Source organism: Lysinibacillus sp. NPDC047702 (assembly GCF_050272555.1).
Lineage (GTDB): Bacteria > Bacillota > Bacilli > Bacillales_A > Planococcaceae > Lysinibacillus.
On sequence record NZ_JBNNMG010000005.1, the window covers coordinates 66,711 to 124,381 of the forward strand.

Sequence of the window (57,671 nt, forward strand, 5' to 3'; positions counted from 1 at the left end):
TTTTGACAGTGTAATTACAGCAGACACAACGATCTATGCAAAATGGAATCCAGTGATTGTGATGCATACAGTGAGCTTTGATGTAGCTGGAGGAAGTACTGTATCGAATCAAACGATAGATCATGGGGAAAAAGCAAGTCAGCCAACGCCAGAGCCAACAAAAGATGGCTATACATTCGATGGCTGGTATACAAGTAATGCCTATACAACACCATTTGATTTTGACAGTGTAATTACAGCAGACACAACGATCTATGCAAAATGGAATCCAGTGATTGTGATGCATACAGTGAGCTTTGATGTAGCTGGAGGAAGCGCTGTATCGAATCAGACGGTGGCAAATGGAGGAAAAGCAAGTCAGCCGACGCCAGCGCCAACGAAAGCTGGCTATACATTTGGGGGCTGGTATACAAGTGATACCTACACTACGCCATATAATTTTGATAATACAATTACAGCGAACACAAGTATTTATGCTAAATGGATTAGTAGTAACACAGGTGGTGGCAGTACTAATCCATCACCGAATCCTGAATCAGGTTCAACAACAACACCTTCATCCAATGTAGAGGAAATTGTGGTAGATGTAGAGTCGGGTGATGGTGACCTAGTTTCTAAAACAACGATAAAACGAACAAAAGATGTAGATAACACTATGAAGGATGAAGTGACATTAACACCGGAGAGCGCAACAGAGACGATTAGAAAATTAAAGGAACAAGGAAATGATAAAGCACGGATTATCATTCCAGACCAGCAGGATCAAGTAAATCAAATCCATGTGTCTATACCAAATAATGTGGTGACACTACTACAAACTGGTGCAGTTCATCTTGAAATTGTCACAGATAACGTCAGAATTGAAGTGCCTAAAACTTCATTGGAAATGTTTAAAGGTGATCTTTATTTCCGACTTGTTCCTATAAAAGGGCAGGATAAACAGCTGGAGATCAAAGAACAAGCGAAAAGGGAAACCGTGGTGCAGCAATTGGTAGAAAGTACAGCTGTAGAGTTGCTTGGTCGTCCAATGACCATTGAAACAAATATGCAAAGCCGTGCTGTCACATTAACCTTACCTTTACCTAAAGATTTAACACAGGAACAGCTTGATCATCTTGCTATCTATATTGAGCATAGTGATGGTACAAAAGAAGTCTTGCGTGGGAAAATTGTAGAGTATCAAAAGGGTGTGCTTGGCTTGCAGTTTGAGGTTCATAAATTCTCGACCTTCTCTATTCTTTATTTACCAGAGAAGGAAAAAGTGGAGGAACCAACTCCTGTTCATGCCACACATACACCTTATATCCAAGGCTATTCTGACGGCACATTCCGCCCGAATGCTCCAGTTACACGAGCTCAAATAGCGAGTATGTTTGCCCGTCATTTAACGGGAAATGCAGTTCCACAGGCAGAGGCAACATTTACAGATACATTGCAACATGATGCAAAAAATGCCATAGAGTTTGTCAAAGGAGCGGGATTATTTAAAGGTGTAACAGCTACTAGCTTTAATCCAAACGGTTCCATTACTCGTGCACAAATGGCAACAGTAGCTGCCCGTTGGATAGAGCAGCATTGTGCTGAAAATTCAAATGCCGCATTCTGTATATCAGCTTCACAAAGCATAGTATTCAAAGATGTTAGTGCAAATCATTGGGCAGCTAAAGCAATTGATATTGTCAATGCAACAGGGATTATGACAGGTGTAACGGAAGATACTTTCAATTCAGATGGATTCTTAACCCGTGCACAGGCGGTGAAGGTATTAAACCGATTGTTTGAGCGTCAGGTTACGTCAGAAGCACAAACACCACTATTTACAGATGTCCCTGCCAAGCATTGGGCGTTTTTTGAAATTCAAGAAGCTGCAAAAAAATAGCATATAAAATAGGAGCACGTCAATGTTTAACAGATTGGCGTGCTTTATCATCTTTATTATTCAAAGAGTAACTGATATCCAGAACCCCTTTTATCTATACCATTGTTCCTTTATCTACTTAATTCAGCATATAAAATAACCTGCCCATAGTATATCATGTGAAAAGTTAGGAAATAAATATAGGCAAAATGAATTTGAGATAGATAAATTGAGTATTCTAAGTGCATGTACTTTGTTTTTTGCTTATAATAGGAGAGTCAGAATTATTCTGAATAAGTAGCCACAGGGTGAGCGATTGCGATTGAAAAAATTATTATATGTAGTTTTGTTTTTTGTTTTTATAGTCATTTTTTTGTACGTAAACAATCATTGGCTGGTTGTCAGCAAGCATGTATTCGAGTCGGAAAAAGTGCCTGCTGGCTTCGATGGGCTACGTATTACCCAAATAACAGACCTACAGGATGCTCTCTTTGGTGAACAACAAGAGAAACTCATAGCAAAGGTGAAGACAACAAATCCTGACCTGATTTTTATCACAGGTGATTTAATTGACAGTAATCGTTATGATTTAGAGCGAAGCTTGCAGGCGGTTAGGGGATTAGTGGAACTGGCGGATGTCTACTATGTACTTGGAAACCATGAAGTAGCAACTAATAAGGTAAGAGAAATTTATGAGGTGCTCTCATCGTTAGGTGTACATGTGTTAGCCAATGAATCTGCATTTATTGAGCGCGACGGGGAGCGCTTAGCGATTGTTGGGATAGAAGATCCGTTAATGGGTAGAACTACAGAAGACATGCTGGAGATGGTAGCAAAGCATGTACAACCAGATGTTCTAACCATTTTACTAGCACATCGACCAGAAGTGTTTAAAACGTATGTAAATTATGGAATTGACTTAGTGTTTGCGGGACATGCTCACGGTGGACAGGTTCGTATTCCCGGTATTGGCGGTATCTTCGCTAGGGGCCAGGGATTATTCCCAAAATATACGGCAGGTGTATATGAAGAAAATTCTACAACGATGGTCGTTAGCCGAGGATTAGGGAATAGTTCTGTACCTTTTCGAATTTTTAATCTACCAGAAATTGTCGTAATGGAATTAAAGAAAAAATAAAGCACTGCGTTTATGCTACGCAGTGCTTTCATAGTGTTGAAAAATTAAATAGTCAAGGGACTTTTTGTGAATATTTAGTCAAAATGAAGGTGATTTCCGTTCCAGGCTACTCGCTTTCCTGTGGGCGAGCGACGAGCCGCTTCCTGCGCTGACGCTCCGTGCAGGGTCTCGTCTGTCTCGCTAGCCCACGGGAGTCGAGTAGCCTTGCACTCCAATCAGCAATAGTGTAGAACTTTAAATATTTTCTTCCCTCAAAAGTAAAGTAAAAGCATGTATTGGTACAACTCTATAGCTGTTAACCTACATTTTATGCGTAAAACTACTTTGTCCTTTACATAAAGTACTCCTCTGTTTTCGCATAGCAAAATGTTATCAAAGCTCCATTTTTGCACAATATAATGATGGCTAAGACTCCAAATTTATCACTATATATTTGTTTGAATTGCCAGAAGAAAATACGATGAGCAAAGGTTGATTGGAGTGTAGACTGAGTGACTCCTCGGGGATTCAGCGTCACAGATGAGACCCTGGAGCGAGCTACGCGAGTGAAGCGGCTCATAGGACGCCCCCAGGAAAGCACTCAGTCGGAACGGAGATCAACCCCTCGTTTTGAAAAAGGGGCTATACTTTTTAATTTGTCACCTTGATTTCATTGACATAGTAGTATTTCAACAACATGAAAGCACTGCGTTTATGCTACGCAGTGCTTTCTATTTGTTTTCGTTCAATACGTTTCACAAGATAAATACTTATTTCATATAAAATAATCATCGGAATTAGTACAAGAAGCTGACTAATAAAATCAGGTGGTGTGATGACTGCTGAACCAACGCCCATCCCAATATAAGACCAGCCACGGATTTTTTTCATAGATTCAGCTGTGAGTACACCAATGGACGATAAAAACAGGGCTACGATTGGTAATTCAAAGAGTAGTCCGAGTGGTATAGTTGTCATCACTAAAAAATGCATATATTCATTTGCTGACACCATGACATCAAAATTAGCGGCTCCGATGCTCACTAAGAATGTGTAGCTAAGTGGATTTACAATAAAATAACCGAAGGCTACCCCCATTAAAAAGAGTACAAGCATGACAGGAGCATAGAGTCCAAGAAAGCGACGTTCTTCCTCCTTTAAACCTGGCTTTACGAAGCTCCACAAAAAATGAACTAGAAATGGCATAGAAAAACCAAAGGCAAGTGTGGTGGAGATTGTCATGTAGAATTTGACTACCTCTAACGGGCCTAAAATAATAAGCGAATGACCCCGAGTTACATAAGGAAACCAAATATTAATTGTAGAAAATACAACAATAAAAAATAGAATAAATACGATTAGTCCTTTAATAATTTGCTTTCGTAATTCTGTAATATGCTCAAGCAATGAAGCCATTGGAAAAAGTGGTTCATCGATTAACATAGCCTGTTCAATTGTTTCAGTTGGAGTTTCAACAAAAGCCTCCACAGGTGTGAGAGGCTCAGTTTCTTTCTTATCAAGGGGACTTAAATATTTTCTTTTTCTATCTTCATATGGATCCATAGGAACACCTCCTACGAAGCATCAGATTTTTTTTCGGGTTTTTTCGTTTGCTCATCATCGTCATCCATAAGCCCCTTTGTGGATTTTTTAAACTCTGCAAACGTTTTGCCAACAGCACCGCCAATCTCTGGCAGTTTCTTCGGACCAAATACAATTAAAACAATGACTAAAATAATAATTAGTCCAGGTACTCCAATTGCTCCAAGACCTCCCACAGTCTCGCCTCCTTTAATTACTATATTTTTTATACTAGCGAACCACCTGATTTACTATATTTCACAACACCCTCTGCACAACGATATGCTAGTGCACCTAACGTACCTGTAGGGTTATAACCACCATTGTGAGCAAAGTTTCCGGCACTCACAGCAAATAGATTCTCTACACCCCAATGCTGAAGATAATTATTAACAACCCCGTCCTCTGGCTTTAAGCTCATAACGGTTCCGCCTGTGTTATGTGTTGTTTGATACGGTACAATATTGTAATCAGTGATTTCAGCATTTGGGACTACCGTTTTTGCGCCCATTTCCTTCATAATGTCAGCGGCACGAGCCGAGATATATTTATGAAGTGCACGATCCTGATCCGTAAAGTTGTACGTTAGCTGTATTAGAGGTAAACCGTAAGCATCCTTATAGGTTGAATCAAGAGTTAGATAATTTTCTTTATGTGGCATGGAAGCACCTTGAGCACCAATACCGAATGAGCGTGTATAGTAGTGAATAGACTGCTTTTTAAACTCGGGTCCCCATGTTGGGGTATCAGGAGGAGTTGGATTTGAACCGATAGGGCGTGCTCCTGTTTGAGTAAGTGCTATACTTCCACCATGAATAAAATCTAAGTCACTATGGTCGAAATTATCCCCATTGTAGTCATCCACACTCACACCAAGGGAGCCAGCCCCCATAAATGTGTTAAACTGCTCATCGAAGAATCCTGCAGCACCAGGAAGTATTTGATAGCAATAATTTCTTCCAAGCGTCCCTTTCCCAGTAGCTGGATCATAGCGTTCCCCAATATTAGAAACCATTAATAGCTTGGCGTTATTAAAGACGTAGCTTGTAAGAACAACAACATTTGCTGGCTGAATAAATTCTTCTCCAGATATCGTATCGATATATCTAACACCAGTTACTTTATTGCCTTGCTTGAGGATTTCTACAACGTTGGAGTTATAGCGTAAATCAAAATTACCTGTTTTTAAGGCAGTTGGTACAACCGTTATTTCCGCAGATGATTTTGCTCCATATTCACAGCCGAAGCGCTCACAAAATCCACAATATTGGCAAGCATTAATCGTTTCACCATCAGGGTTCTTATAAACCTCTGATACGTTTGCAGAAGGAAGCATATAGGGCGATAACTTAAGTTTTTTTGTTGCCTTTTCAAATTGTTCAAGCATCGGTGTCATTTTCATAGGTCCTGTAGGATAAGGATTTGAACGTTTTCCACTAAATGGGTTTTTGTCATCTCCAGAAATACCTGCTGTTTTTTCAAACTTGTCGAAATAGGGCTCCAGCTCATCGTATGTTAATCCCCAATCCTGAATTAGATAGTCAGGTCCGAGTTTATTTGGGCCATAGCGCTTGTCCGTTAATGTTTTAATTTGAAAATCGTAGGGTAAGAAGCGATATGTCATACCGTTCCAGTGTGTGCCAGAGCCCCCAAGCCCCTCGCCAAGTAAGAAGGAGCCTAGCTGACGCATAGGTAATGCCTTCATGTTGCGATTGTTTCGGAAACTGACCGTCTCTTTTGATAGGTTTTGCATTAAATCATATCGAATTGCATAACGATACTCGTCATGGATACTCAAAAAATCTTCTGTCCCACGTTTTTGTCCACGCTCTAAGCCAACGACCTTCAATCCAGCTTTCGAACATTCTGCAGCGACAATGCCGCCAGTCCAACCTACACCGACTGTTACAACGTCTACGCTCGGTAATGTTGTTGCCATTTGCAAGCCTCCTTCTGTTAATGACCGCCTAATGAACTAGGCTCAATTTTTTGGAATTTAGGATCTTCAATTTGTGATACATACGCCATTTGATGACCAGGGAAGTTCTTCATACGCCAGCCATCCATATTTTTATTTCCACCATACATAGGGTCAGAGTATGCCCCCTCCAATGTTGCTGCACGCAATAAAGTAAAGAAGAATGCAGAGGTTACACCACTCATTTGAACCTCACCTTTCTGGAAGGCCGTTAAAACTTCATCCATTTGTTTGCCATCTAAATCATTGAAGCTTTTTTTATAGCGATTTTGAGCCTCTGCTTCTAATTTTTGGATTCCTTGCTTAAAAATTTCTCCTCGTGTTAAGCGACTTTGGTAGCCCTGAGTTGGGGCCCCTTCAGCAAACGGACCATGCATATATTCTTTAGAGTTACTTCCGTATTGTCCTGCAAGCTGATGATCAATGAAGTAAGGAACATCTAAGCCTTTTGCTCCTGGACCTAAATCATCTTCTGGAAAAATACGTTCAGTAGCATTTGATAAAATATTGAAATCTCTTTGATTCATAAAGAACATTTTCGCTTTTGGTGAACCAAGCGCTTCATTCGTAGTGCCATGCTGACCATGCTCTAGTGTGGAAGTTCCTTTGCCTGGTAGGTTATAGCCTACAAGTCCTCCGATTATTCCACCACCGACTAATGTACCTGCTGCAATCCCTGTTGTTTTTAAAAAATCTCGACGTGAAACATTGTTTTCTGAACTCATGGAAATCCTCCCCTCAAATGTATAGAAACTTTCCTATCTTTTATAATCAGCAAAAAAAGTAAATTATAATCAAACCCATTGGAAAAAATTTAATTTCTATCCAGTGGCAAAAACCATTCGAATGCAATTAAGAAAATATGTGAATAATTTGTTCAGAAATGTAAGCACTATAACGGTAGTGTAAATACCAGTATTAAACATTTATTATTCTTATTGGAAAAGTTTTATTGACTTCTTCTTTTTGTGACCTTACTCTGAAGAAGAAGGACAAAAAAATACTAAAATGATGTTAAATATGGGAGATGTGAGAAAAGAGAATATGTGGATTAAAGGTATAGGTGGTAAACTAGTTGTCGCAATTATAGTTCTAGTATTTGTAACGTGTGGAACGCTTGGTGCATCTACCATGATTAGTAGTACGAAAGCAGTGGATGAGCAGGTTGAATCTAATTTATTATCTAGGGCGGCAGATGTGTCAAAATACATAGAGGAGCACTTCCAATTAACTTTAGTGGAGGTAGAGGCAATTGCTGAGCAGGAAGTAATTCGTAGTATGAATTTTGAAGATCAAAAGAAGTATTTAACGAAGCGTCTTGCAGATAATGAGAATTATTTAGGATTTGGAATTATAACTGCTGATGGGATTGCACACTATTTAGATGATACGACAGCTGATTTAGGGGATCGTGAATATGTAAAGGAAGGGTTTACAGGCAAGTCTGTTATGTCTGATGTAATGATAAGTCGTGTAACAGGTGAACCAGTTATTTTAATCGTTTCACCTATCGATACAATTACAGGTGAAAAGGGATTATTATTGGCTCGAATTGATGGTTACTATTTGTCGAAAATCGTTGAGGGCATAAAAGTAGGGGATAATGGCTATGCTTTCATGCTAGATGCAAAAGGCACTATTATCGGTCATAACAATCACGATTATGTAAAAGAGCAATATAATCCGATTCAAGTCGCTGAAGAATCTGGAGAAATGACAGGAAGGGCATTAGCAGCACAAGAAATGGTTGATCATACTCAAGGATACTTTTCCTTTGAAAATGATGAAACAGGAACCAATCTTTTAGGATATCACACTTTAGATAACGGCTGGAAAATGGGTGTTATTGCACTGGAGGGTGAAATGATGTCAGGTCTTTCACGTTTGAAAACCAACTTCATCATCACAACTATTGTTGTCTCTATACTAGGACTACTTATCTCGTTTGCAATTTCGCGATCAGTCAGTAAGCCGCTTCGTCATGTTTTACGCATTACTGAGGGGCTATCTGAAGGTGACTTTACTCAGGAAATACCTGATAAATATTTAAGACGACTTGATGAAATGGGGACAATGTCAAGAGCATTAGACCAAATGACAAACAATATGCGGGAAATGATTTCGCAGGTAGGTCAAGAAGCTACTTCGGTTAATGAAGCCTCATGCGATTTAATGGAAGATGTGCATGCTGTAACCAAACAATCTAAGCAAATAGCTGGGGCAATAAATGAGGTTGATCGTGGCGCACAAAGTCAAACAGCGATGGCAGAGGAAAGCGCATCAGCTATGGAACAAATGGCATTAGGGGTTCAAAATGTCGCAGAGGTGGCTTCTACAATTGCCTCAAATACGCAATTTATTTCCCAGAAAATTAGCGAAAGTAACGAAGCAGTTCAACAATCCATTACACGAATGAATGAAATTCAACAGGGTACTGCGATAGAACTAGAAATCATTCGTAAACTGGAACAAGAGTCTGAAGAAATTAGTTTAATCTCAAAAATGATTACGGATATTTCTGACCAAACGAATTTATTGGCACTAAATGCATCGATTGAAGCAGCACGCGCAGGAGATGCGGGGAAAGGATTTGCAGTTGTAGCAGAAGAAGTTCGCAAGCTATCAGAGCAAACAGCTGGATCGGCCACAAAGATTAATGTACTTATAGAAAGAGTACAGTCCTACACATTAGAAGTAGTGAAAGCCGCTGAATTAGGTGAGGAAAATGTTGATCGTGGATTAGAATCTATTGAGACTTTGGATAAGCGTTTTGATGAAATGGTACATGCAGTTGGTGAAATTTCAAGTCAAATCGAGGAAATGAATGCTTCAGCTGAACAAATGTCTGCGAACACGGAGGAAGTGTCAGCTTCGATGGAGGAGATGGCGGCAACAGCTCATGCAGCAAGTGACTATGTGCATGAAGTGACAGATGCTACAACAGAGCAAATGAAAACAGTGGAAATGATGAACGATCAAACTGTTAAACTTTCTGAAATGGCAAAACGATTGTATGGGGCTACCCAGAAATTTAAACTTTAAAAGATGAAGGAGCTGTCGTGATGATAAGACAGCTCCTCTTTTGTTTTAAAAGGTTAAATAAGCACATCTTGCATGGCTTTAAGGAGTTCTTCGGTAGAGATTATATGCTCTCCACCGCCCTGAACCATTTGATCATTACCGCCACCTCTTCCATTTATGAGCGGCAAAATCTTTGCAGCTATATCTTTCATACTTCTTTCAGCTGCTGCACCTCTTGCTGCAACAAACTGAAGCTTGTCTTCAGTTTCAGCAACAAGAAGTACGATAGTATCTGCCTGCTCAGTAACAATCATACGTGCTAACTTTTGTAGCTCCTGCATCGTACGTTGAGTATAGGCTACAGCAATAATGTGGTTGTTATTGGAAATGAGCGCCTTTGCTTCAAACTGGAGTAGCTCTTCTTTTGCATGAACAAGTGCTTTTTCCGTATTTTTCTGTACTGATAAAACTTTAGCAAGCGCAGTAGCGGCTTCAACTTCGGGTACACTTAACTGCCTTGCCACATCAGCTAGTACTTTTTTACGCACGGCAAGCTCTTTTAAAACCCGCTGACCGCACACAAAGGAGACGCGAATATTGCCCTTCATTTTTTCAGTGCTAAGAATTTTAATTGCGTTAACTTGTCCTGTGGAGGTTGGGTGTGTCCCGCCACAACCGTTATAATCAAAATTCGGAATAATTACTAGTCGAATATCTCCAGTAACTGCTACATCTTTACGTAGATTATAATTCTCCAGTTCATTTTCTGTAATCCACGTCGTTTCAATTGGACGATTTTCTAAAATAATATCATTGGCAAGAGCTTCAGCTGCTAAAAGCTGTTCTTCAGAAATTGAATCCACAGCCAGATCAATTGTGACCTGCTCACTGCCTAAGTGGAAGCTGACAGTCTGTATATTAAACAGTTCGACAAAAGCCGCTGTTAAAATATGCTGCCCCGCATGTTGCTGCATATGATCAAAGCGTCGTTGCCAATTTATTTGTCCTTGCACATCTCCAGTCAAAATAGAAGCGTCACCCTGAATATAATGTCTTATTTCATCGCCCACCTTTTCAACATCAATAACCTCAATACCATTTATGGTCCCTGTGTCATGCGGTTGTCCACCACCCGTAGGATAAAATGCAGTATTTGAAAGCACGATGAAGTTTCGGTTATTTTCATCAGTTCCTTTACTGATAACAGTCGCATCAAATTCTCGCAGCATCACGTCTTGGTAATATAATAGCTCTTTCAAGAAAAAGCCTCCTTTTATGTAGTGTATCCGTAAGAGAAGCATCTCTCTAAATTTATTGTGGCATAATTAAGGATAGGTGTATACGAGTTTTCTAGTTGACCCATGCTGAATTTGATTTAATATATAAAAGAACAGGTTAACATAAAGGAGCTAGTATCATGGAAATTACACAATTCTCAATGGAAGAAATTTTAGATCCAACAAACATTATTGAGGGTAAGCGTTACGAGTTTATTTTAGACGTAGAAGTTGACGAAGAAGATGAGCTTTACCACGAAGCAGGTATTGAAGTACGAGTACTAATCGCTGAAAAAGGTGAAGAGCTATTTATTTTAAACTACTTTGTTATGGAAAAGGCAAAGGGCGAGTATTTAGATTTTGCATTAGAGGATGAAGAGTTAAATGAAATTTTAGCCTTCTGCAAAGAGGAATTAGCAAAAGCTTAATAACTCATTTAAAGGATGCAGGTAAAGAACAACTCTTTACCTGTTTTTTTATCTTCATTCAGCAGATTATTACTGTGCGACAGCAACACACGACTGAGTGACCAACATCACATTGGCCCATAGCTCCCGATGTATGTCACGGATTTTGAAGATGAGCCTTTCAAGCGCAATTACGTTGGGGCTTAATTGATTTAAGAATTATTTAAGATTGCTGAAATAGTAGTGTTGAGTTCAAGGGGTAGACTAAGTTTTAGCGTTAACATTAACGGGAATTTAAATCGAAGAGGTGCTTTTATGTCTATTTATACACAATCGATTATGGTGGCTTTTCTCATAACCATTTTTTTATCCTTTGCTTTGTTTATACCTTGGCTAATTTATACGTATCGAAAATATGGTTATTTATCTATATCTAAAACGATTATTATGTTCTCCTTTATTTTTTACTTTTTATCAGCATTGTGTTTAGTCTTATTACCGCTTCCTTCAACTCGTGATACTTGTTCGCTACAAGCTGCGGATACTGTTCACTACAATTTACGCCCATTTCAATTTATTAGGGATATTTTAAAGGATAGTGGAATAGTTTTGACGAGTCCCTCAACATGGCTTTATATAACGAAGCAACCAGCATTTTTTCAAGCATTTTATAATTTCTTATTACTTATGCCATTCGGGATATACTTGCGTTATTTTCTTAAAAAAAGAGAGTACTGGAAACGTGCATTTATCATTAGCTTTTTGCTAACATTGTTTTATGAGGTGACTCAGGTTACAGGAGTTTATGGCATCTTTAATTGTGCGTACCGTATTTTTGATGTAGATGATTTAATGCTTAATAGTGTTGGTGCATGGCTAGGATTCTTTTTAGCACCTATCGTATGGGCGCTATTTCCTTCTCATGAGGCAGTACAGGCAAAGGCAGCAGAAATTGCAAAAAGTGATATCGTCAAACCACTATCTATTTTGCTAGCCATTATTATTGATTTATTTATTGCGCAGCTTATTTTGATTGTAACAGGGGTGGTAGTACCCAATAATAGCATTTTTGAATTTGTTTTAAAGTTCCTATTGTATATGCTGCTATTTGGTCTAGTTCCAACTATTACAGGTGGTGCAACCATTGGTATGAAGGTTCTACGCTTTACGATGACAAGTGTAAAGGGCAAAAGTATTATTCAGAACACATGGCGACGCTGCTTCGCAATATTAGCAACGATTAGTCTATTAGAGATGATTGCGATTTTAGGGCAAATTAAGCTAAATATGGATTCACCCTTCTATGTGCTACAAATAGTAATTACATTGGTAGCATTTATGGCTGCACTACTTATTAGGCTTATAATTGTCATACATGTAGCTCGTGTCTTAATAAGTGGGGGGAAACATCATTTGTTTATTGATGAATATGCTGGATTGGTGGCGACGAGAAAAAAATAAGGGGGATTGTTGAATGAAATACGTAATCATCGGGGGAGATGCTGCCGGAATGTCAGCAGCAATGGAAATATATCGAAATGTACCAGGTGCAGAGATTACATCTTTAGAGCGCGGGTTTATTTATTCTTACGGGCAATGTGGATTGCCCTATGTAGTAGATGGACGTATTTCATCGACAAAGCGGCTTATTGCAAGAGATGTAGAAACATTTCGTGATAAGTATGGCATTGATGCACGAGTAGGTCATGAAGTAAATAGAATAGACGTAGACAAGCAGCTTGTTTTTGGTACACAGGCATCAGGAGAAGCTTTTGAACTTCCCTATGATAAACTTCTTATCGCAACAGGTGCAGATCCAACTATGCCAGTGAAAAAAGGTGCCGATTTAGCCGGAATACACACAGTGAAAACGATTCCTCAGCTAGAGGATTTACTAGCCGATTTAACACCAGATATAGAAACTGTCACTATTATAGGTGGCGGCTATATTGGCCTAGAAATGGCTGAAACCATTCATGCATGTGGTAAAAAGGTAAGATTAATTCAACGAAGTAGCTATGTTGCTAGAATTTTAGATGAAGAATTTGCCCAGCATGTTCATGATGAGGCAAAAAAGAATGATATTGAGCTGTTGCTAAATACAAAAGTAGAGGCGTTTGAAGGTCAGCACCGTGTGGAACAAGTGGTGACAGATAATGGTGCCTTCCAAACGGATTTAGTGATTATGGCTGTAGGGATTAAGCCGAATACACAATTTTTAGAGGGAACAGGTATAGCGATGTTGAAAAATGGTGCAATCATTGTTAATCGCCATTTAGAGACCTCTATCGAAAATATTTACGCTGCGGGTGATTGTGCTACGCATTTTAATATTGTCAAGGAACGTTTAGATTATATACCGCTGGGTACTACTGCTAATAAGCAAGGACGGCTGGCTGGACTCAATATGTCTGGTAAATTTGCACCGTTTCGTGGCATAGTGGGTACTTCAATTTTAAAATTTTTTAATCTAACAATTGCTACAACGGGTATTAATGAGCGGAAGGCAAAAGAGCTGGGATTTGACTATGAGGCTTTTAAATTATCAGCTCGCCATATTGCAGGTTATTATCCTGGTGCTCAACGAATGTATATTAAAATTGTTGTGAGAAAGCGGGATCAACTGTTGTTAGGTGCTCAAATTGTAGGACCTTCTGGTGTTGATAAGCGTATTGATGTTTTTGCAACAGCATTATACAGTAAAATGACACTACCCGATTTATTAGATTTAGATTTAGCCTATGCACCACCATTCAACGGTGTTTGGGATCCATTACAGCAGATTGCAAGAAAGAATGGACGTTTATAAATAGGGAGGTAGAGAAATGAGCATTTATGATATTAATGTAACTTTAGAGGATGGTACCATCTATAGCCTGGAACGATATAAGGGAAAGCCTATACTAATTGTCAATACAGCCTCAAAATGTGGCTTTACACCGCAGTTTGAGGAATTAGAAGGACTCTATGAGAAATATCAGGAGGAAGGGCTTGTTGTCCTTGGATTCCCGTCAAATCAGTTTAAGCAAGAGCTTGCGACTGCTGAAGAAGCGGCATCACAATGTCGGCTGACATATGGAGTGAAGTTTCCAATGCATGAGATTGTCAAGGTGAATGGTAAGGAAGCGCATCCTATTTTTGATTATCTAACTTCTCACTCCAAAGGATTTTTAGGCAACAGCATTAAGTGGAACTTTACAAAATTCCTTGTGAACCGTGATGGTGAGGTTGTTGGACGTTACGCATCAGCAGATAAGCCACATAGCTTTGAGGATGATATTAAGAAAGTTTTAGCTCAATAGTTTAGGAGGATTCACGCACAATCAGTGTGTGAATTCTTTTTTTATATCGATATTTATTAAAAATTGGGCGATAAAAGAGGGAAATGTTTCGATAAAATGCATTAACTTTTCGATAACACATAATGGATTTAAGGTTGCTGTAAGCTTGCGACAAAATTGCTGTAAGTTTGGGGTCGTATACTAAGAACAGAAAGAAGAGGTGAGCGTATATGACGCCATTATTAAAGGTACAAAACGTTGAAAAAACTTACGGCAAAGGCGCAAATACTTTTACAGCGCTATCAAATATATCATTTGAAGTAGAAAAAGGAGAGTTCGTTGGTGTAATGGGTCCTTCAGGGGCTGGGAAATCTACGCTTTTAAATGTATTAGCTACGATAGATACGCCAACGACTGGTGAAATTATTATTGGTGATACCGACTTAGTACGTATGAAGGATGCAGAGTTAGCAGATTTTCGCCGTGATAATTTAGGATTTATTTTCCAAGATTATAACTTGCTTGATTCTTTAACGGTTCGAGAAAATATTGTTTTGCCACTAGCTATTGCAAAGATGCCAACGAAGGCTATTAACGCAAGAGTTGATCGCATTGCTTCTTTGTTTGGCATAAGTGATTTATTGGATAAATATCCTTATCAAATTTCGGGTGGACAAAAGCAACGTACAGCCTCGTCACGTGCATTAGTGACAGAGCCAAAATTAATCTTTGCTGACGAGCCTACAGGAGCATTAGATTCAAAATCAGCAACGGATTTGCTTGAAAGTTTAAGTAATTTAAATCAATCGCAAGCATCTACCATTATGATGGTTACCCATGATGCCTTTGCAGCTAGCTTCTGTCAGCGCATTCTATTTATTCAGGATGGTCAGCTTTCTAAGGAAATTCAACGTGGGACTCTAACAAGGAAGCAATTTTTCCAAGAGATCTTGCAGGTGCTGTCTAGCATCGGGGGTGGAGTAAATGACGTTATTTAGCTTAGCGCGTAAAAACATTCAGCGCAATTTGTCGAATTACTTTTTATATATTGCCTCGATGGTATTTAGTATTGTTATTTACTTTACGTTTGTGACACTAAAATATAATGATGATCTGTCAGCCTTAAAACAATCCTCTCAGCAAATTAAAGGATTGATGAGTGCATCGTCTGTAGTATTATTGTTCTTCATTGTCATCTTTATGGCATATTCTAATTCATTTTTTATGAAGAAACGGAAAAAGGAAGTAGCCCTCTACTCACTACTGGGTGTGCGTAAGCAAAAAATTGGCTTAATGCTCTTTTTCGAAAACTTAGTCATAGGACTAGTCTCTCTAGTGCTCGGTATCGTTCTAGGATTCTTTATGTCACAGGGTCTATTAATGATCTTAGTACGATTAATGGGCTATGAGGTTGTTGGAAGCCTAACTTTTTCAGTAGAAGCACTAATTAATACAACTGGTATTTTTACACTATTGTTTTTATTCACATCCTTACAAGGCTATCGTGTTATTTACCAATTTAAACTGATTGATTTATTTCATGCTGACAAACAGGGTGAGCAAATTCCACGTGCATCTTTAGTAGCTGCTTTACTTGGGACAGTACTCATTGCATTTGGTTATTATACAGCTGCCTCTGATATGTTTTCGAGTGAAATTTGGCGATTCTTCACCGTTTTAGGTACGCCGCTAATGGTCATAGGAGTAACTATTGCAGGGACTTATCTTCTATTCCACAGTGTAAGTGTCTTTGTGCTCACAGCATTAAAAAAAGCAACCTCTTGGTCATGGAAGGGCTTGAATTTAATAGGCGTCTCACAGCTATTGTATCGCATCCGAGCAAATGCGAAATCGTTGTCGATCATTGCGATTTTAAGTGCAACAACTATTACTGCTGGCGGTGGTGTCTTCGGTATGTATTACAATGCAGAAGCAACTGTACGTCAGATGCTGCCAAATACATTTATGTGGAAGGGCGATTCAGTAGAACTTACTCAGAAAGACGTCTTATATAATGAATCACTAGCTGTGAAAAATTTACGTGTCGATAATGAATTCTCGTTTTTTGAATATACATTACTTAAGGAATCGGATTATAATCGTTTAGCTAAATTCCAAGGTAAGGATCAAGAACTGCACATTGCAGATGGATCAACCGTATTACTTGATGCAGCCTACGATGAACGATTTTCACATGATTTTACTGGGGAAGACTTTAAGCTACAAAACGGAGATTCCTTCCGCGTAGATAAAATGTACACAGAAAGCGTACTAAACTTTATAGCAGCTGGAACGGTACTTGTTGTAAATAATCAAGATTTCGCTGCTACTAATGCGGAAGAGGTAAAGATGCAGGTTGTTGGATTGGACAATGATTTAAAGCAGCAGGCCATTTCACAAGACATTTATAAGCAATTGTCCACAGAACAGCAAGAATCCTTCTCTAGTGTTCCACAAAGCTATGAGGATAGTTTAGCGACAGTTGGTGCACTATTGTTTGTTGGCAGCTTCCTAGGTCTAGTTTTCCTAGCAGCAACAGGTAGTATTATTTACTTCAAAATTTTAACTGAAGCAGAGGAAGACCAGGCGAAATATGCCATTTTAAATAAAATCGGAGTGAATAGTAAGCAAATCTTAAAGACCGTGGCTGGACAGGTGGCTGTTATCTTTAGCGCACCACTTATCGTGGGTATTGTGCATAGTGCATTTGCGTTACTAGCATTTTCACAGTTGTTTGGTATGAATATTACGAAGCCAGTAATACTGTGGATGGTTGCGTACTCAGCTATTTACTTTATTTATTATATCTTTACCGTACGTGCATTTTATAAAATTGTAAGACAGGGGAATTAATATGAAAAAAATATTTTTAGGAATAGGTGCATTGTTTATCCTATTTGTAGCAGGATTGGTTGTATTGATGACTGTAGACTTTAACCGTTTAAATAAAGACACATACTATGTCCATATTACGGCTGATGGAGAGGTGGAAGAATATAAGGCAAATAGCGGAGAAATCTTTAAAATGTATTGGTATGAGCTACCTACTTACAATAAAAATGGAGAAGAACAAACATTAAAGTTCTCCGCTCAGAAAAATTTACGCCATGATGCCTATTTAAAGCTATATGTAAAAAAAGAAACGGAAGTCACTTCCTATGATGAAGTGAAATTCCATGAGCTACCTACTAAGGTGCAGGATCTAATGAAATAACAAAGAGGAGCAGCCACTAGGACTGCTCCATTTTTAGATAGATAGTAACGGTTGTACCTTTTCCTTCATCAGAGGTTATAGTAACAGTTCCGCCGTGGGCCTCAATAATATCCCTAGCAATAGCTGTGCCTAAACCAGTGCCAGTTGTTTGTTCTGTATTTGTACCTCGGTAGTAGCGTTCGAAAATATGCTCTAAATCTGCTGCTGCTATCCCTTTGCCATTATCAAAAATCGTAATAGAATTCTCATCCACAGACACATGAACAGTTACATCTGAACCATTATGAAGTAGAGCGTTGTGTAAAAAGTTCATGATAGCTCTGCGCATAAAATGCTCATCAATTTGATGCTGGCTGTTATTTGAGGCTGCCTCAAAATCAATATTGGCAAGCTCGTATTGTGGAGTATTTAATGTATCAATCACAATCTCCCGAATAAACGACACCATGTCAACTTCCCTTAGAGTGAGCGGCAGCTGCTGATGTCTTAAGCGCATCGTTAAATTTAAATCATCTAGCAAATCTTGCATGTGCAATGACTGTTTCTCAATGATTTGAGCATATTCAGCTTGTTCTTGAGGAGCTAGTGTTTCATCATCTAATAGCTCTGCATAACCACGAATAGAGGCAAGAGGCGTTTTCATATCGTGTGAGACATTGCTAATCCATTCTTCACGCATCAATTCTAGTCGCTTGCGTTCCTGCTCGTGTGCAGCTAGTTCTCTTGATACCTCGTTTAAATTTTCAAAAACAGGTTTATACACACCGCCAGGCATTTTAACAGTTTGATGCTCATGATTTTTTAAATGACGAATACGCTCTATCATTGCATATAGTGGCTTAGTTAATGTACGACCAAAAAGCCAGCCAACCAATGTAGCGACTATTAAATCAGCAATAACAATAAATAAACCAAATTTTCCAATGAACTGTAAAAACGATGTACCAGAAACATGCATAACAAATCTTGTAACACCACTACCCTTAATACCAATGAGATAATTTACATCATCCTTACTGCCAACATAAACAGTAGTATCAGCATCAAATTCCTTATATTTATATACTTGAATTAAATCTATAGGTGCATAGTGTGAAAGAGCTTTCTCTGGTGCGAATTGGGAATCGATAACTTGACCATTCACATCAAGTAACTGAATCCAAGCATTTCGCTGATGCAAGTGTTCAAGTCCTTCTTTACTGATTGAAGGCTTTTCATTACTTATATCAATATATTTTTGGAAATCCCGTACAAAGCTTTCTTCTGTAGATGGAACAAAGCTATCATTTTCATTTGCTAGCCGATAAATGAGGAGCCCAATAAGAATAGCAGTATTGACAAAAATAACGATGATGACAATAGATAGTACGGAAAGGAGGAAGCGTGCTGTTAATTTCCATCTCATCCTTGTGCCTCTTTTGGTATAACGAATTTATAACCAAGTCCCTTTACAGTGGTGATGAACATAGGTTTAGAGGCATCTTGCTCAATTTTCTCGCGTAGACGTCGAATATGCACCATTACAGTATTATCAGAGCCGAAAAAATCCTCTCCCCACACACGTTCAAAAAGCGTCTCTTTACTTAAAATTCGATTAGGATTATGCATAAAGCATGCCATTAAGCCAATTTCCTTAGCCGTTAATTCCAATAAGACTTCATCCTTGTGTACTTCAGTTTCATCAACATTTAGCTGGAATGGTCCAACCTGTAATGCTTTTTCGGCAATACTCGGTGTTGTCTCCTGTGTTTGGTAGCCGGCTCTACGTAATTGTGCCTTAACGCGATAGGCAACCTCCTTTGGACTAAAGGGCTTTGTAATATAATCATCGCCCCCAATGGCCAACCCCAAGATTTTATCTATTTCCTCATTTTTCGCTGACATAAAAAGGACTGGGATATGCGATACTTCTCGAATCCGTCTACATAAATCATAGCCCTCACCATCTGGAAGCATGACATCGAGTAGCACAATATTTGGTTGCGTCTGCTGAAAGCTCTTCCATGCTTCCTGAATAGTGCCTGCGGTATGAATTTGCTTATAGCCCTCCTTTTGCAGACTGACTTTTAGCAGATTGGCTAAATCAGCCTCATCGTCCACTACTAAAATGGTTGGTTCTTGCATGGGGACACACCCTTTCATTTTATTTTGATAATCATCTTAGAGATTTAAGGATAGCGTATAGTCTTAATTTTTGAAAGCCGAACAATGATTAACGAATCATTAAGTTTACAGTACGCTCATTTATGAAAATTATTATAAAAGAAATTGTCTAAAAAGCTGAGAGTTTTAGTACTTTGGCTTCGATATAGTTAGTGAAAAAGCTTTTTCAAAAGATTTATAGGGGGGCGAAATGATGAGGTGCACTGCTAAAAATTTCATTAGCCGTTTACAAAATAAAAAAGAAGATGCACTTGATTATGTGATAGAGCATTATTCTAGTTTCGTGAATGCAATAGCTTATAAAATTCTTTCAAACATCAATAAAGATGCTATTGAAGAATGTGTGAATGATGTGTTTTTAGCTATTTGGCAAAATGCTAAACAGCTAATTGCGAATAATAAATCATTTCGTCGCTCCTTTTTTAGAAATTCCTGCTCTGTCTCTTTTATATCAGGCTTTCGTGAAAGTTCCTCATCTCCCTTTTCTCGTGCTTGTTGTTTTTCAAGCCTACGAAAAATATCTATCGTTTTATATTTTGTTAGCATACCTATCCATTTTTTGAAATCTTTATATTCTTCCCTCAAAAGTAAAGTAAAAGCATGTTACTCCCAACATTAAATGGATAGAATATTGGTACAATTCTACAGCTATTAACCTACATTTTATGCATAAAACTACTTTGTAACTTTACATAAAGTACTGCTCTGCTTTCGCATAGAAAAATGTTATCAAAGCCCCATTTTTGCACTATATAATGATGGCTAAGACTTCAAACTTATCACTATACATTTGTGTGAAATGCTAATAGAAAATACTATGAGCAACGGAGATCAACCCCTCGTTTTGAAAAAGGGCTATACTTTTTAATTTGTCACCTTGATTTCATTGACATAAAAGTATTTCAACAACATGGTCTTTGTGCACTTTTAAAGCACAAAGACCTTTTGAAACTTTTACAGAGTTTAAATCGTAAAGAGAGTATCAAATAACTAGGAGGGAAAGCAAGTGTTTAAAAAAATAGCAGCAGATGCACTAGGATTGTCGGATATTGGCGTAGTTGTGCCTCGTGACGATTATGATAAAACGGATGCAGATGATTTTATTTTGCATGAAATAGACGAGAAAATTTATTTTTTAATTAAAACGAAGGCAGACGAGTATTGCTTCACCAATCGAGCGATTATTCATGTTGATGGTGAAAGTGCCATGAGCAAGAAGCGATTATTGCGCCGTTATGATTATTCTATGTATTCTATTACAGAAGTTTTTCTCGAAACAGCAGGAACAATTGATCTTGATGTCGAAATTAAGTTTACAATAGGTAATTCTCCATTATCCATCGACATTCATAAACGTTTTATTGATGATATTAAAGACTTATATAAAGCGTTACATGCAATCAGCTATGAACAAAAGCAAAATGCCTATAAGTTAGAGGCAGCAGAAAAAAGCTTACAGATTGCTTCCTCATCCATTGGACGAATCGGAAATGATAATGTCACTCCTTCTACATCATTCGAGGAAATTACACGTTTTGCAAATAGCTGGATGATTGATCATAAGGACAAATATAAAAAAGAAGATTTCTCACACGTTTATGATTTATATATGAACAATTAAGGAAGAATAGCTCTCTGCAATTTGTGGAGAGCGTTTTTAACATAAATACATAAAATCAAACTAGGAGCGTGACGAAGAATGACAAACGAATTGCATGTGCTAGAAAAAGAAGCAGGAATAGAAAATGAAAATTTTGAACAGCCGCCGCAAGCCGTCGAAACATTATTCGTAAATGAGTTTATAGATGGTATTTTAGACCCTGCACAGAAAATGCTTGGACCTGTTAAAGATGGTGGAACGATTTTTGCTAATACAACACCCGGTTGCTGGGGACCTATGCTGACTCCTACAATTCGCGGCGGACATGAAGTGACAAAACCTGTATTTGTAGAAGGAGCAGAGGTAGGAGATGCCATTGTCATTAAAATTAAATCCATCCAAGTGACTTCATTGGCAACAGCATCTGGACATGATGAGGTGATTAACGATCGATTTATTGGTGACCCGTTCGTCTCTGTAAAATGTCCAGGCTGTGGAAAACTTCATCCGAGCACTATCGTTAAGGGAATCGGTCAGCATGCCATACGCTGTTCCACATGTAATACAGAAACGGCACCTTTTAAAATGATCAATGGCTACACGATGGCATTTGATCATAAGGGGAATGTTGGTGTCACTGTTGGTCGAGAAGGAGCACGTCGTATTGCACTGGATGCGAAAAATTATATGCGCACACCTGAAAATTCTATACAAAATCCGGTGGTAGCATTAGCGCCAAGTGATTTAATCGGGGTGATGGCTAGAATGCGTCCATTTTTAGGACAACTAGGTACTACGCCATCCAAGGCTATGCCAGACTCTCATAATGCAGGTGACTTTGGTTCATTTTTAATTGGGGCACCGCATGAATATGCCTTTACACAAGAGGAATTGGATAAACATCGTACAGATGGGCATATGGATATAAGCCGTGTTCGTGAGGGGGCAACTATTATTTGTCCAGTTAAGGTTTCTGGAGGTGGTGTTTATATTGGTGATATGCACGCCATGCAAGGTGATGGTGAAATTGCAGGACATACTACAGATGTTGCTGGTATCGTTCAACTTCAGGTCAGTGTATTGAAAAAAACGGCGTTGGAAGGTCCAATTTTATTGCCGAATACTGAAGATCTGCCTTATACAGCAAAACCTTTTACAAAGGAAGAAAAACGTCGTGCTCGTGAGCTTGCGGAGGAATTTGGCGTTAAACAGGTGGAGGAAGCATTCCCTGTATCAGTTATTGGCTCTGGAACATCATTAAATGAGGCAACAAATAATGCATTAAGTCGTGCAGCAAAGCTCTTTGAGATGAGTGAGCCAGAGGTGATGAACAGAGCAACCATTACAGGTTCCATTGAAATTGGTCGTCATCCTGGAGTGGTAACAGCAACCTTCCAAGTACCGAAAACGGTACTGAAAAAAGCACGAATTTATAAACCAGTGAAAAAACAATATGATTGATCGATAAAAATAAGCACAAAAGCAAACTATGAAAATTATTTCTGGTTTGCTTTTTTGGGTTGCAAAGATTTTTGTCTAAAAATCGACAAATAAAAATTGTTTTCTATTGATTAGTTGCTATAATAGAACAAGCTCTAAATAGCTAAAAGATTGTTATAGTTCTATTAGAATTCTTACATAGAAATGATGGTGACACATGGCAGACTTTGTGCGTTTACAAGAAAAAAGAGAAAAAACAAATAGTATTAAAGCATATATCAATAAAATGAGGGGCGGAGGGCATGCACCTTCAAGAACAAATTTTGCTGACGCTCTCACAGGTGCGGTCGGAGGATTAATATGTATTTTTGTACTACTGTGGCTGACTAATTACACAGGGACACCCTGGCTAATGGCTTCACTTGGAGGAAGCTGTGTCCTCGTATTTATCGTTTGGAATGCACCATTGTCTCAGCCGCGAAATATTATCGGAGGGCATTTTATTTCTGCCTGTATCGGTTTATCTATATATTCTCTTCTAGGAACAAGTATTATTTCCATTAGCATTGGTGTAGGGTTAACGATTTTCTTAATGGCGATTACAGGAATTATTCATCCACCAGCAGGAGCGAATCCTATTATTATTATTTTAGGAGGCTATGGATGGAGCTATTTGGTGATGCCTGTACTAATAGGTGCATTAATTATTGTCTTTTTTGGTATAGTGATTAATAATTTACGTGAAACACGACAATATCCTTCATTCTGGTAAAGTTTGTGTAACCCATATTTGTTACAGAGTTATTAAAAATTTGACAGATTTTTTTGTAACTATTTAAATGGTTGCTCGTCTACTGTTATGAGAAGGTCAATTTCTCGATTATATTAGTGAATTATACATGACTTTCCTAAGTTGTATATTATGCTGCTAGCACTGTCTAGCATAGGCAATGAGTGAATTGTGACAATACAAATGGGCTACCAACTTATAAGTAATTGCCCAATGAACTCATTTGCCAATCTTTTTCAGGAAAATTAAATTTATAACCCATCTATTAGAAGTTACTATCTAATAGATGGGTTCATAGTGTTGAAAAACTAAATGGTCAAGGGACTCTTTGTGAATACTCCTAAGTCAAATGAAGGTGATTTCCGTTCCAGGCTACTCGCTTTCCAGTGGGCGAGCGACGAGCCACTTCCTGCGCTGACGCTCCGTGCAGGGTCTCGTCTGTCTCGCTATCCCACAGGAGTCGAGTAGCCTTGCACTCCAATCAGCAATAGTGTAGAACTTTAAATATTTTCTTCCCTCAAAAGTAAAGTAAAAGCATGTTACTCACCATCATTAAATGGATACAATAGTGACACAATTCTATAGTTGTTGTCCTGCATTTTATGGATAAAACCACTTTGACTTTACATAAAGTCACTTATTGCTGACCCTCTGCTTTCGCAAAAGAAAAAAGTTATATCAAAGCTCCATTTTTGTGCAAAATAGTGATGGTTAAGACTTCCATTTATCACTACACATTTTTGTGAAATGCCAATAGAACATACTATGAGCAAAGGTTGATTGGAGTGTAGACTGAGTGACTCCTCGGGGATTCAGCGTTACAGATGAGACCCTGGAGCGAGCAAAGCGAGTGAAGCGGCTCATCGGACGCCCCCAGGAAAGCACTCAGTCGGAACGAAGATCAACCCCTCGTTTTGAAAAAGGGCTATATTTTTTAATTTGTCACCTTGATTTCATTGACATAATAGTATTTCAACAACATGAACCCATCTATTAGAAGTTACTATCTAATAGATGGGTTTTTTTGTTGTTGCATTTAGTCGAATTCTGTTGTCGTATTCTTTAGGCATAACATGATTTTTTTAGCATATGTTGGATAAGATTTGTTATATTGAAGAAAGAGAATTAACTTAGGTTGTTAGTATTTTATATGATAGGGGAAGATATCTGTTGGGTGAATTTGATAGGGGGCTCCAATTGTATGCTGTTGGATTGTGATGAGCAGTTATTCATGGCATATAAGCATAGTGGTGAAAAGGGTGCTGAAAAATTGCTGTCAACATGGTTGGAGGCAGAGAACAAGTTACAGGCAGACCCAAAAATATTAGGTTCTGCACTTTCACCAAATTTATTTTTAGTGAATGAGGAAATGGCGATGAACATTGCTTTTTCAACTGCGAGGAAATATTGGGGTCATGTAACTACTGATGCGCAAGCTTTTTTTGATAAACAAGGAATGGATGCTAAGTTTGTACATGATCGTCTGAATGATTTTTTTTATACGCAAAAAGGGAAAGAGTCCTTTTTTGAGCAGCTTTTTGCACAGCATACAATGGACTTTGAGCGGTTAATATGGTTAATATTTGGGAAACGGATGCAAATTACAATGCCAGTGAACAAACTCCAAACTATATTTTTATATAAATTAAACAATGAATATTTTGTGCATATGATTTATAAAGAACATACTCTATTTTGGCATTGGTTGTTTATGAAAAAGATTTATTCACTGTTTATCCACAAACCTTTAGAACAATTCACATTTATTCATGAAATGCTTGGTCATTTTGAGAGATCTGCAAGAAAAACTTATACACATGTGAATATCTTTGTGAATAATTACAAAGAAATTCTGGATAAGTGTATAACTTATGTGGATAACTATAATTCGACATGCTTAGAAAAAAAACAGTTACATCTTTATCAAATTGTTGTGCATTACCGGTTAGCCGAAGGAGATAATCGCTGTGTTAAGTCATTAATTACTGCTTTTGAGGCGGATTGGCGATATTCAATGTATGCCTTGACAGAGAAAGAAAAGGTGTTGATTGCCTACCTTTTGTTTCATATAGCATATCAGGAGAAGAATGATGAATTGGTTATCAAATATGGGGAATATTTATTAGAGGATGAGCGACTTAATAATTATGCAATAGAGATTATGCTTGAATATAAAGAATTACTGCCTAATCGTAAGCCTACACCTCCCGCTATTATCAAAAATTATGAACTAAATTTTCTAGAAAACTTATATGCCATTATGCTTGATCATTATGTAAGAACCGCTCGTTATCAAGAGGGATTAACACTTTTAAAGGAGCATGTACTTGCATCCAATAAAAAAATACATGCAGCATTAGTGCAGAAAAACTATAGTAATGAACAATTTATTGCGATTGAGGCTTATGTTCAGCAAGATATAGCTTTACATGTTAATAATTCATTACAGCATATCGGCTTATCTGTTGAAGAATGGCGTAGAAATTACCGTCAACCAGAAGCTTCCTATTATTTTGTAGCACAGAGCGCATCCCTCCATATATTGAATATTTTAAAAGTCTTATTTATAACAGAGCAGTATGAGCTTTTTGAGAAATTGATAGAAATTTATAAAAAATACTTACTTATTGATGATCATTTTGAAAGTTTACGAGTGTTTATAAGTGCATATGTAGAGCAGGATTAATTAAAAAGAGTGTCTAGTGCATATTTACACTAGACACCCTTTTTTATGTTTATTCTAAAACGCCCTTGTCTTTTAAATCAGTAATTTCTTCTACACTAAAGCCAAGAGCAGATAACACTTCCTCATTATGCTCTCCAAGTTTGGCACCTACATGTCTATATTCTGGTTGAGCTCCGTCAAATTTAAAGGCAGATGCAATTTGTTTTTGCATCGTACCATCGTATTTGGGAATATCAACAATCATGCTGCGAGCCTTTAGCTGTGGGTGCTCGCATGCTTCAGGAAAAGTTAAAACGGGTTCCACGCATCCCTCAAAATCCTCGTTGAACACCTCTAGCCATTCACTATAGGTCTTTGATAAAAAAGCATCATGAACAGCTTCTTTAAAACGAATTTGTGTATAGTATGAGTCATTAAAAGTATTATCAATGAGCTCAGGAATATCAAGTGCTTCACATAGCAGCTTGCGGAATTGAGGCTCAAGGCTTCCTACTGAGAAAAATCTTCCATCCTTTGTTTTGTAAAAGTCATAGTAGCTGCCACCATTTAAAATTTCCTGCTCTGGCTGAGGCACTCGTCCACCTCCAATGTATGCAGCTCCATACATAGCATTAAGTGAAAATACAGCATCTGTCATACTAATATCGATATATTGCCCTTCACCTGTTTTTTCACGATGTAATGCAGCAGCTAGTACGCCGATTGCAGCATGCATGGTGCCTCCTGCAATATCAGCTAGCTGAATTCCCATTGAAACTGGTTTTTTATCCTTATGTCGAGAGTAATCCAGTAAACCAGCTAATGATAAATAGTTATTGTCATGTCCTGGACGATTGCTATAGGGTCCCGTTTGACCATAACCTGTAATTGCACAATAAATAACCTTTGGATTTATTTCCTTAAGTGCCTCATAGCCGATGCCCAGTCGTTGCATAACGCCAGGGCGAAAACCTTCGATAATAACATCGTACTCATTAACGAGTGACTTGACGATTTCCACAGCCTCTGGCGATTTTAAATTTAACGTTAATGACTTTTTAGAACGATTTAAATGTTGATGTATATATGCCTCATGGTCGTCATCATAAGGAGGCATGATTCGTGTTAAATCCACACGCTTCGAAGATTCTACGTGAATAACCTCCGCACCTAAATCGGCAAATATCATTGTCGCCATTGGCCCTGGTAGTAATGCAGAAAAATCGAGAATTTTTAACCCCTTTAAAATACCCAAATCTCCCAACCCCTTTTTGTGTAGGCTGCTAACGCCATCTATGCTAAGAGGCCTAGCAACGCTTTTCTCTTAACCCCATTTGTAAAAAAGCCTGTATTATATCTGTATTAATACAGAGTTATTTAAATTTATCAGTATTATAACAGAATAAGCAATGGCTTGACTATGCTAAATTTTATTATAAAATAATTAGTCTGAAAATTATATGTCAGAATAACAATAAAAGTAAAAAAATTTTGAATATAGATTTTCTGTCAAATTTCAGATAATAATCACCGTTTGTTTGAAAATTCTGTAAATATGAAGACGAAAAAATCTCTATGCAATAGATTGCACATAGAGATTTTTATAGTGTTGAAAAACTAAAATGGTCAAGGGACTCTTTGTGAACACTACTAAGTCAAATGAAGGTGATTTCCGTTCCAGGTTACTCGCTTTCCAGTGGGCGAGCGACGAGCCGCTTCCTGCGCTGAGGGAACGAAGACTAAGTGCGTCACGTCCTGTGACAACGCCTTCGTGACCAACATCGTGTTGGCCTCAGATTCTCGTCTGTCTCGCTATCCCACGGGAGTCGAGTAGCCTTGCACTCCAATCAGCAATAGTGTAGAACTTTAAATATATTCTTCCCTCAAAAGTAAAGTAAAGTAAAAGCATGTTACTCACCAACATTAAATGGTTAGAATATTGGTACAATTCTACAGCTATTAACCTACATTTTATGCATAAAACTACTTTGTAACTTTACATAAAGTACTGCTCTGCTTTCGCATAGAAAAATGTTATCAAAGCCCCATTTTTGCACAATATAATGATCGCTAAGACTTCAAATTTATCACTATATATTTGTGTGAATTGCCAGAAGAAAATACTATGAGCAAAGGTTGATTGGAGTGTAGACTGAGTGACTCCTCGGGGATTCAGCGTCACAGATGAGACCCTAGAGCGAGCAACGCGAGTGAAGCGGCTCATCGGACGCCCCCAGGAAAGCACTCAGTCGGAACGGAGATCAACCTCTCGTTTTGAAAAAGGGCTATACTTTTTAATTTGTCACCTTAATTTCATTGACATAATAGTATTTCAACAACATGAAAAATAATATTATCAGGGCAAGGATAAGTTCCTTACGCTATGACTTTGAATAGAAATTCACTGTAAAATAAGGGGAACCATTGTTTTTAAAGCAGATGCCAACAAAAACATGCGTAAACTCTTTTCTTAAAATATTCCTACGATGCCCTATAGAATTCATCAGTGCCTCATGAGCAAAAATGCTGTTGCTTTGACCAGATGCGATATTTTCACCATACCAGAAATAATTTACACTACCAGCAGTAAGTCTATCATTAGAATGATTACCAATATGATCCTCATGGCTAAAAAATTGGTGAGCTATCATATTACTACTATGCTGGCGAGCTATAGGATTGTATCTATTGTCATAAATAAGTGGTTGCAATCCTTCTACGGCTCGTTCATGATTAATGAGTTCAACCATTAAATCTTCAAATCCTGTACGTAATTCATTGGAAGGTTTTCCATAGAAGCCATTTTTATTTAATTCTGTAGCAGCATGGATCCAAAGAACAGAACGAACTATATTGTTTTTGTGTAAGTCATAGAAAAAAGTGACATAGTGCTGATTGATTAAATAGGTACCATATGCTTCATTGTCTGTACAATCAAGATAATTTAGCAAATAACTTGTATTTTGATAGTGAATAGCTTTGAGAGGAGACCCATATATTTTAGTAACCTCTGTTCGATTAGTACCTATTTTGATACCAAATACACTATGCCCTAACCTTGTTTCGTATCCACCAACGACTTGAGAATTATGCCTTCCTACAAGAGAAAATAGGGAATCGTCCGTCCCTATTCGATGCCATTCCATTTTGTATTCACTTTGAAAGCTACTATTTGAGAAATTTTTTTGCGTAAATGCACTCGAATAAGCTTTTTTATTTAAGCTGATAGAGGCATTAGCCCATAATCCTATACCAAAGCCCAATAAAATTGGAGCTGTTTTATGAATCAACATACTTCAATCCTCTTCTGTTAAAGTAATAAATCTATCAGAAAATAGCGTTTTATTACTATAAAAATACTACATTTTTTATTAAAAAACGAGAGGATAAATTTTGGCACTTACACTATAATGTTACTTTAGATATAATATAGCTTTAAAAAATATACTGTTTCGACAAATTATTTCTAATAAAATAAGAAAATGTACTTATTTACGAAAAATAGGGGTGTGAAAGTTGAAATCAAATCAGTTAAAGTTAAAACATTTAATTATGGGAGTAGCAATGGCTGCCTTTTTCTTGACAAGTATTGGCAGCATCTGGAGCGGTTACCGAATGAATGTTGACTCGATTAAAGAAAACACATTAGAAACGAATCGAGTGTATGCACAAAAACTAGCATCTACCGCAGATGCCTACCTAGAGGAAGCTTTTCAAATTTTAGGTTATAGTGCTGGCAACATGGGTTCAAAGATGAATGATGGAAATGCATTAGATCAGGAAACGGATCGTTTGAAAATGCAAAATAGTATGTTTAACTCTGTCGTTATAACGAATGCAGATGGTCGTGTACTTTCTATCTCACCACCCTCTATCGAAATAAAGGGTGAGGTTTTAACATCAGTTGGTGCTAAAGAGGCTTTAACTAAAAAGGAGCCGCTTATTTCTAAACCTTATGAGGCGATTACAGGACGTCTAATCATTTTTATATCTTATCCTATATTCTCAGCGTCGAATGAATATCTAGGAATGGTAGCTGGAACTATTTATTTAAAGGAACAAAATGCCTTTAATACTTTATTGGGAGAACATTATAGTCATGATGGCTCTTATGTATATGTAGTAGATGAAGATGGTCGAGTAATTTACCATCAGGACCCAAGTAGAATCAATGATATTGTTACTGAAAATAAAGTTGTGAAAGCTGTGATTTCTGGGAAGAATGGAGCACAGCTTGTCGAGAACACAAAAGGCATTGAAATGCTTGCTGGTTATAGTGCAGTATCTTTAGCTGGGTGGGGAGTTGTCTCTCAAAGACCTTTAGATGTAGCACTAGCACCTTCGTTTGATCGGGTACAGGATGTGGCGATAAAATCCATACCACTTATGCTTGTTTCAATATTTATTGTACTTTGGGCGGCAGCGCGTATCGCTAGTCCTTTACAGCAACTAGCTACTTTAACAGAGGAGAGTCTAGATACTAAAAATGTTGAAGGGCTAAAATCAGTTAAAGGCTGGTATTTTGAAGCGTATTCTTTAAAAAGTGTCTTAATAAGGAGCTTATCATTTTTACATGGACAGGTAATGTTTTTCAAGGATCAATCAACCACTGATCCACTGACAGGGGTAACAAATCGACGTACGATGGATGCAATGCTGGCAGAATGGCAAGTAAACAAGTTACCTCACGCTATCATTATGTTGGATTTAGATCATTTTAAAAGTGTGAATGATACATATGGTCATGCTGTGGGGGATAAGGTTTTGCAATTCTTAGCGAAAAATATGGAAGCTGTAGCTCGAGAAGGAGATGTGTGTTGCCGCTATGGTGGTGAGGAATTTGTTATGCTGTTACCTAATACTACAGCGGAGAAAGCTGCTTCAGTTGCAGAGAAGCTGCGAAATGTTTTAGCTAACACGATTAGTCCTTGTGGCCGACCCGTGACATTATCGGCAGGGGTGGCTGTCTATCCTCAGATGGCTGACTCGACTGAAGCATTATTTGAAGCTGCTGATGGGGCACTGTATCTTGCTAAGCAGGCAGGGCGTAATCAAGTAATGGTAGCGCGACAAGAAAATCAGTGAAAAATTTATGACATATAGGCATACATTGTTATTTTTAGGGTAGATGATTAATGTAGAAATCATTTGGGCAAGCTACTCTTAAATGATTTGACTTATAACCTCTAAATCATATTCAAATAATATGCTAACTCGGGACACATCTCTTGATCGACTTGACAAGACGTAAGGTTATCCCCCTTTCCCTTATGACAATTTCAAGAACGACTAGATGTATGCCTATATATCGTTAAAGCCAAGAGAGCACCGATGCTCCTTGGTTTTTTTGTGCAGGCATTTCATTAGACAATGAATTATGCTCATAGGGATATGAAGGTCGCCCAATTGTGGAGGGTAAATGCACAAAGAGACGTATTCACTACTCAAACGTACACTTTAAATTCACAAAGCACCGATTAATGCACGACTTTCTACTAGTATTTTAGAATTAACTATGAAGGTTTTCTAATTACCTGTCGATATAAAGGGTATGATGAAATTGATATTTGTACGTATCAAAATCAATAAGTGAAAGGATGAGTGGGATGGATAAAACAAAAATCCAAAAAGTGAACAAAGCACTTATTGCAACTGTCTTTGCTACTAGCGGAATTGCTTTAGTAGTGCCACCACCGCAAAAGGCAGAAGCAGCTACTTCACCGTTTAAGGATATCGATCAATATTCAAGTCACTATGATAATATTTTAAAATTACATTCTCAGGGTGCAATTAGCGGATTTCCAGATAATACCTTCCGACCAAATCAAAATGTAACAAGAGGTCAGGCTGCTAAAATGCTGGCAACTGTATTAAAGTTAGACTTGAAAAATGTACAGGACCCTTATTATAAGGATGTTCCAAAAGGTAGTGAATATTACAAATATGTAGCGGCACTACAAAATGCAGGGATCATGTCAGGATATTCAAATGGAACATTTATGCCAAATGAAGTAATTACACGTGGTCAATTAGCTAAAATGCTGGTGCTTGGATTTAAATTTGAGGTAGCTTCAAATTATAATCATAGCTTTCAAGATGTTAATAGCCAAACAAGTAATGCCATTTATATTCAAACGTTAGTAGATTTAAAAGTTACAGATGGAACTACGCCAGTTACATTTTCTCCATTTAATCCAGTAACACGTGGTCAGATTGCCTCTTTCATTGTTCGCGCACAAGATAAAAAGGGTAATGCGTCCTCTTACAAAATTACGGGTGTTGAAGATGATGTAGTCTACATAAATGCTGAGCCTTACACTGTACCTGAAAATTTAGCAAACGTTTTTAATGAGTATAATGCACCGGTTTTACAGGGAGCAATTATTGAAGGTAATTTATCTGGGAAAACCATTCAATCTGTTTCTAAGCTAACATTGAATGCAAGCGGCACAAGTTCAAAATTTTTAGATTTTGATGGTGAGTATGGTTCATTTGATGCAACCATCGTTGTCAATGGAAACTATATTGGATTTTCTAATATTACATTGACTGGCACTATGCTAGTAAACGAAACAGTGCGTCCGTCCTTACATTTAAATGTTACCGGCTTTAAGCCATTATCGATTGGGCGCATAGCAAGTACTAATTTTTCATTTATCAACTGGTCTAATCCAGAAAATCAAAATGGGGAAAGCTCGTCCTCATCCAATAGCAATTCATCGTCTGATCTTCAAAATTGGACTAATCAAAATTCAGACAAGAACCCAGATAAAAACAAACCATTTGAAAACTGGTCTAAAGAAAAAGTGACCATGAAAAATGTTGAAAAACATCTTGAATTTTATAACAGTACTGTATCACGTTTAGTTGTATCTCAAAGTGGTACAAAAATTGAAACGAACACTAAGCTGCAGCGTGTGGATATTATCGGAAGTGTTCGAGAATTTGAGATTCAAGGTGATATCGGAACACTAAACCTTGATACAGAAACAAAGCTGACAATATACGGAGATAGCAATATCGACTGGATTAACTACAATAGCTTTACAGATTTAGAGCTTTATATAGACGGTCGAGTAGGTACACTGTATGTGGATAATGCATACGGCTGGGTGGATATTGGTGACTACACGTATATTGACAAAGTTATTATACCGAAGGGTGAATCGCCGAATAATATCTTCGATGATTTCCTAGAGGATAAAGATAATATTGGCAGTATTACAGATCCAGATGGTAAACCAATCGATAAGGATGATATTGAAAACCAAAAGCCTGCGGATAAAACTAAGCCTGTCGTTAATATCACAAAAGTATCTGTATTGAATGGTAGTGATGTACAGGTAGACTTTACTTCAGATAAAGTCGGCACATATTACTATATAGTTCGAGAAAAGGATGCTGATCCACCAACAAAACGAGAAATGGTTGATCGTGTTTCTACTGATAATGTTGCAAGTGGAACAGGTTCGGCTATATTAAATAACAACACCTTTAAAGTGACAAATCTAGGTGAGAAAAAAGAATATGTTATTTATATCATGGTCGTTGATGGTGCGAAAAATGTTTCTGACCTTAAATCAGAATCCTTCCAGATGAAGGATGCATCACCACCAGTAGTAAAATCTCTAAAAGTGAATCCTTTACATGGTGGAAAACGAGCTGAGTTTACATTTACAGCAAGCGAGCCAGGGGACTATTACTACTATGTTCGGAAAAAGACGACTGCAGCTGATCCAACAACTGCAGATATAGTAGCAAAGCCAACAGGTACAGGTAAGGCTGTGGCAGGTAAGCTAGGAATTACGGAGATTTTATCAGGCTTAGAGGCAGAGGAAGTGTATCAGCTCTACGTGGTGATGAAGGATGCGTCGGGTAACTATTCAGTAGACCCTATTCCGAAAGAGGCCATCAAAGAGTTTACGACAAGTGCATTGGATAATATTCATCCTTATGTTGAGCAGACAAAACTTGAGCCAGCAGGAAAATCAAATCAATTTTACTTATATTTAAACGAAGCATTGGATCCGGAAAGTGCTCGTAATGTAAATAACTATGATTTATCAGGGACAGTTATTGTTAACACAACAGGACAAAATAAAATTAAACCTTCGGCAGTAGAATATAAAGAAGGGGACAAAAAAGTATTATTAACGATTCCTTCTGAAACAGGCTTTGTTTACGGTGATACATTACGCGCTACTGTTTTACCAGGCGTAAAGGACTTAGCGGATAATGAATTTGAAAATGTCAATACTGTTGATCCTGGAAAACCTGTGCGAAACTATGCGGAATATATCCATGAAAAATTTGATATGCCTGTCATAACGATTGAAAATGTAGTTAGTAAGCCTGATCAAAATGATAACTATAGACGCTCTGAAGTAGAGTTTAAGCCAAGTAAGGCCGGAACTTATTATTACATGGTGTTGCCTGATACAGTTGAAGACAATGGAGAAGTAAAAACGTTTAAACAATATTTAATAGACAAGGGCATTACAGAGCGTGATTTTGTGAATGAGTTTGCAAATGAATCATCATTAAAATCAGGTTATTTCCAAATTGGTGGGAAGGATATATATATTGACCGTGGCTCTGGTCCAGCTGATTTAGAGGAAAAAACAAAAAAATTCCCAATAACGATAACGAAAGACAAAATGAATCCATTCTTAAGCTATTCCGTGTATATGGTCTTAAAGGATCGTGGTGGGGAAATTTCGAAAATTACCTCTAAGGAAATGATTGGTGATACAAGAGCACCATTAATTAAAAATTTAGTAGTAAAACCTAAAGAAAATGAAGATACGAAAGCAATGATTTCCTTTGATACTGATGAAACAACAGAGCTTCATTATTGGTTTGTGCCAAAGAAAAATGCAGATGGCACAACAAATGATTCAGCAAATCTAAAAATTGATACACCTGCTGAACGTAAATTCTTAGAGGATAAATTAAGAAATAGCCCAAGCGTTAAGAAAAGTGGCAAGGGATCATTCCCATTATCTGAAGCTACAGGTGTAACTTTAGAGCCGCATAAGGAATATGTTGTATATTTTGGTGCTGTAGATACGTATGGAAATATAACAGTATACAGATCCAACTCCAATTCTGATGGTTACGATGAATCAAGCGCGGGTTGGATGAGAGAAAATTTCTATTCTGATGGTACCCCACCGCGTATTGAAATGACTGTCGATGGTCAAAAGAAACGCAATATTGTTTATCGTAATCCAGATGATACATTTACGATTACATTTAGTGAGGCCATTATGCGCGATGAAAATGGCAATTCTTTAATAACTAATTTAAATTTACTTACAATTACGAATGAATCAGGTCAAGATATTACGTCTCAATATCAATTTGTTAAGTATACACAAGGTACAAAAACAACGGATGAAAGTAAGCTGATTATCAAACCAGTGGCACCAAATACGGCAGATAAAACATTTACAGTGAAGATGAAGAATGAAGCTGTCGATTACAATATTACAGGTTACACAGGTAATAAATTCAAAGTTGAGGATTTTGGAAAATATGTATATCAAAAATCGGGTGTGGCATTCAGATCAGCTACATTAAAGGGGAATATCTCAGTGGGGAACATCCATTCTTACAGAGAGCTTGAGTTTATGTATCAACTTGCAAACGCAGGAGATGATCTGAAATACTATTATGCAGTCCGTGTAAATGTTGTTCCTGGAGACTTAACTGCAGAAGAAATTATCTATGCAGGTGAGCATGCTGACCAAATAGCGGCTGGACAAGCTATTCCTGGTATTGCTAACGGTATTTCAGTTGCAGGCACTGGTAAACCTGAGAATTCATCAGATAACTCCCAAAATTCAACATTAACTACAAAGTCTTCTAATCTGAATAAAGTATTTATGGAAGGTGACCGTATTTACTTTGCAACGGTCGATAAATACGGTAATATTTCCCAAGGTGTGCTAGATACAAACGACCAACAGAAATTTATTAAAATTGAGAGAAAACCTTAATCAAAATCGTATAATAGACATCTAATTAAAGTTTTAGTTCACATTTTAAAGAAGAAAAGTGTTGAATTCTAAATGTTATGATCAATTTATCAATATAATAATTTAGAGAGATATTAAAAGCCAAACAATTGTAGAGAGCTATGGTTGTTTGGCTTTTATTTATAAACTTTAATTTGTTGGCATTGAAAAAAAACTTAACAAAAAAGCTATATGAGAGAGTAATAAAGTGTGAGTATCAGACATTAGTATTGATTAAAATATTGAAACATCAAAATTCATATATCACTTTTTTATTGATAATTATTATCATTTATAATGCAAGGTAGTAACGATTTATGGGTATAGAAGACCATTATTGCTATGGAATCATGCGTTAATAAAGGTACAGATATTCGCCGTAGGATACTGAACATTGAGGAATCTTTGAACATACAAAGTTCCATCGAGTATGTTTATCGTTGTCACGGAGGAGATGCTCAAATACGACTTCGTTATACATGCTATAAATAACCCCAAGTGTGGAGAAATCGTCACTTGGGGTTTTTCATCGTCATTAGGTATATAAAAATCGAGGGAGTCGGCTAAGCATACAGGGAAGGACGCTAACATGATCCTCCTCATCGAACTTCACAAAATCGGTGTGAATGTTCTTGTCACTTAAACGCTTCATTCGTTCTGCTGCTTGCTCAGCTCCTTCAAGCATATCGGGCAGTTCATTGGCACCAATTGTGAGCAGGAGATTGATAGCATGATTACCAATCCAAGTTTCACTGAATCTATCTATTTCTTTTAACACAGCATTGTTAGCCCACCAAACAGAGGGACTTCCAGCTACGATGTGCGTGAATAAATAAGGTCTTGCACATAAAGCATAGAGAGTGAAAAGACCACCTAATGAATGTCCCACAATGGCTTGTTTACTTTTATTAATGGGCCATTCCTTTGCCACCGTAGGCATCAGTTCATGCTCAATAAAATCTAGAAAATCATTCGCCTTGCCATTAGGAGGCCAAGGTGTATCATCAGGACGTGGTGGCAGACTTTCTTCACCTACAGGCAGTGTAAAATCATGGCAGCGTCGTTCCATATCAAATGGTTCCTTTGAGGGATAGCCAATACCTATAACAAGAATGGGATTGAAGCCTTTTGGTTTTCTTGTTTGTAACTTTACTGCCTCTGCAAGCGTTGGAAAAAGTGCATCCCCATCTAAGGCGTAAATCACAGCATAGCCATCTGCTGGTGGCCCATCTGCTGGTGGTGCAATCAAAATTCGATAGTCTAATTGTTGTTGGGAAGTCATCGCGTTTTCAAAATAGCCTTCTGATACATAGGGTTTTTTTGTCATTGTTTTCATGGTGTTAAAAACTCCAATACATCATCTATGACTTTTCCTTGTGCATGAATGCCCCCATTTAGCCAATAATCTCCTGATGTTTCGTATACTTGATTGTTTTTGAAGGCAGCTGTACTTTGCCAAATTTTACTTTCCTTAAATTCCTTTAAAAAATCATCTCCAAGATTACCATCATTGATGAGGAAAATATATTCTGCATCAAGCTCTGGTAAAATTTCTAATGACACCTCGAAGGCACCATTCTTCACTAAACTGCTTTGTTCAAAGCCTAATTCATGTGTTAATACATAACCACTGAAATACTCATCAGTCATAAAGAACATACCTTTCGCATTAAAGCGAATTAAGGCCACCTTTTTCCCTTTAGTAATGGTAGCTAGCTTCACTTTTGCAGCGTCCACTTTTTCTTGATAACTTTGTAATGCTAGCTCAGCCTTATCTGGTTCATTAAGTAGCTGCCCTAATTCTTTAATAGAACCTTCTAAATCACTTGCTGCATTTTTGAACACATATGTTGGGGCGATTTTTGCATATTTTTCATATGTGCCATTTTCAACATAAAAAGAGTTGTGCAAAATAATTAAATCTGGTTTGTTAGCCATAATTGCCTCGGCAGTTGGGGGACCACTTGCAAAGCTAATTTCTGGCACACCTTGTAATTGATTTTGCAAATAGAGCTGTGGCTTAACGCCATTTGACCATTGCATCATAGGTTTTATGCCTAAAGCAAGCAGCGAATCCTCCATGACAGGCGCAAATATTTTTGTCGGCTTAGCAGGTAATGTCACGTCATTTCCAAGCTCATCCTTTATTGTTAATGGATAAACCTCTTTTTGCTCCTTCGTGCTTTCTGGGGCTGCCTGTGTTTCTACCTTATTACTTGATTGAGCATTGCAGGCAGTAAGTACGCCAATAACAAATAATAAAGAGGCTAACACAAAGACAGGTTTAAAAATTGTTTGACGGTGATTATGACAGTTTTCGTTCATTGTTCATCAAGGTCTCCTTCTGCTGATAATGATTCTCAAATAGAATTATAATTCAGTGCTAGATAGGATGCCATGGACGGGAGCAGGAAAGAGATTTGGATTTTTTCCGGTCAACATTAACAATGTTTCATCTAACATTCGATTAATGGCAATAGCAGAGTACTCAAACCAAGGATTCGATGGCAAAACATAGACATGTCCATTTTCTATAGCCTGCAGCTTCTTCCAACTGTCAAGGTATTGTAAAGTGAGCCAATAATTTCGAGTTGCCGCATCAGGGCAAATGATTAATAGCAAACGGTCTGGGTTTATGTCTAATAGTTGTTCAAGGGTAATAAGCTCGTTACATGTTTGTTGCTGAGCATCAATTGGATGAAGCTGTAAATCTGTAAAGAGAACATCTTTAATTCCTTTATTACAATAAATAAATAATTGATCTCCACATAATCGAAGTACAGCAAAAGTATCCTTTTCAACAGCTCGTTTGATCTCTAACTTTGCCTGCAATGCTTTTTGCTCATACGTTTGAATGAAATATTTACAAGTGCTCTGTTTGTTGATGATGTCAGCTATTTCTATTAACTGAGTTTTCCAATCCTTTGCCTTAATAGACACATTTTTGACGCCAATTGATTCAAGCCAATTTAGCATGGATAGGGATGGTTCTTCCTGAAAAATATGAATATCTGGCTTTGCAGCCGCTAGTTTTCTGAAGTTATCCTCTGATTCTGCATCAAATATATTTAAATGCACATGAATTTGATCCTGGTAATGGTTGTAATAATATGGACTCCATTTAGCATTGAGTGGCGCTGCGACAGGTATTATTCCTAGTGCTAATAAATTTCCAGTAGTGGTTACAGAAAAGGTAGAAATTCGCTGGCGAGCTATTTTGCTATAAGAGGATGGCGAAACTCCAACCTCCTTTTTAAATTTTCGACTGAAATAAAACTCATCACTGTAGCCAACCTTTCTAGCAATATCACGTAACAATAAGTCAGTATCGCGAAGTAATTGTTTTGCATGTCCAATGCGTAGCTCTGTTAAATAATCAGTAGCACTTTGGCCGAATGCCTTTTTAAATGCCTCACCAAAATAGTTGGAACTGAGACCAGAAATGAAAGCTAAATGATCAATCGTTAGAGGCTGATGATGGTTTTTCGCAATATAATTTCGAATATCCTTTAAAGATATTTGAGTTGTCATCATATCTGTAGCACTTTCCGTTTTCATGTTAACAAGTCACCTCTTATTTGTTAGTGTGAAAATTACTTTACATTAACCAATAGCTTCGGTAATGCACCTAGTAATTTCTCTCTTGTAAAGGCATCGCTGTAATTCCATTTTGTTGCGTCAATTAAATAAGCATGGTTATTTCGAACAGCAGGGAGTTCTTTCCAACTATCACTATTGAGCAATTCCATAGTAGCTATTTGAGATTCATGCTTGTCAGATAATAGCATAAAGATTCGATCTCCAGCGTACTGAGGTAAGTGATCTATTGGTATTTCCTTATAGCCTCTTCCTGCTTGTAGTAATTTTTTAACTTGTCTATGAGGCTGGAATCCGCATGGATGAAAAAGCGCAGGAGATAGACCTGTACAGCCCATAACAAATAGACGTTTACCATGGTCAAAAGTAAAAACTGTAGCTGTTTCACCAGGCTTTACAACCTTTTGTAGCTGCTGCCACATTGTATTTTCTTGAAGTCTAAAATGTACTAGCCAATCTTCTGCTTGTTGTTTTTGGTTAAGCCACTGCCCAAGTAGAAGGATACGTTCATCTAAAGAATCCCATGAATTTAATGTAATGGTTGGAGCAATAGACGATAATGCCTGATATTGCTGCTCGTCATTATTTGTAAAGATAATTAAATCTGGATTCAGCTTTGAAGATTTTTCAACGTTAATTGGAAATGCCACATCTTGCACATAGGGAACGTGGTTTTTATAAAATGATTTACTAATAGATTTTTTGTCACCACCTATGGGCTGTACATTAAAAATCAACATATCCCCAAATGTTTCCCCATGATAAATAATTCGGTGGGGTGAGGCAGGAATTTCTACTTCATGCCCTGTCCAATCTTTAACAATAGTCCTTTGCTTATATTGACGAGCAAACTGCTTTGGTGGAATGCCAACAATCTGTCGAAAGCGGCGATTAAAATAATATTCATCATCAAATCCAACCTGTTGAGCAATATCTTTTAAAGGTTCATTTGTTTGCAGTAGTAATTCCTTTGCGTTTTTTAGGCGTAGATTTGTTAAATAATCCAATGGTTTTTTCCCTGTTAAAGTTTGAAAGATTGCACTATATTGCCATTGAGCTATATGTGCTAATTCAGCAAGTTTTTTAACGGTTAAAGGCTGCTGATAATACTTATGTATATAATCGATTGTTTGTTCAACAGCCTTTGTAATATTTACTTGGTAATCCATATGAAGCTGATGTTCAAATAATAAATGTAATAATTCATACAAGACTACTTGTTGCTTAAGATAATCCGATTGAGACTTCATATTATACAAATCTTCGGTTAGCCGAATAAAGCGGGTAGTAGGGTATAACGTATATTCCACTTGCTCAGAAAAAATAGGTCCTACATATGGAGAAGGTCCTTGTACTAACTGAAAAACTGAAAAGGAAATTTTATAGAAACGAAAACCTTTAGTTAAATCCGAAAAATCAATCATTGAATGAGGCTGTATAAGAAAGATCTTACCTTTAGTCACAAGATAGGGAATTTCATCAATCGTTAATGTCCCACAACCATCTGTAAAAAGAATCATAGTATGATAGGAGGTTGAAATAAACGGATAGCTCTGAGAAATACAGTCAATAGCTTCTAAATGAAAAAGTAATTCTTTGGTAAAAGAAGTTGAATTTTTGTCTTCCATTAGTGGACTTCCTTTCTAAATGAAAATCATTATCAATTAACTGTATTGTATAAAAAGTAAAGAGACATTTCAACAAAGATGAAATGTCTCTTTACTTTTTATTTTTTTAGCATATTTGGTAGTTCAGTTAGTAGCCATTCTCTAGTTGAGGCATCGCTATCAGCTTTTCGAATGTCAATTGTGTAGACATGCCCATTTTTTACAGCAGGGAGCCCCTTCCAAATTGGACTTTCCATCATTTCCTTTGTAGACTGTTTCGCTTCATCAGGTACTGGCGTAAGGATAAAAATTCGATCTCCTGCATACTCAGGAAGAAGCTCTGTGGAGATTTCAGCAAATCCTGTCCCTTCATCTAGGATTTGTTGTATTTTGTCGCCAGGCTTTAAGACATTTGAGTCGTAAATAACCTGTGAAAGCCCTGCACGTGCCATCACAAACAGTCGATCCCCAGGATAGTAGGTTAAAACAGATGCAGTTTCATTTTCTTTTAAAACTCCTTCGTCAACTAAGGATTTCCACATTGTATCTGCCTTCGCTTTATAATTGCTGAGCCATTTTTCTGCTTCTTCCTTCTTGTTTAATATATCTCCAAGTTCTGCAAAACGTTGCTCTAAAGGTGCAAAGGTATCGAATACAATGGTTGGTGCTACTTTGGATAGCTGTTCATAGATCTTTTCATCTGAAGTTGCAACAATAATAAGGTCTGGTTTTAGTTCAAGTGTTTTCTCAATATTGATTGGGAAACCGACATCCTCTACATTTTGTACCTCTTTCTCCCATGCATATTCAGTAATCCAGGAGAAGCCTGCACCTACTGTTTGGGCATCTAACGCGACAATGTCACCATAGCCCTCGCCATGATAAATCACTCGCTTTGGTTCTAGTGGGATTTCCACCTCATGATTTAAATAGTCTTTATAAACACGTACATTACTTGCTGCTGGTTGTTCTTCCTCTTTTTTGGATGCTTCATTTTTTGAGCTACAAGCAGCTAGTACTAATCCTAAAGTTAGCAATACGCTACAAAGAAGCATATATTTATTAAACGTTTTCATACCTAGTCCTCCGAAATAGTAGTTAATAGATAATGAGAATCATTATCGACAATAGTTAGCATAATAGAGCACATTAACTTTCACAATGGAGAAATTAAAGAAGTACATTTAATTTTTATCCAAAATTTAATTGATTATCATGTAGGATTTGGAAATAAAATCCGTCTAACCGTTGAAATATCCGCCAATTGGTGGAGAACGATATTTAAAAAGATTAAACTAACCATGTTTTAAGTGATAACTATTATCAATAAAAGAAAGATTAATTACATTTTAAGGTAATGTAGCTATTAAATGAACTAGGAGGGAAGGGAAATGAGAAATTTTTGGCTGTTTGTTACAACTGGAATGTTATTGATTGTAACAACGACAGGGTTTGCACGTATGGCCTATGGTATTATCTTACCCTTTATGCAGCAAGGGCTTTCATTGTCAACAACACAATCTGGGTTATTAGGAACAATGCTCTTTCTAGGCTATCTACTAACAGTAGGGCTTTCAGGAATGCTAACAATGCGCATTGGTGCAAAAAATGTTCTGCTCGTTGGAGGAGGTCTTGTTATTTTAGGATTGGGAGGTCTAGTATTTGTCACAGACTTTTGGTTGGCTGCCATCACTTTGTTCTTAGCAGGAGCTGGAAGTGCGCTTGTTTATACACCTCTACTATCCATAGCCGTTAGCCTATATCCAAAAAAACGGGGCACTGTGATGGGACTGCTAATGAGCGGAGCTGGTATTGGGATGCTATTTTCAGGCTTACTCGTGCCATTTATGCTAAAGCAATTTCCAGAGTTAGGCTGGAGGGGCGCCTGGTTAATATTTGCAATCATGACCATTGTAGTAGTGTTGTTAGCTTTTTGGGTGATAAAGCAACCGCAGGCTACAGCTGACAAGGATACAACTGGGAATAGTAACACTACTTGGCGAAGTAAGGAGCTATATATGATTGCAGGTATGTATTTTGCAATTGGACTAGTCTATCTTATCCCTAATTTATATCAAACAAGCTATATGAAAGAGCTCGGTATCTCAACTGCTACAGCAGGCTCCATCTATGCTATTGCTGGCATCGTTTCTATTGGGGGAGCTCCATTTTGGGGAATGTTGGCTGATAAAATCGGTGTAAAGAAAGCCTTGATAGCAGCATTGTTATTATCTGTTATAGGAGATCTCCTTCCAATTATGTTAGAAAATACAGGAGGATTTATATTATCCTCCATCATATGGGGCTCTTCACTTGGAGGAGTTCTTGTTTTGATCCAAATGAAGGCTAGCCAACAGGTGGCATCCTCGTATGTAGCAGCTGCTATAGGTTTTATTTCCATTTTCTATGCAGTTGGTCAAATGATGGGACCAGGAATTGCAGGCTGGCTTATTGAGTATGCAGGAGGATTTAAAATGGCTTATAGCTTTGGTGCAATCATCTTTCTCTTTACACTACTCCTGTCAACAGTTCTAAAGGGTGAAAATATACAGGAACGATAAAGCCTCTGATGAATGTAATTATGCTGGGGCGAAATTGATAGCTAAAAGTAACTCCGTTTGCTATACTTTGGTTAATTATTGATAATCATTCTCAATGAAGAGCTGAAGGATGGTGACAACCTTTATGAAAGTTGATTTTCATCAAAATTTTATTCATTTTTATCATGCATTAGAAATACTGAATCCACAGGAAATATCACAGGATAATATGGCATTTCAGTCAAATGTAAAAGCTGGAGCTATTCATCGACTTAGCCCTCGTCAGGATTTGGAAGTGGTCGTTTCTGATTATTCATTTTATAAAGAGCATCGAATGGATATACTTACAGCCAAGCCTATGGTAGAAGTAAGCTTCTGTCTACAAGGAACAAGGGGAGTTCGAATTTCGGATTGTGCCTATGAAATAACTGCAGGGACATGTTCATTACAATTTATTGAACAAGTAGAAGCAAGTTTTTTATTCAATAAAAATGAATCTTATCAAATGGTTGGTATTGGGATTCCGGTTTCAACCTTTAATCGTTATATGAATAAGATTGATGGTAACGATGGGAGTTTTATGAATTTTCATGAAGTTCTTAAAGGTGCCTCCTATCGCCTGTTTCAGGAAAAAATTGATGCTATTGATACGCTTATTTTGCAACAAATGTTGCATGCTATTGCTGCTAAAAAAATGACAAATTTAGAGCTTGAATATACTGTTTTACAATTGTTAATGAGAACATTTCAAACTTTTCTCAACCAGCCAATCAATTTAACGGAATTTTCAACTAGTGATAGGGAAAAGATACGTCAAGCACAGGTTATAATAATTGAAAATATGATGAATCCACCATCCTTAATGGAATTGTCGCGTTTAATTGGATTAAATGATTTTAAATTAAAAAAGGGCTTTAAAGAAATGTTTGGCACAACAGTATTTGGCTATTTACGTGAGAAACGTTTAGAGAAGGCAAGTTATTTACTGCAAAACGGCTCAATGAATGTAACAGAGGTTGCCAATGCAGTAGGCTATTCCAATCCAAGCCATTTTGCTGCAGCGTTTAAGGGGAAGTATGGAATAAATCCTAGAGAGGTATTAAGGAAATTCTCTCAGCCATTTATCAAGGGGAACAATTTATGAAAAACGTAGAAGATCAGCTTAAAATGTGGGAGCAGAGTGATAGCCTACTTTCCCATATTTTTTATCAGCCTATACAAATACTTCATTTAGAAGATATGCAAGATACCTATAAACACTCTTCCTCATTACCATGTATCATCATCGTTTATGATGGCAATGTTAGCTATACTCTTCAAAATCAGCAAATTGAGCTTCATGCCAAAACCATAATATTTTGGGATCATATTAGTGATTTTTATATTCCCAATAATCGTAATGTGAGTGGAATAGTCATCGAGTATCGCCCGTTTGGAGTAAGAGAATCCAGCTTGTTTCAAGAAATCACCATGATTCAACATTGTTCCCATAAGATTATGAGTCTAGCATTGGAAATAGAGAAGGAAGCAAGGGCTATTAAAAAAACACATCCATTCCGCCTACAAAAATTATTCGCCGATTTGTTAGAGAAGCTTTATACAGAATTAAATGAATCTATACAGCAAAAAGAAGAATCATGGATTGAAATTGCACTAGAATATATTCATTTACATTTTCATGAGGAATTGACCCGTGAGCAAATGGCGGATAAAGCTCAAGTGAGTCCAGAACATTTTTCGCGCACATTTCTTAAGCATACAGGTTATCCATTTACTAAATACTTAACTTTACTAAGAGTCCGTGAATCACAAAAGAAGCTATTGTATGAAATGCCGAAATTAGATGACCTTGCGGGAGATGTTGGCTATCGAGAAGGTACCTATTTAAGCAGGAAATTTAAACAGCTCGTAGGTGTATCGCCTTCAGTCTATTATCAAAAGCCGAAACGTGTCATTGCCCTGAACACAAATCATACAGCATGCTTATTAGCTCTTGGGATTATACCTGAATTGGGTGTATTTTCACCATATATTGAGAGCTTAAAGCCAGTTCCTACTGTACATAAGCTAAAGGGCTATGAACATGATGTTGCCACAAATTATCAGGAAATTATAGCGGCATGCCCAGATGTCATTATTAACTACAGTGGTGAAAGAGAGAGAAAAGCATTGCTTTCGCTTGCACCTGTATTCGAGCTTCCATGTATGCAGTTAAGCTGGCGAGAACAGTTTCGCCTTATCGCCAATATTGTTGGCAAACAGGAATTAGTTGGAGAATGGCTATATCAATATAATGAACAGATAGCGGACTGTAATAATATCCTCGATCAGCGGATTGGTCAAAGAGGCACTGCAATTGTCTGGGAAATAGGTAGCAATGCAGCCTATTGTCTAGATAGTAGCTATGGTAGGGGAAGTCAAATATTATATGATGATCTAGGGTTTAGTCGACCGAATTCAATTGTTGCTCAAAGTATTAGGGAATCTGGTTTTTTTCCAGCAGAAATTGAAGAGCTTGTTTATTTTCCAGCAGATCATATTTTTATCACGGCTATACCTAAGCATGATTTGGGTAAAAAACGCCTTATGCAGTTGCTACACTCAGAACAATGGCAGTCAATGGAGGCTGTACGTAAGAAACAAGTGTATTTTATCAATCAGTATGAATTATTTTATGGTTATGACCCATTGTCTACAGCAGCTCAGTTGGAAGAATTGATGAGAGTATTGACATCATAAAAGTGCATGGTGACAGATCACTTTCATACATGGACATTTATAGTATACTCTTCTACAATGAATGAGAATTATTATCATTTAAGCTGTATGGAGGGATAAGATTGCTATTACAAAAAAGAAAAATCATTGCTTCACTTTTTCTTGGGTTACTGCTTTTATTAGCTGCTTGTGGGAATACGACAACCTCAACCACTACGAATAAAGAGAGCAAATCAGCAGATACAAAAAAGGTACAAACTATGAATGGAGAGATTGAAATACCCATAAACCCGAAGCGTATCGTTGCTGAAGAATATATTGCTACTTTAATCGTCTTAAATGTAAAGCCTATAGGTGCACCAGGATTAACACTTGAAAATTATTATTTAAAGGATGCCTTAAAAGGAGTTGCAAGCATTGGAACTTATGGAAAGCCGTCCACAGAAAAAATTATAGAATTAAAACCAGATTTAATTATTACAGGAAATGGGGATAATTATGAAGCTTTAAGTAAAATTGCTCCAACTGTTGTGATTCCTTATGGTGAATTAAAAGATGCACATGAAGAACTTACATACTTTGGTCAATTACTAGGCAAGGAACAGGAAGCAAAGGACTGGCTAGCACAGTATGATCAAAAAATTGCTGATGCTAAAGCACAGGTGGATGCGATAATCCCAGCGGATGCAAGCTTTTCAATTATTGAAGATGCGGGTAAAAAACTGTATGTTTATGGTGATAACTTTGGTCGTGGTGGACAGCCAGTTTATCAGGCACTCGGAAGAAAGCCGCCTGCAAAAATTGCGGATGAAATTATGGAAAAGCAGTGGGCAGAGATTTCAGAGGAAATGCTAACAAAATACGCAGGTGATTATATTGTTTTGACTTCCGATACTCGAACGCTTGAGGATTTTAAGAATGATCCGATTTGGAGCAGCTTACCAGCAGTAAAAAATGATCACTTTTACATCTGGTCAGAGGAACGTTCTTGGTATTATGATCCAACTGCTGTCCTTGCTCAGGTTGAAGAATTAACCAAATGGCTTACAAGTAAAAAATAAGAAAATGGTACTTCCTTGTTGATAAAGCAGGGAAGTATTTTTCATATCACGAAGATATGGTATGTCTACATGTCTAGAATAGAGAGGTTCAAAGAACAGAGTGGAAAATTTCCCGTGAAAATAGAAAGTGACACCTTCGTTGGAACAGACTCCCGTAGAGAAAGCATTCAGAATTTTATTTTAATACCATTGAGAATGTTTATCATTTATAATGATGACAAAAGTAATCACCTAATTTTTCTATGTTTTCATTAGAAAGGTGTGGAAATGAACAATGAAAATAGAGGATCATTTACTTTTGTGGAAATCTGCTTCCCTTCGCATATTTGATATACGTTTTACAAGGATGGAGCAAGATGAACAGCTTGCCTCTTATCGGTTACCTGCAAGTAGTTTCCTATATGCCACTAAGGGAAGGGCCAATGTAATATTGGATGGAAAGAATTTTAAGCTAGAACGTTCTCATATATTACATAGTGGTAAAGGGGGGTGCCTCCATATCAGCCCTGTAGAGGATGTATTTGAATATTACCTAATTCTTTACAAAGCTAGTATGTCTCATCCTTGCAAAACGGAGATACTGACATTAATGGAACGCGATAATCCATTTCAGTTTCAATATGCGTTTCAAGTCTATCATGCATTGACTTTACAGGAAAAACTTGAAGCTATGCATAGGGAATGGGATACACAAGGGGACTTAGAGCATTTTCATGTTAAAGCATTGTTTTATCAATTTGTTTACGAGCTTTTACGACAGCTCTATAAACAACAGGTGCATGTTCATAAACCTGATCTAGTTGAGCAAATTAAAGATTATATTGAAGAATATTATAGTCAGTCAATTACGAGAGAATCCATTGCACAAATTTTAAATTATAGTGTTCCCTATCTAGCAAAGCAGTTCAAACTTAAGACAGGTAGAAGTATTATTGATTATCTCATTCATATAAGAATTCAAAAGGCACAGCAATTACTACTATATACTCAAGCAAGCTTGCAGGAAATAGCCATCAGTGTTGGCTATGAAGATGTTTCCTATTTCATTCGTATTTTTAAAAAATACAATGGGTTAACCCCTGTACAATTTAAACAACAAAATCAGCATAAACGTAATGAATCGTATCGTCCTATTCATCGGCTTTCTTTGTCTAATGACAAGAAGTTACTGCAACATTATATTGATAATGATAATTATTATCAATATATTCAAAAAGGAGATTTACCGATGAATAAGAAAGCAAAGTCTTCTATAATGGCGACTCTATTTCTCTGTTTTACTTTATTCCTAAGTGCTTGCTCCGGTGGTACAGCAATAAATAGCTCTAATGGAGAGACAAAAGCACCAACTAATCAATCAACAGAAGTACAGTCGACAACCAAGATCGTATCTACTGTGAATGGTGATGTAGAAATTCCTATTGATCCAAAACGTATTGTAACAGATTATTATCCAGGCTTTTTATTGACCTTAGGCATTAAACCAGTTGGAACACAGGAGCTTTATATGAAAAGTCCTTACTTAAAGAAGCATAATGAAGGAATTGCTTATTTTGAAGAATCTCTTGAAGCAGTCGTTGATTTAAAACCTGATCTTATTATTACTGGGGACGAGAAGAAATACGAAGCATATGCAAAAATAGCGCCTACTGTCTTAATACCCTTTACTTTAGAAATGAATGCAACATTGGAGGAATTTAGTAGAATTTTAGATAAAGAGGAAGAAGTGAAGGCTTGGTTAGATGACTATAATCAAAGGATAGCAAAAGCCAGACAAACTGTTCAGGATATTGTTGGTAAGGATGAAACAGTTACGATTTTTGCTGGTGGAGCAAAAAATGACATAACATTATACGGTAATGGCTATACAGGGCGATCATTTTATGATGGGCTTGGACTAACTCCACCTGCAAAAGTATTAGAGGATATTGATTCTGAAAAGCCTTGGCTGCAATTATCACCTGAATTGCTTACAGATTATGCAGGGGATTATATTTTTATGGCTATTGATAAAGCTGTGGAAACATACGATTATAAAAACGAGCCAATTTGGAAAACATTAGATGCTGTGAAAAATGACCAAATTTTTGAAATTGATGGATGGAGTTTCTGGTTTTCAGACCCTATCTCTATTTTAGGGCAAATAGAGGAAGTGACAGAGCTGTTAGTACAGCATGGTCAAGATAAATAATCCGCCCCTTTTTAAAAGTAAAAATTAATACGATCACTCAAACATTTGATGGTTTGAGTGATTTTTTATGTAAGAAAAAAGGTAGCATGTGAAAAATTAAATTGAGAATGATTATCAATTATAATAAACTGGAAGGTAGTAATGTACTGGGAGGAATGATATGGGATGCTGTCAAAAGAGGAGTTTATACTTCTTTGGAATCATGCAACGATTAAAGTATTGGATATACGCCGTGTAATATTAAAGCCTGAAGAAATCGGGAATACATATAAATTGCCTGCTAGTATGTTCCTTTATTCGATAAGAGGAGATGCCGAAGTCTCACTAGATTTTACAAAGTATTCGGTTGAGGGCTTCCATCTCATTCATGGAGGAAAGGGGTCTATCCTGAAAATAATTGCTAAAAATGATGGACTAGAATATTATATGATTTTTTACCGTGCCTCCATCCCCTTAACCACTAATAAACTGATAGCAAGAGCTATGCAACAGAATAATCCCTTTAAAACTCAATTCAATCTTGTACCTAACTCACCCATCACAGTTTTTGAAAAAGTACATGCGATGTATAGAAAGTGGAAGAATGCAAATAACCTTGGGAAATTTACTGTTAAATCACTATTTTATCAATTATTAAATGAAATTTTTCTACAATTTTATGGTGGGGATGTAGAGATTCAAAAATGGAGTATATCTGCCCAAATTAAAGCCTATATTGAAGAAAATTATGCACAACCTTTGACCTTAGAATCCATGGGGAAGGCATTAAGTTATAGTCCATCTCATTTATCCATTCAATTTAAGCAACAATTAGGTTGTAGTCCCATTGAATATTTAATACAGCATCGAATTGACAAGGCCACAATTTTACTTGTAAAGACGGATGCGAGCTTACGTGAAATTGCTATGAGTGTAGGATATAGCGATGTTTACTATTTTAGTAGATTGTTCAAAAAAAGAGTAGGTATTTCACCCACACAATTCCGTCAAAGAGAGCAAGCCAGTGGTTTAGTAAAGGATAGTCCTTCAATGTCTGAAAGATACTCCATTGTTGATTTTAGTTTCCAATATTATATTGAGAATGGTTATCAATATAGAGAGAGGAAGTATGAATCAATGAATAAAAGAGGAACTTCAACTATTGCGACACTTTTATTGTGTCTCACACTTTTATTAAGTGCCTGTACTGGCGGAGCTACCACTAATACGGCAAGCGGAGAAAATCAAGCGTCTACCACGCAAACAGAAGCAGCTGCATCTCAGACGAAAATTGTCTCTACTATTAAAGGAGATGTAGAAATCCCGATTAATCCTGAACGAATAGTTGTGATGTATTATACAGGCGATGTGCTAGCTTTTGGTGTAACACCTATTGGCTCTTCAAAAATCCAAGAGGGAGCTGCATTTGAGGAAGAATTAAAAAATACTCAAAATTTAGGTGAATGGTTTGAACCTAATGTCGAGGCTGTGATACAACTAAAACCAGATGTTATTATTGTACCAAGTAATGAGGAGCTATTTGGACAAATGGAAAAAATTGCGCCTACAATCGTCATAGATGATGCAACAACGTCATTAGATCAACGCTTAACAAAGATTGGTGAAGTTCTAGGGAAAGAAAAAGAGGCAAAAGAGCTTTTGGCTAATTTTTATGAAAAAGTAGAGGATAGCCAAGAAAAGCTAAAAGAGGCAAACATTTTAGATAAAACCGTTAGTATTATGGAAGGCGGCAAGGGGAAAATGTCAGTTGTGACAAGCTATACCTTTGGGCGTGGTTCACAAATAATATATGGGCATTTGGGATTGAAGGCTCCAAAAATTATTCAACAAAAGATTGATGATAAAGATAATAAACAGCAGGCAATGGATGTTTCTTTAGAGACATTAACGGATTATGCAGGTGATTATGTTTTTCGTTCATCCTATGAAGGAATGGCAGATTTAACAAAGCATCCAGTATGGGTTAATATTCCGGCTATTAAAGAAGGTAGGTTTATAGAAATAGATTTTGGTTTTTGTTATTACAATGACATTTATTCATTAAATAAACAATTAGATTTCATTGTGGATCGTTTATTAGCCACAACAAAATAAGCATGATAAAAGCTGCTTACTAGTTTTAGTGTTACTAGAAAGGCAGCTTTTTTTAATAGACATGATGAAATAATTATACAAGAGATGCTTTGTTTTCTCTTGCTTCTTTCTTTACAGTGTGGTCAATGACTAAGCCCTTATGTGAAGAAAATACATATATAATTAGTAGAAGACTAATTGTAATGCAAATCCAATAGGGTGTATCTGGATGTATACGATATAACTCTGTTCCAATAATTGGTGCAACTAATGAACCAATTCCAGTAGCAATAGCTGTTAAACCGCCAGCAGCACCCTGATTCTCCTTTCCGGCTGCCAAGGAGATGCCAGTTGTATAACCTGACATTAGAAAACCTCCACCAATGCCAAATAGCATAAAGGCAATCACAAATCCAGCTAAATGATTCCACTCGATTAATAGGACAAATCCTAGTAGAAGTATTGGCAGGCCGATACGTACCAGCCTACGTGGTGAATACTGACGTTTTTGAATAACTGTCATTTGCACAAGTGCCATCATTATACCAACGGCAAACATACCAATGCCTACCCAGATTGCCGTTTCCTTAGCGTTTAATGAAAATCGATCTTGTATAAAAAAACCAGATGTTACTTGAAGCATAACAATCATTGACATGACACTCGTAGCAATAAGTAGATAGGGACGAAGACCACTAGTTGTTAATTTAATTTTAGTGCGTTTATTGGCTACTACAGTCGGCTCTGTTTTAGGAATTTGCACGGCTATCAAAATGACAGCGATTAATGCAAGGATAGCTGTGATAATAACTGGGAAAATTAGATTGATCGTTGATAGAAATGCTCCTAGGGCCGGACCAATAATAAAGCCAATCCCTGTGGCTGCACCTATCATGGCCATACCTGCTGATCTCTCTTGCACAGATGTGAGATCTGCCATCAATGCCTGTGAGGATGATGAAATAGCCGGGAAAAAGAAGCCAAACATAATTCTCGAGCTAAGTAATAGGATGAACACAACATTGATTGGTAATAAATCCTTCATGCCTATCCATCCTAAAAAGGCGAAAAAGGCTAAGCTAAATGAGAAACCAACAAATCCAATCACCATGACCTTTTTCCGACCTATACGATCACTTTGTGTTCCCCAGAAAGGAGCTGCTAGTAATAATACTAAGGCAGCGATAGAAATAACAATTCCAGCATGCCTTTCCTGAAGCCCTATCTCGCGAATTAAAGGTGCAAGAATTGGGATTATAACCCCAAATCCGATATAACAAATAATCATTGATAAAAAGATAACTTTTTTTGGCTGCAAGTCAATTCCTCCTTTATTGATAATAATTATCAATGTGAATTGTATGAGCCGCTACTCAATAAGGGATTTTCTTTAACGGCAAATGGATTTTTTAACAACAGTTTTGACGAAAAAAATCCGTATACTAGTATAAATAATCCCGGAAATGGTAGAAAAATAAAAATTTTTATATAAACTTAATAATGATATTGATTATCATTTTCAATCATTAAGGAGGAATAAATAGATGTGTAGATTGAAAAATTATAAATGTATTTTTGTTTTTCTTTGTTTACTACTCATGGTGACAGGATGTTCTAGGAACATAACAGAAGTAGATATGAAGAAGGAGGCTCCTAATTCTACAGTGGAACAGACTCAGTATCCAAAAATAATTCACCATTTAGAAGGCAGTACAACTATTGATAAAAAGCCCGAAAGAATTGCGACACCCTACATATCCTTTGTAGATTATTTAGCTGTTTTAGGTGTATTTCCAATTGCTGGTCAAGGGATTGGTACTATTCAGAGAAATTTCCCTTACTTAAATGAGTTAATAAAAGATCATACAATTATAGATCTTGGTCAGGAAGTAGATATTGAAAAGGTACTTGCTGTTAAACCAGATTTGATTATTGCAGCTGATGATATGAGCGACAAATACGAACAATTATCTAAAATAGCTCCAACAGTGATTTTGCCACAAGCAGGCGATTGGAGAGAAACATTAATGCAAATTGGTGAAATTGTTGGAGCAGAAGAAAAAGTAAGAGAAGTGCTAGTAGATTTTGATGAAAAAACGGCTAGGTATAAACAAGAACTTAGTAAGCATAGTAATGAAACTGTATTGTTTACAATGTACCAGGGGAAAGAAAAATTTGTCACATGGGATATAGAAAGATTTGAACCCTTTTATAATGGATTAGGATTAAAGCCAGTTCCAGAGGCTGAAAAAGGGGGAACCATAAGTCTAGAAGGCCTAGGTAAACTAAATCCAGATCATATTTTCGTTGTGAATAATTGGCAAACACCAATTGCAGGTGGTGTTCAAAAAGATTTGGAACATAGCGCCGTCTGGTCAAGTTTAAACGCAGTTAAAAATAAGCAAGTTTATTACTTAGATGATCCATCTTTACCTGGTCCATTAGCTCTTGCCAAAATAAAAGGAATTGAAGATATTTATAATGCATTAAAATAGGACAATGTAAAAATTCTCTCAATGATTGAAAAATCTTGAGAGAATTTTTAAGAATGACTATTTTTTATTTTTTTAATATTTCACTAGGGTTATAACCAAATGTTTTGCGAAATAATGTAGCAAAATGACTTAAATTTTGATACCCAACCATTAGCGCTGTTTCGCTGACATTTGCCTTCCCATGCTCTAAAATTTTTCGAGCTTCTACCATACGTAAATCTCTAACATAGCCGAATACGGTTGTACCAAATATTTCTTTGAAGCCATATTTTAATTTATAGTCATTTAAGCCAATCATTTTGGCTAGTGCTAAAATACTTGGAGGCGTTCTCCAGCAGTTGTTTAAAATCTCCTTAGCATGATAGAGAGCATGAATATCAGTTTCATTAAGCTTCGTGGCGGCTTTTTTCTTATTCTCTTCAAGCTCTATTCCGTTTAAATGAAGGGTTAATAATTCAAGTGCTTTTCCCTCTATATAGAGCTGTTTCAGCATGCCAGTATAAGGACAATTCTTTATTTGCTCGATTAGTCTATGAATGTGAGAGGGCTCGGATATTTGCTGACAAAAAAATGACTGCTCAAAAAGATGTTTATTTTCTAATAATAATTGTTTAAAGTGCCTTAAATCTATACGTAATTCCATCATGACTACCTTTTCCTTCGGCGTCAGCTCTGAATATATTTTCGTGTCTTGAACAAATAGAAAATTGGAGGTATTGGCTGCTAAGCTAAATTCCTTGCCATTTGTTCCCCAAAATCCATCCCCAGATAGCGGATAGAACAATTCAAGATGAGGATAACGAACGTCGCAGCTTAAAGATATAGGTTCATTCGTTTGAGCCTGAAACCAATTCATTTCCATCCCTACTCTTAAAAGCTGTCTTTCAATGGTGCCTGAGCCATTATGGATGGGTAAACTATAGGCTTTTTGATTGGACGGCAGAATCAGCTGTCTGCATTCAATTTCGCTATAGAGTGAGTCTAAATCATTTGTATCGATGTTTAAATTCAATTCTTGAACGCTCCTTAAGTAATAAGATATGTTAAAAATTTCTTATTATATCCACTATAAATGAGAACGATTTTCATTGCAAATAAGAATGCCAATAACATGAAGCACGCTAGGTGGATACTGCGCCTAGCGTGCTTTTATTTCGTTTATAAAAATCATTTTAGTTTCTAACAATTTGGAATGTACCAGATGTAGTTGTTTGAATATAAATTCGATTGCCATCAATGGTATAGTCAGCTGGCATTCTCTCTCCGAATTCATCGATCCGAACAATATAGGAGTTGGAAGGTATATTTTCAATAATGATTTCCATATCAGCCTCATATTTAACAGGTTTTTTATTTAATGTTGCCTGGAAATTAATACGATTCAAATTTCGTGTAACTTGAATATCCATCACACCACTATCCTCATTAAGAAGAGTTTCTAGCGGAGGTATAATGACCGTCATATTGGCATTGGTTGTTAGTACATAGCGTTCTGTATCAATTTCAGAGTCAGCCACATTTATTTTAGCTTTATAGGTATTCTTGCTTTTAGTCATCGCCGTAGTTTTACCAGGTACCGCGGCTGTATCGGATAAAGTGGAGGTTTTTGTCCCGTTACCATTCGTAGATAGTGAATATTTGCCGTTTACATAGTCTACTAATGTCCAGACATTTGGAACAAGCTGCTGTTGTACAGGTGTCAAAGCTTCAAATGCTGTTTTCACTGCTTGAACATCCTGAGCAGTGGAAATTTTAGGTGATAGAGCTTTAATGGCATTTTCTACTTCCTTCGCTACGGTTTTATCTTTTGCAACAAGTTGCTCAGCATCTAGTAAAAGCTGCTCAATCCCAGAAGGTAATGAGATGTTCGAATATTTTCGTAAAGCATTCAGCTCAGCTCTGGCATCAGCGACATCTTTATGGAAGTTAGTGCGAGACGAGTTTAATAATTTAATTTTATTGACCACTTTATCTGTAGAAGTATTCGGCAAGATAGAGGATGTCAATGTCTTTTGTGTTTGTGCGCTTACAAAGGTTTTTTGTGCAGCATTCAACGTATTATACCAATCTCTTGTTTCTAAGACATTTTGATAATAGTTTACAGAAGTCGATTCAACAGAAGCTAATTTCTCTTCAATTTGCGCAGCAAGCCTGCGATACGCAATTCTCGTTTGTTGATGATAAGAGAGAGTAGCATAATTGGTTACATATTGTTTCTCGTTTTCATTTAAGGCGTTATAGGCTTTAAGAGCAGATTCTAACGATGTTTGGAAAGAAGCTGTTGTGTTATTGATATTTGAAATAAGCTGAATAACACTCGCGACGTTCGAGTTATAATTTGCAACATTGTATATGTAGGCTGCTGTAGGCTGGTTTGAGAAATCAGCTGCAGCAGCTGTTGTAGTAGATGTCGTATAAATAAGTGAAGGGACTGCAACTAGAGCTAGTAATGCTAGTCTTTTTTTGTTTGTCATAATATAAGAAAACCTCCTATTGGAAAAGTTTGATGGTGAATTAGTTTGAGAAAATTTTGATGCATGGCTAATTAAACTTATAAAAATTTTTGTTATCCATCCCAAGATATGGTGATAAATCAATTTTATCATAGCTTAGGATCTTTTTATTCGTATTTTGGAGGAATAGGTATATAGTTTGTATGTTTTTTTATGATGATATGACTTATGTACTTAGATAGGGAAAGTTTAAAAAATTAGCATGAAACGATATTTTATTGATTGGAGTATTAAAGCCACTACTATAAAAAATGGTGGATAGAATGTTTGGACTGAAGGATCGCTCAACGACCTTGCAAAATTCGTTCGAGGTTTGTTCAGAAACTGTTTAGAACGAAATGTTAATGTATAGATATGAAATGATGAAAAATGTTCCATTTATTCATTAATTACACAAAAACGGAGGATTAAAATGGAAGTATTTATCGGTAGACAGCCAATTTTTAACCTTCATGAACAAGTCGT

45 protein-coding genes (1 of these 45 only partly in view) are annotated in these 57,671 nt (G+C 37.1%); 24 read left to right on the top strand and 21 right to left on the bottom strand.

The features are described from left to right. Nucleotides 1-1,879, top strand: a 1,879-nt coding sequence (locus tag ACQKIM_RS04290) for an InlB B-repeat-containing protein (protein WP_427539565.1), incomplete at its 5' end; no start/stop codon positions are given. Between the two features lie 301 nt (nucleotides 1,880-2,180). After that, on the top strand, nucleotides 2,181-2,996 hold the full coding sequence (locus ACQKIM_RS04295; RefSeq protein WP_427539568.1) for a metallophosphoesterase: 816 nt from the start codon (nucleotides 2,181-2,183) through the stop codon (nucleotides 2,994-2,996). A 331-nt stretch (nucleotides 2,997-3,327) separates the two neighbouring features. Here ACQKIM_RS04295 and ACQKIM_RS04300 read toward each other — a convergent pair whose 3' ends face one another. From ACQKIM_RS04300 to ACQKIM_RS04320, 5 genes are all read right to left on the bottom strand, one after another. Next, nucleotides 3,328-3,555, bottom strand: a complete 228-nt coding sequence (locus ACQKIM_RS04300) for a hypothetical protein (RefSeq protein WP_427539571.1) — start codon at nucleotides 3,553-3,555, stop codon at nucleotides 3,328-3,330. A gap of 137 nt (nucleotides 3,556-3,692) precedes the next feature. Continuing rightward, nucleotides 3,693-4,538, bottom strand: coding sequence for a twin-arginine translocase subunit TatC (gene tatC / locus ACQKIM_RS04305; protein ID WP_427539574.1), 846 nt, complete (start codon nucleotides 4,536-4,538; stop codon nucleotides 3,693-3,695). Nucleotides 4,539-4,549: 11 nt separating this feature from the next. Further along, on the bottom strand, nucleotides 4,550-4,753 hold the full coding sequence (tatA, locus tag ACQKIM_RS04310; protein WP_427539577.1) for a twin-arginine translocase TatA/TatE family subunit: 204 nt from the start codon (nucleotides 4,751-4,753) through the stop codon (nucleotides 4,550-4,552). A gap of 29 nt (nucleotides 4,754-4,782) precedes the next feature. Further along, complete coding sequence (locus tag ACQKIM_RS04315) at nucleotides 4,783-6,495, bottom strand: GMC family oxidoreductase (RefSeq protein WP_427539580.1); 1,713 nt, start codon at nucleotides 6,493-6,495, stop codon at nucleotides 4,783-4,785. 17 nt (nucleotides 6,496-6,512) lie between these two features. Further along, nucleotides 6,513-7,259 carry a gluconate 2-dehydrogenase subunit 3 family protein gene (locus ACQKIM_RS04320; protein WP_427539583.1) on the bottom strand — a complete coding sequence of 249 codons (747 nt, stop codon included), beginning with the start codon at nucleotides 7,257-7,259 and terminating at the stop codon, nucleotides 6,513-6,515. Nucleotides 7,260-7,554: 295 nt separating this feature from the next. Between ACQKIM_RS04320 and ACQKIM_RS04325 the strand changes: the two genes are divergently transcribed. After that, entirely contained in the window at nucleotides 7,555-9,576 is a 2,022-nt protein-coding gene (locus tag ACQKIM_RS04325; protein WP_427539586.1) for a methyl-accepting chemotaxis protein, read from the top strand. 53 nt (nucleotides 9,577-9,629) lie between these two features. Here the strand turns inward: ACQKIM_RS04325 and ACQKIM_RS04330 are convergent, their stop codons facing one another. Next, the gene (locus ACQKIM_RS04330) at nucleotides 9,630-10,814 is read right to left on the bottom strand and encodes an alanyl-tRNA editing protein (RefSeq protein WP_427539589.1); all 1,185 of its coding nucleotides are present in this window, start codon (nucleotides 10,812-10,814) and stop codon (nucleotides 9,630-9,632) included. A gap of 158 nt (nucleotides 10,815-10,972) precedes the next feature. Between ACQKIM_RS04330 and ACQKIM_RS04335 the strand changes: the two genes are divergently transcribed. From ACQKIM_RS04335 to ACQKIM_RS04365, 7 genes are all read left to right on the top strand, one after another. Then, nucleotides 10,973-11,260, top strand: a complete 288-nt coding sequence (locus ACQKIM_RS04335; RefSeq protein WP_427539592.1) for a DUF6509 family protein — start codon at nucleotides 10,973-10,975, stop codon at nucleotides 11,258-11,260. 294 nt (nucleotides 11,261-11,554) lie between these two features. Continuing rightward, nucleotides 11,555-12,700: a VanZ family protein gene (locus tag ACQKIM_RS04340; protein ID WP_427539595.1), complete on the top strand. Its 1,146-nt coding sequence runs from the start codon at nucleotides 11,555-11,557 to the stop codon at nucleotides 12,698-12,700. A gap of 13 nt (nucleotides 12,701-12,713) precedes the next feature. Next, the gene (locus ACQKIM_RS04345) at nucleotides 12,714-14,048 is read left to right on the top strand and encodes an FAD-dependent oxidoreductase (RefSeq protein ID WP_427539598.1); all 1,335 of its coding nucleotides are present in this window, start codon (nucleotides 12,714-12,716) and stop codon (nucleotides 14,046-14,048) included. Nucleotides 14,049-14,064: 16 nt separating this feature from the next. Next, nucleotides 14,065-14,541, top strand: coding sequence for a glutathione peroxidase (locus ACQKIM_RS04350; protein ID WP_427539601.1), 477 nt, complete (start codon nucleotides 14,065-14,067; stop codon nucleotides 14,539-14,541). 209 nt (nucleotides 14,542-14,750) lie between these two features. Next, nucleotides 14,751-15,518: an ABC transporter ATP-binding protein gene (locus ACQKIM_RS04355; RefSeq protein WP_427539603.1), complete on the top strand. Its 768-nt coding sequence runs from the start codon at nucleotides 14,751-14,753 to the stop codon at nucleotides 15,516-15,518. Further along, nucleotides 15,505-17,373 carry an FtsX-like permease family protein gene (locus tag ACQKIM_RS04360; RefSeq protein ID WP_427539606.1) on the top strand — a complete coding sequence of 623 codons (1,869 nt, stop codon included), beginning with the start codon at nucleotides 15,505-15,507 and terminating at the stop codon, nucleotides 17,371-17,373. Before ACQKIM_RS04355 ends, ACQKIM_RS04360 begins: the two co-directional genes overlap by 14 nt. Nucleotide 17,374: 1 nt before the next feature. Beyond that, complete coding sequence (locus ACQKIM_RS04365) at nucleotides 17,375-17,734, top strand: YxeA family protein (RefSeq protein ID WP_427539609.1); 360 nt, start codon at nucleotides 17,375-17,377, stop codon at nucleotides 17,732-17,734. Between the two features lie 16 nt (nucleotides 17,735-17,750). Here the strand turns inward: ACQKIM_RS04365 and ACQKIM_RS04370 are convergent, their stop codons facing one another. The 3 genes from ACQKIM_RS04370 to ACQKIM_RS04380 all read right to left on the bottom strand — a co-directional run bounded on the left by ACQKIM_RS04370 (nucleotide 17,751) and on the right by ACQKIM_RS04380 (nucleotide 20,443). Continuing rightward, on the bottom strand, nucleotides 17,751-19,139 hold the full coding sequence (locus tag ACQKIM_RS04370) for a sensor histidine kinase (protein ID WP_427539612.1): 1,389 nt from the start codon (nucleotides 19,137-19,139) through the stop codon (nucleotides 17,751-17,753). After that, complete coding sequence (locus ACQKIM_RS04375) at nucleotides 19,136-19,858, bottom strand: response regulator transcription factor (protein ID WP_427539615.1); 723 nt, start codon at nucleotides 19,856-19,858, stop codon at nucleotides 19,136-19,138. The genes ACQKIM_RS04370 and ACQKIM_RS04375 overlap by 4 nt, the downstream gene beginning before the upstream one ends. A 336-nt stretch (nucleotides 19,859-20,194) precedes the next feature. Then, entirely contained in the window at nucleotides 20,195-20,443 is a 249-nt protein-coding gene (locus ACQKIM_RS04380; RefSeq protein WP_427539618.1) for a hypothetical protein, read from the bottom strand. 460 nt (nucleotides 20,444-20,903) lie between these two features. On the opposite strand from ACQKIM_RS04380, the gene ACQKIM_RS04385 reads away from it, so the two are divergent. The 3 genes from ACQKIM_RS04385 to ACQKIM_RS04395 all read left to right on the top strand — a co-directional run bounded on the left by ACQKIM_RS04385 (nucleotide 20,904) and on the right by ACQKIM_RS04395 (nucleotide 23,709). Beyond that, nucleotides 20,904-21,518, top strand: coding sequence for a PH domain-containing protein (locus ACQKIM_RS04385; RefSeq protein ID WP_427539621.1), 615 nt, complete (start codon nucleotides 20,904-20,906; stop codon nucleotides 21,516-21,518). 78 nt (nucleotides 21,519-21,596) lie between these two features. Beyond that, nucleotides 21,597-22,958, top strand: a complete 1,362-nt coding sequence (locus tag ACQKIM_RS04390; RefSeq protein ID WP_427539624.1) for an acetamidase/formamidase family protein — start codon at nucleotides 21,597-21,599, stop codon at nucleotides 22,956-22,958. A 196-nt stretch (nucleotides 22,959-23,154) separates the two neighbouring features. Further along, on the top strand, nucleotides 23,155-23,709 hold the full coding sequence (locus ACQKIM_RS04395; RefSeq protein WP_427539627.1) for an HPP family protein: 555 nt from the start codon (nucleotides 23,155-23,157) through the stop codon (nucleotides 23,707-23,709). Nucleotides 23,710-24,438: 729 nt separating this feature from the next. On the opposite strand, the gene ACQKIM_RS04400 is transcribed toward ACQKIM_RS04395, so the two are convergent. Then, a complete protein-coding gene (locus ACQKIM_RS04400; RefSeq protein ID WP_427539630.1) occupies nucleotides 24,439-24,591 on the bottom strand; it encodes a hypothetical protein in 153 nt (50 codons plus the stop codon). Nucleotides 24,592-24,928: 337 nt separating this feature from the next. Here ACQKIM_RS04400 and ACQKIM_RS04405 point away from each other — a divergent pair, with 337 nt between their 5' ends. After that, nucleotides 24,929-26,413 (top strand): hypothetical protein, encoded by a 1,485-nt coding sequence (locus ACQKIM_RS04405; protein WP_427539633.1) that lies wholly within the window; start codon nucleotides 24,929-24,931, stop codon nucleotides 26,411-26,413. A gap of 49 nt (nucleotides 26,414-26,462) precedes the next feature. Here ACQKIM_RS04405 and ACQKIM_RS04410 read toward each other — a convergent pair whose 3' ends face one another. The 3 genes from ACQKIM_RS04410 to ACQKIM_RS04420 form a co-directional block, all read right to left on the bottom strand. Then, nucleotides 26,463-27,647: a CaiB/BaiF CoA transferase family protein gene (locus ACQKIM_RS04410; RefSeq protein WP_427539635.1), complete on the bottom strand. Its 1,185-nt coding sequence runs from the start codon at nucleotides 27,645-27,647 to the stop codon at nucleotides 26,463-26,465. Between the two features lie 741 nt (nucleotides 27,648-28,388). Beyond that, complete coding sequence (locus tag ACQKIM_RS04415; RefSeq protein WP_427539638.1) at nucleotides 28,389-28,616, bottom strand: hypothetical protein; 228 nt, start codon at nucleotides 28,614-28,616, stop codon at nucleotides 28,389-28,391. A gap of 157 nt (nucleotides 28,617-28,773) precedes the next feature. Continuing rightward, nucleotides 28,774-29,685, bottom strand: a complete 912-nt coding sequence (locus tag ACQKIM_RS04420) for a CAP-associated domain-containing protein (RefSeq protein ID WP_427539641.1) — start codon at nucleotides 29,683-29,685, stop codon at nucleotides 28,774-28,776. 223 nt (nucleotides 29,686-29,908) lie between these two features. Here ACQKIM_RS04420 and ACQKIM_RS04425 point away from each other — a divergent pair, with 223 nt between their 5' ends. Then, nucleotides 29,909-31,477, top strand: a complete 1,569-nt coding sequence (locus tag ACQKIM_RS04425) for a sensor domain-containing diguanylate cyclase (protein ID WP_427539644.1) — start codon at nucleotides 29,909-29,911, stop codon at nucleotides 31,475-31,477. Nucleotides 31,478-31,998: 521 nt separating this feature from the next. Further along, entirely contained in the window at nucleotides 31,999-36,393 is a 4,395-nt protein-coding gene (locus ACQKIM_RS04430) for an S-layer homology domain-containing protein (protein ID WP_427539647.1), read from the top strand. A gap of 553 nt (nucleotides 36,394-36,946) precedes the next feature. On the opposite strand, the gene ACQKIM_RS04435 is transcribed toward ACQKIM_RS04430, so the two are convergent. The 5 genes from ACQKIM_RS04435 to ACQKIM_RS04455 form a co-directional block, all read right to left on the bottom strand. Next, nucleotides 36,947-37,747: an alpha/beta hydrolase gene (locus ACQKIM_RS04435; RefSeq protein WP_427539650.1), complete on the bottom strand. Its 801-nt coding sequence runs from the start codon at nucleotides 37,745-37,747 to the stop codon at nucleotides 36,947-36,949. Beyond that, nucleotides 37,744-38,736, bottom strand: a complete 993-nt coding sequence (locus ACQKIM_RS04440) for an ABC transporter substrate-binding protein (protein WP_427539653.1) — start codon at nucleotides 38,734-38,736, stop codon at nucleotides 37,744-37,746. Before ACQKIM_RS04440 ends, ACQKIM_RS04435 begins: the two co-directional genes overlap by 4 nt. Before the next feature lie 45 nt (nucleotides 38,737-38,781). Next, entirely contained in the window at nucleotides 38,782-39,969 is a 1,188-nt protein-coding gene (locus ACQKIM_RS04445) for a helix-turn-helix domain-containing protein (RefSeq protein WP_427539656.1), read from the bottom strand. A gap of 35 nt (nucleotides 39,970-40,004) precedes the next feature. After that, nucleotides 40,005-41,636, bottom strand: a complete 1,632-nt coding sequence (locus ACQKIM_RS04450) for an AraC family transcriptional regulator (protein WP_427539659.1) — start codon at nucleotides 41,634-41,636, stop codon at nucleotides 40,005-40,007. Nucleotides 41,637-41,734: 98 nt separating this feature from the next. After that, nucleotides 41,735-42,691 (bottom strand): ABC transporter substrate-binding protein, encoded by a 957-nt coding sequence (locus ACQKIM_RS04455; RefSeq protein WP_427539662.1) that lies wholly within the window; start codon nucleotides 42,689-42,691, stop codon nucleotides 41,735-41,737. Nucleotides 42,692-43,006: 315 nt separating this feature from the next. Between ACQKIM_RS04455 and ACQKIM_RS04460 the strand changes: the two genes are divergently transcribed. From ACQKIM_RS04460 to ACQKIM_RS04485, 6 genes are all read left to right on the top strand, one after another. Beyond that, nucleotides 43,007-44,176: an MFS transporter gene (locus ACQKIM_RS04460; RefSeq protein WP_427539665.1), complete on the top strand. Its 1,170-nt coding sequence runs from the start codon at nucleotides 43,007-43,009 to the stop codon at nucleotides 44,174-44,176. 124 nt (nucleotides 44,177-44,300) lie between these two features. After that, nucleotides 44,301-45,299 carry a helix-turn-helix transcriptional regulator gene (locus tag ACQKIM_RS04465; protein ID WP_427539668.1) on the top strand — a complete coding sequence of 333 codons (999 nt, stop codon included), beginning with the start codon at nucleotides 44,301-44,303 and terminating at the stop codon, nucleotides 45,297-45,299. Continuing rightward, complete coding sequence (locus tag ACQKIM_RS04470) at nucleotides 45,296-46,894, top strand: helix-turn-helix domain-containing protein (protein WP_427539671.1); 1,599 nt, start codon at nucleotides 45,296-45,298, stop codon at nucleotides 46,892-46,894. Before ACQKIM_RS04465 ends, ACQKIM_RS04470 begins: the two co-directional genes overlap by 4 nt. 101 nt (nucleotides 46,895-46,995) lie before the next feature. Next, nucleotides 46,996-47,934, top strand: coding sequence for an ABC transporter substrate-binding protein (locus ACQKIM_RS04475; RefSeq protein WP_427539674.1), 939 nt, complete (start codon nucleotides 46,996-46,998; stop codon nucleotides 47,932-47,934). Between the two features lie 274 nt (nucleotides 47,935-48,208). Continuing rightward, nucleotides 48,209-50,125 carry an AraC family transcriptional regulator gene (locus ACQKIM_RS04480; RefSeq protein ID WP_427539677.1) on the top strand — a complete coding sequence of 639 codons (1,917 nt, stop codon included), beginning with the start codon at nucleotides 48,209-48,211 and terminating at the stop codon, nucleotides 50,123-50,125. Between the two features lie 165 nt (nucleotides 50,126-50,290). Further along, nucleotides 50,291-52,219, top strand: a complete 1,929-nt coding sequence (locus ACQKIM_RS04485; protein WP_427539680.1) for an AraC family transcriptional regulator — start codon at nucleotides 50,291-50,293, stop codon at nucleotides 52,217-52,219. A gap of 73 nt (nucleotides 52,220-52,292) precedes the next feature. On the opposite strand, the gene ACQKIM_RS04490 is transcribed toward ACQKIM_RS04485, so the two are convergent. Next, on the bottom strand, nucleotides 52,293-53,516 hold the full coding sequence (locus tag ACQKIM_RS04490; RefSeq protein WP_427539683.1) for an MFS transporter: 1,224 nt from the start codon (nucleotides 53,514-53,516) through the stop codon (nucleotides 52,293-52,295). Nucleotides 53,517-53,862: 346 nt separating this feature from the next. Here ACQKIM_RS04490 and ACQKIM_RS04495 point away from each other — a divergent pair, with 346 nt between their 5' ends. After that, nucleotides 53,863-54,693: an ABC transporter substrate-binding protein gene (locus tag ACQKIM_RS04495; protein ID WP_427539686.1), complete on the top strand. Its 831-nt coding sequence runs from the start codon at nucleotides 53,863-53,865 to the stop codon at nucleotides 54,691-54,693. Nucleotides 54,694-54,757: 64 nt separating this feature from the next. Here the strand turns inward: ACQKIM_RS04495 and ACQKIM_RS04500 are convergent, their stop codons facing one another. Together ACQKIM_RS04500 and ACQKIM_RS04505 are read right to left on the bottom strand one after the other, a co-directional pair. Then, a complete protein-coding gene (locus tag ACQKIM_RS04500) occupies nucleotides 54,758-55,705 on the bottom strand; it encodes a helix-turn-helix transcriptional regulator (protein ID WP_427539689.1) in 948 nt (315 codons plus the stop codon). A gap of 160 nt (nucleotides 55,706-55,865) precedes the next feature. Further along, nucleotides 55,866-57,167, bottom strand: coding sequence for a hypothetical protein (locus ACQKIM_RS04505; RefSeq protein WP_427539692.1), 1,302 nt, complete (start codon nucleotides 57,165-57,167; stop codon nucleotides 55,866-55,868). Between the two features lie 451 nt (nucleotides 57,168-57,618). On the opposite strand from ACQKIM_RS04505, the gene ACQKIM_RS04510 reads away from it, so the two are divergent. Further along, a protein-coding gene (locus ACQKIM_RS04510) for an EAL and HDOD domain-containing protein (RefSeq protein WP_427539695.1) crosses the window boundary here: on the top strand, nucleotides 57,619-57,671 show its 5' end (the start). 1,180 nt of this gene lie beyond the right edge of the window; only the first 53 of its 1,233 coding nucleotides appear in the window; it begins with the start codon at nucleotides 57,619-57,621; its stop codon lies beyond the right edge, outside the window.

Excerpts from the sequence above, each read along its gene's own strand:
- ACQKIM_RS04300 (WP_427539571.1), bottom strand. The coding sequence starts at position 3,555 with ATGAGCCGCTTCACTCGCGTAGCTCGCTCCAGGGTCTCATCTGTGACG.
- tatC (WP_427539574.1), bottom strand. The coding sequence starts at position 4,538 with ATGGATCCATATGAAGATAGAAAAAGAAAATATTTAAGTCCCCTTGAT.
- ACQKIM_RS04315 (WP_427539580.1), bottom strand. The coding sequence starts at position 6,495 with ATGGCAACAACATTACCGAGCGTAGACGTTGTAACAGTCGGTGTAGGT.
- ACQKIM_RS04320 (WP_427539583.1), bottom strand. The coding sequence starts at position 7,259 with ATGAGTTCAGAAAACAATGTTTCACGTCGAGATTTTTTAAAAACAACA.
- ACQKIM_RS04325 (WP_427539586.1), top strand. The coding sequence starts at position 7,555 with ATGGGAGATGTGAGAAAAGAGAATATGTGGATTAAAGGTATAGGTGGT.
- ACQKIM_RS04335 (WP_427539592.1), top strand. The coding sequence starts at position 10,973 with ATGGAAATTACACAATTCTCAATGGAAGAAATTTTAGATCCAACAAAC.
- ACQKIM_RS04340 (WP_427539595.1), top strand. The coding sequence starts at position 11,555 with ATGTCTATTTATACACAATCGATTATGGTGGCTTTTCTCATAACCATT.
- ACQKIM_RS04345 (WP_427539598.1), top strand. The coding sequence starts at position 12,714 with ATGAAATACGTAATCATCGGGGGAGATGCTGCCGGAATGTCAGCAGCA.
- ACQKIM_RS04350 (WP_427539601.1), top strand. The coding sequence starts at position 14,065 with ATGAGCATTTATGATATTAATGTAACTTTAGAGGATGGTACCATCTAT.
- ACQKIM_RS04355 (WP_427539603.1), top strand. The coding sequence starts at position 14,751 with ATGACGCCATTATTAAAGGTACAAAACGTTGAAAAAACTTACGGCAAA.
- ACQKIM_RS04360 (WP_427539606.1), top strand. The coding sequence starts at position 15,505 with ATGACGTTATTTAGCTTAGCGCGTAAAAACATTCAGCGCAATTTGTCG.
- ACQKIM_RS04365 (WP_427539609.1), top strand. The coding sequence starts at position 17,375 with ATGAAAAAAATATTTTTAGGAATAGGTGCATTGTTTATCCTATTTGTA.
- ACQKIM_RS04370 (WP_427539612.1), bottom strand. The coding sequence starts at position 19,139 with ATGAGATGGAAATTAACAGCACGCTTCCTCCTTTCCGTACTATCTATT.
- ACQKIM_RS04375 (WP_427539615.1), bottom strand. The coding sequence starts at position 19,858 with ATGCAAGAACCAACCATTTTAGTAGTGGACGATGAGGCTGATTTAGCC.
- ACQKIM_RS04380 (WP_427539618.1), bottom strand. The coding sequence starts at position 20,443 with ATGCTAACAAAATATAAAACGATAGATATTTTTCGTAGGCTTGAAAAA.
- ACQKIM_RS04390 (WP_427539624.1), top strand. The coding sequence starts at position 21,597 with ATGACAAACGAATTGCATGTGCTAGAAAAAGAAGCAGGAATAGAAAAT.
- ACQKIM_RS04395 (WP_427539627.1), top strand. The coding sequence starts at position 23,155 with ATGGCAGACTTTGTGCGTTTACAAGAAAAAAGAGAAAAAACAAATAGT.
- ACQKIM_RS04400 (WP_427539630.1), bottom strand. The coding sequence starts at position 24,591 with ATGAGCCGCTTCACTCGCTTTGCTCGCTCCAGGGTCTCATCTGTAACG.
- ACQKIM_RS04405 (WP_427539633.1), top strand. The coding sequence starts at position 24,929 with ATGCTGTTGGATTGTGATGAGCAGTTATTCATGGCATATAAGCATAGT.
- ACQKIM_RS04415 (WP_427539638.1), bottom strand. The coding sequence starts at position 28,616 with ATGAGCCGCTTCACTCGCGTTGCTCGCTCTAGGGTCTCATCTGTGACG.
- ACQKIM_RS04420 (WP_427539641.1), bottom strand. The coding sequence starts at position 29,685 with ATGTTGATTCATAAAACAGCTCCAATTTTATTGGGCTTTGGTATAGGA.
- ACQKIM_RS04430 (WP_427539647.1), top strand. The coding sequence starts at position 31,999 with ATGGATAAAACAAAAATCCAAAAAGTGAACAAAGCACTTATTGCAACT.
- ACQKIM_RS04435 (WP_427539650.1), bottom strand. The coding sequence starts at position 37,747 with ATGAAAACAATGACAAAAAAACCCTATGTATCAGAAGGCTATTTTGAA.
- ACQKIM_RS04440 (WP_427539653.1), bottom strand. The coding sequence starts at position 38,736 with ATGAACGAAAACTGTCATAATCACCGTCAAACAATTTTTAAACCTGTC.
- ACQKIM_RS04445 (WP_427539656.1), bottom strand. The coding sequence starts at position 39,969 with ATGAAAACGGAAAGTGCTACAGATATGATGACAACTCAAATATCTTTA.
- ACQKIM_RS04450 (WP_427539659.1), bottom strand. The coding sequence starts at position 41,636 with ATGGAAGACAAAAATTCAACTTCTTTTACCAAAGAATTACTTTTTCAT.
- ACQKIM_RS04455 (WP_427539662.1), bottom strand. The coding sequence starts at position 42,691 with ATGAAAACGTTTAATAAATATATGCTTCTTTGTAGCGTATTGCTAACT.
- ACQKIM_RS04460 (WP_427539665.1), top strand. The coding sequence starts at position 43,007 with ATGAGAAATTTTTGGCTGTTTGTTACAACTGGAATGTTATTGATTGTA.
- ACQKIM_RS04465 (WP_427539668.1), top strand. The coding sequence starts at position 44,301 with ATGAAAGTTGATTTTCATCAAAATTTTATTCATTTTTATCATGCATTA.
- ACQKIM_RS04470 (WP_427539671.1), top strand. The coding sequence starts at position 45,296 with ATGAAAAACGTAGAAGATCAGCTTAAAATGTGGGAGCAGAGTGATAGC.
- ACQKIM_RS04480 (WP_427539677.1), top strand. The coding sequence starts at position 48,209 with ATGAAAATAGAGGATCATTTACTTTTGTGGAAATCTGCTTCCCTTCGC.
- ACQKIM_RS04485 (WP_427539680.1), top strand. The coding sequence starts at position 50,291 with ATGCTGTCAAAAGAGGAGTTTATACTTCTTTGGAATCATGCAACGATT.
- ACQKIM_RS04505 (WP_427539692.1), bottom strand. The coding sequence starts at position 57,167 with ATGACAAACAAAAAAAGACTAGCATTACTAGCTCTAGTTGCAGTCCCT.